This window comes from Lentilactobacillus farraginis DSM 18382 = JCM 14108, assembly GCF_000583655.1.
Classification (GTDB): domain Bacteria; phylum Bacillota; class Bacilli; order Lactobacillales; family Lactobacillaceae; genus Lentilactobacillus; species Lentilactobacillus farraginis.
The window spans coordinates 1-57,671 of sequence record NZ_BAKI01000004.1 but is presented as its reverse complement, the minus strand read 5'-3'; the positions used below and the strand labels follow the sequence as shown (position 1 = coordinate 57,671).

Annotated in this window: 47 protein-coding genes, 1 tRNA gene and 7 pseudogenes (1 of these 55 running past the window's edge); 43 read left to right on the top strand and 12 right to left on the bottom strand. The window is 42.1% G+C overall.

Going from position 1 to position 57,671, the window contains the following annotated elements; all coding sequences use genetic code 11:
* The 6 genes and pseudogenes from recD2 to JCM14108_RS02665 all read left to right on the top strand — a co-directional run.
* Window positions 1-1,480, top strand: a pseudogene (recD2, locus tag JCM14108_RS02690) (SF1B family DNA helicase RecD2) (it extends 1,000 nt beyond the left edge of the window).
* A gap of 126 nt (window positions 1,481-1,606) precedes the next feature.
* A complete protein-coding gene (locus tag JCM14108_RS02685) occupies window positions 1,607-2,566 on the top strand; it encodes a ribose-phosphate diphosphokinase (protein WP_035178256.1) in 960 nt (319 codons plus the stop codon).
* Window positions 2,567-2,600: 34 nt separating this feature from the next.
* A pseudogene (locus JCM14108_RS02680) lies at window positions 2,601-3,589 on the top strand (aldo/keto reductase).
* A gap of 260 nt (window positions 3,590-3,849) precedes the next feature.
* Complete coding sequence (rbsR, locus tag JCM14108_RS02675) at window positions 3,850-4,860, top strand: ribose utilization transcriptional repressor RbsR (RefSeq protein WP_035178253.1); 1,011 nt, start codon at window positions 3,850-3,852, stop codon at window positions 4,858-4,860.
* A 222-nt stretch (window positions 4,861-5,082) separates the two neighbouring features.
* Window positions 5,083-6,000, top strand: coding sequence for a ribokinase (gene rbsK / locus JCM14108_RS02670; RefSeq protein WP_035178250.1), 918 nt, complete (start codon window positions 5,083-5,085; stop codon window positions 5,998-6,000).
* 192 nt (window positions 6,001-6,192) lie between these two features.
* Entirely contained in the window at window positions 6,193-6,411 is a 219-nt protein-coding gene (locus tag JCM14108_RS02665; protein ID WP_035178248.1) for a hypothetical protein, read from the top strand.
* Between the two features lie 128 nt (window positions 6,412-6,539).
* On the opposite strand, the gene JCM14108_RS02660 is transcribed toward JCM14108_RS02665, so the two are convergent.
* The 5 genes and pseudogenes from JCM14108_RS02660 to JCM14108_RS14230 all read right to left on the bottom strand — a co-directional run bounded on the left by JCM14108_RS02660 (window position 6,540) and on the right by JCM14108_RS14230 (window position 10,575).
* A complete protein-coding gene (locus JCM14108_RS02660; RefSeq protein ID WP_035178245.1) occupies window positions 6,540-7,499 on the bottom strand; it encodes an ADP-ribosylglycohydrolase family protein in 960 nt (319 codons plus the stop codon).
* A gap of 83 nt (window positions 7,500-7,582) precedes the next feature.
* Window positions 7,583-8,065: a diacylglycerol/lipid kinase family protein gene (locus tag JCM14108_RS15055; protein WP_237745695.1), complete on the bottom strand. Its 483-nt coding sequence runs from the start codon at window positions 8,063-8,065 to the stop codon at window positions 7,583-7,585.
* Window positions 8,035-8,553: a diacylglycerol/lipid kinase family protein gene (locus tag JCM14108_RS15050; protein WP_237745694.1), complete on the bottom strand. Its 519-nt coding sequence runs from the start codon at window positions 8,551-8,553 to the stop codon at window positions 8,035-8,037. The genes JCM14108_RS15055 and JCM14108_RS15050 overlap by 31 nt, the downstream gene beginning before the upstream one ends.
* Window positions 8,554-8,673: 120 nt before the next feature.
* Window positions 8,674-10,358: pseudogene (gene rnjA, locus JCM14108_RS02650) on the bottom strand (ribonuclease J1).
* Window positions 10,355-10,575: pseudogene (locus JCM14108_RS14230) on the bottom strand (DNA-directed RNA polymerase subunit epsilon). Before JCM14108_RS14230 ends, rnjA begins: the two co-directional pseudogenes overlap by 4 nt.
* 190 nt (window positions 10,576-10,765) lie before the next feature.
* On the opposite strand from JCM14108_RS14230, the gene JCM14108_RS02645 reads away from it, so the two are divergent.
* Window positions 10,766-11,248: a hypothetical protein gene (locus JCM14108_RS02645; protein WP_035178243.1), complete on the top strand. Its 483-nt coding sequence runs from the start codon at window positions 10,766-10,768 to the stop codon at window positions 11,246-11,248.
* 305 nt (window positions 11,249-11,553) lie between these two features.
* Here the strand turns inward: JCM14108_RS02645 and def are convergent, their stop codons facing one another.
* Window positions 11,554-12,120 carry a peptide deformylase gene (gene def, locus JCM14108_RS02640; protein ID WP_035178241.1) on the bottom strand — a complete coding sequence of 189 codons (567 nt, stop codon included), beginning with the start codon at window positions 12,118-12,120 and terminating at the stop codon, window positions 11,554-11,556.
* A 374-nt stretch (window positions 12,121-12,494) separates the two neighbouring features.
* On the opposite strand from def, the gene pdhA reads away from it, so the two are divergent.
* From pdhA to holA, 16 genes and pseudogenes are all read left to right on the top strand, one after another.
* Entirely contained in the window at window positions 12,495-13,616 is a 1,122-nt protein-coding gene (gene pdhA / locus JCM14108_RS02635) for a pyruvate dehydrogenase (acetyl-transferring) E1 component subunit alpha (RefSeq protein WP_035178239.1), read from the top strand.
* 2 nt (window positions 13,617-13,618) lie between these two features.
* Window positions 13,619-14,596: an alpha-ketoacid dehydrogenase subunit beta gene (locus JCM14108_RS02630; RefSeq protein WP_035178237.1), complete on the top strand. Its 978-nt coding sequence runs from the start codon at window positions 13,619-13,621 to the stop codon at window positions 14,594-14,596.
* Window positions 14,597-14,626: 30 nt separating this feature from the next.
* A complete protein-coding gene (locus tag JCM14108_RS02625) occupies window positions 14,627-15,949 on the top strand; it encodes a 2-oxo acid dehydrogenase subunit E2 (protein ID WP_035178235.1) in 1,323 nt (440 codons plus the stop codon).
* A 7-nt stretch (window positions 15,950-15,956) separates the two neighbouring features.
* The gene (gene lpdA, locus JCM14108_RS02620) at window positions 15,957-17,381 is read left to right on the top strand and encodes a dihydrolipoyl dehydrogenase (protein WP_035178233.1); all 1,425 of its coding nucleotides are present in this window, start codon (window positions 15,957-15,959) and stop codon (window positions 17,379-17,381) included.
* A 200-nt stretch (window positions 17,382-17,581) separates the two neighbouring features.
* Complete coding sequence (locus tag JCM14108_RS02615) at window positions 17,582-17,866, top strand: UPF0223 family protein (protein ID WP_035178231.1); 285 nt, start codon at window positions 17,582-17,584, stop codon at window positions 17,864-17,866.
* A gap of 1 nt (window position 17,867) precedes the next feature.
* A pseudogene (locus tag JCM14108_RS02610) lies at window positions 17,868-18,646 on the top strand (inositol monophosphatase family protein).
* Between the two features lie 114 nt (window positions 18,647-18,760).
* Window positions 18,761-20,608 carry a translational GTPase TypA gene (gene typA, locus JCM14108_RS02605; protein ID WP_035178229.1) on the top strand — a complete coding sequence of 616 codons (1,848 nt, stop codon included), beginning with the start codon at window positions 18,761-18,763 and terminating at the stop codon, window positions 20,606-20,608.
* Window positions 20,609-20,851: 243 nt separating this feature from the next.
* Window positions 20,852-22,030, top strand: coding sequence for an FtsW/RodA/SpoVE family cell cycle protein (locus JCM14108_RS02600; protein ID WP_035178226.1), 1,179 nt, complete (start codon window positions 20,852-20,854; stop codon window positions 22,028-22,030).
* A gap of 18 nt (window positions 22,031-22,048) precedes the next feature.
* Window positions 22,049-22,336 (top strand): DUF2129 domain-containing protein, encoded by a 288-nt coding sequence (locus JCM14108_RS02595; RefSeq protein WP_035178224.1) that lies wholly within the window; start codon window positions 22,049-22,051, stop codon window positions 22,334-22,336.
* A 15-nt stretch (window positions 22,337-22,351) separates the two neighbouring features.
* Complete coding sequence (rsmD, locus tag JCM14108_RS02590; RefSeq protein WP_035178221.1) at window positions 22,352-22,915, top strand: 16S rRNA (guanine(966)-N(2))-methyltransferase RsmD; 564 nt, start codon at window positions 22,352-22,354, stop codon at window positions 22,913-22,915.
* 1 nt (window position 22,916) lies between these two features.
* On the top strand, window positions 22,917-23,306 hold the full coding sequence (gene coaD, locus JCM14108_RS02585; protein ID WP_237745692.1) for a pantetheine-phosphate adenylyltransferase: 390 nt from the start codon (window positions 22,917-22,919) through the stop codon (window positions 23,304-23,306).
* 101 nt (window positions 23,307-23,407) lie between these two features.
* Window positions 23,408-24,448 carry a SepM family pheromone-processing serine protease gene (locus JCM14108_RS02580; protein ID WP_035178219.1) on the top strand — a complete coding sequence of 347 codons (1,041 nt, stop codon included), beginning with the start codon at window positions 23,408-23,410 and terminating at the stop codon, window positions 24,446-24,448.
* Window positions 24,449-24,518: 70 nt separating this feature from the next.
* Window positions 24,519-25,274, top strand: coding sequence for a helix-hairpin-helix domain-containing protein (locus tag JCM14108_RS02575; RefSeq protein WP_035178217.1), 756 nt, complete (start codon window positions 24,519-24,521; stop codon window positions 25,272-25,274).
* A gap of 48 nt (window positions 25,275-25,322) precedes the next feature.
* Window positions 25,323-25,799, top strand: a complete 477-nt coding sequence (locus JCM14108_RS02570; RefSeq protein ID WP_235807202.1) for a ComE operon protein 2 — start codon at window positions 25,323-25,325, stop codon at window positions 25,797-25,799.
* A gap of 98 nt (window positions 25,800-25,897) precedes the next feature.
* Window positions 25,898-28,051: a DNA internalization-related competence protein ComEC/Rec2 gene (locus JCM14108_RS02565; protein WP_304607829.1), complete on the top strand. Its 2,154-nt coding sequence runs from the start codon at window positions 25,898-25,900 to the stop codon at window positions 28,049-28,051.
* Entirely contained in the window at window positions 28,048-29,076 is a 1,029-nt protein-coding gene (holA, locus tag JCM14108_RS02560; RefSeq protein WP_035178212.1) for a DNA polymerase III subunit delta, read from the top strand. Before JCM14108_RS02565 ends, holA begins: the two co-directional genes overlap by 4 nt.
* 122 nt (window positions 29,077-29,198) lie before the next feature.
* Here the strand turns inward: holA and rpsT are convergent, their stop codons facing one another.
* Window positions 29,199-29,453 carry a 30S ribosomal protein S20 gene (gene rpsT, locus JCM14108_RS02555; protein WP_035178211.1) on the bottom strand — a complete coding sequence of 85 codons (255 nt, stop codon included), beginning with the start codon at window positions 29,451-29,453 and terminating at the stop codon, window positions 29,199-29,201.
* Window positions 29,454-29,692: 239 nt separating this feature from the next.
* On the opposite strand from rpsT, the gene rpsO reads away from it, so the two are divergent.
* From rpsO to argH, 10 genes and pseudogenes are all read left to right on the top strand, one after another.
* A complete protein-coding gene (rpsO, locus tag JCM14108_RS02550) occupies window positions 29,693-29,962 on the top strand; it encodes a 30S ribosomal protein S15 (RefSeq protein ID WP_035178208.1) in 270 nt (89 codons plus the stop codon).
* A 189-nt stretch (window positions 29,963-30,151) separates the two neighbouring features.
* Complete coding sequence (locus tag JCM14108_RS02545) at window positions 30,152-31,888, top strand: ribonuclease J (protein ID WP_035178206.1); 1,737 nt, start codon at window positions 30,152-30,154, stop codon at window positions 31,886-31,888.
* Window positions 31,889-32,017: 129 nt separating this feature from the next.
* The gene (locus tag JCM14108_RS02540; RefSeq protein ID WP_035178203.1) at window positions 32,018-32,947 is read left to right on the top strand and encodes a hypothetical protein; all 930 of its coding nucleotides are present in this window, start codon (window positions 32,018-32,020) and stop codon (window positions 32,945-32,947) included.
* A gap of 182 nt (window positions 32,948-33,129) precedes the next feature.
* Window positions 33,130-34,317 carry an elongation factor Tu gene (gene tuf / locus JCM14108_RS02535; RefSeq protein WP_035178201.1) on the top strand — a complete coding sequence of 396 codons (1,188 nt, stop codon included), beginning with the start codon at window positions 33,130-33,132 and terminating at the stop codon, window positions 34,315-34,317.
* A gap of 184 nt (window positions 34,318-34,501) precedes the next feature.
* Entirely contained in the window at window positions 34,502-35,836 is a 1,335-nt protein-coding gene (gene tig / locus JCM14108_RS02530) for a trigger factor (RefSeq protein WP_035178199.1), read from the top strand.
* Between the two features lie 202 nt (window positions 35,837-36,038).
* Window positions 36,039-37,289: an ATP-dependent Clp protease ATP-binding subunit ClpX gene (gene clpX / locus JCM14108_RS02525; RefSeq protein WP_191978524.1), complete on the top strand. Its 1,251-nt coding sequence runs from the start codon at window positions 36,039-36,041 to the stop codon at window positions 37,287-37,289.
* Between the two features lie 96 nt (window positions 37,290-37,385).
* Window positions 37,386-37,973 carry a ribosome biogenesis GTP-binding protein YihA/YsxC gene (gene yihA, locus JCM14108_RS02520; protein ID WP_035178196.1) on the top strand — a complete coding sequence of 196 codons (588 nt, stop codon included), beginning with the start codon at window positions 37,386-37,388 and terminating at the stop codon, window positions 37,971-37,973.
* On the top strand, window positions 37,970-38,278 hold the full coding sequence (locus JCM14108_RS02515; RefSeq protein WP_035178194.1) for a nucleoside triphosphate pyrophosphohydrolase family protein: 309 nt from the start codon (window positions 37,970-37,972) through the stop codon (window positions 38,276-38,278). The genes yihA and JCM14108_RS02515 overlap by 4 nt, the downstream gene beginning before the upstream one ends.
* Before the next feature lie 317 nt (window positions 38,279-38,595).
* A pseudogene (locus tag JCM14108_RS02510) lies at window positions 38,596-39,890 on the top strand (argininosuccinate synthase).
* On the top strand, window positions 39,890-41,275 hold the full coding sequence (gene argH / locus JCM14108_RS02505; RefSeq protein WP_035178192.1) for an argininosuccinate lyase: 1,386 nt from the start codon (window positions 39,890-39,892) through the stop codon (window positions 41,273-41,275). The pseudogene JCM14108_RS02510 and the gene argH overlap by 1 nt, the downstream one beginning before the upstream one ends.
* 183 nt (window positions 41,276-41,458) lie before the next feature.
* Here argH and JCM14108_RS15760 read toward each other — a convergent pair whose 3' ends face one another.
* Window positions 41,459-41,521 carry an SPJ_0845 family protein gene (locus tag JCM14108_RS15760; protein WP_272944504.1) on the bottom strand — a complete coding sequence of 21 codons (63 nt, stop codon included), beginning with the start codon at window positions 41,519-41,521 and terminating at the stop codon, window positions 41,459-41,461.
* Between the two features lie 198 nt (window positions 41,522-41,719).
* Here JCM14108_RS15760 and JCM14108_RS02500 point away from each other — a divergent pair, with 198 nt between their 5' ends.
* From JCM14108_RS02500 to JCM14108_RS02480, 5 genes and pseudogenes are all read left to right on the top strand, one after another.
* On the top strand, window positions 41,720-43,186 hold the full coding sequence (locus JCM14108_RS02500; protein ID WP_035178190.1) for an ABC transporter substrate-binding protein/permease: 1,467 nt from the start codon (window positions 41,720-41,722) through the stop codon (window positions 43,184-43,186).
* Window positions 43,176-43,922, top strand: coding sequence for an amino acid ABC transporter ATP-binding protein (locus JCM14108_RS02495; protein ID WP_035178188.1), 747 nt, complete (start codon window positions 43,176-43,178; stop codon window positions 43,920-43,922). The genes JCM14108_RS02500 and JCM14108_RS02495 overlap by 11 nt, the downstream gene beginning before the upstream one ends.
* Before the next feature lie 224 nt (window positions 43,923-44,146).
* Window positions 44,147-45,979, top strand: a complete 1,833-nt coding sequence (gene uvrC / locus JCM14108_RS02490; RefSeq protein ID WP_035178187.1) for an excinuclease ABC subunit UvrC — start codon at window positions 44,147-44,149, stop codon at window positions 45,977-45,979.
* A 129-nt stretch (window positions 45,980-46,108) separates the two neighbouring features.
* A complete protein-coding gene (gene obgE, locus JCM14108_RS02485; RefSeq protein ID WP_035178185.1) occupies window positions 46,109-47,431 on the top strand; it encodes a GTPase ObgE in 1,323 nt (440 codons plus the stop codon).
* 31 nt (window positions 47,432-47,462) lie between these two features.
* Window positions 47,463-49,405, top strand: a pseudogene (locus JCM14108_RS02480) (acyltransferase family protein).
* Between the two features lie 149 nt (window positions 49,406-49,554).
* Here JCM14108_RS02480 and JCM14108_RS02475 read toward each other — a convergent pair.
* Both JCM14108_RS02475 and JCM14108_RS02470 read right to left on the bottom strand, forming a co-directional pair.
* A complete protein-coding gene (locus JCM14108_RS02475; protein WP_237745691.1) occupies window positions 49,555-50,193 on the bottom strand; it encodes a hypothetical protein in 639 nt (212 codons plus the stop codon).
* A 128-nt stretch (window positions 50,194-50,321) separates the two neighbouring features.
* Window positions 50,322-50,609, bottom strand: a complete 288-nt coding sequence (locus JCM14108_RS02470) for a hypothetical protein (RefSeq protein WP_035178182.1) — start codon at window positions 50,607-50,609, stop codon at window positions 50,322-50,324.
* Window positions 50,610-50,727: 118 nt separating this feature from the next.
* On the opposite strand from JCM14108_RS02470, the gene rnz reads away from it, so the two are divergent.
* The 4 genes from rnz (at window position 50,728) to JCM14108_RS02450 (ending at window position 55,069) form a co-directional block, all read left to right on the top strand.
* Window positions 50,728-51,666: a ribonuclease Z gene (rnz, locus tag JCM14108_RS02465; protein ID WP_191978526.1), complete on the top strand. Its 939-nt coding sequence runs from the start codon at window positions 50,728-50,730 to the stop codon at window positions 51,664-51,666.
* Between the two features lie 79 nt (window positions 51,667-51,745).
* Window positions 51,746-52,186: a lipopolysaccharide assembly protein LapA domain-containing protein gene (locus JCM14108_RS02460; protein WP_369385520.1), complete on the top strand. Its 441-nt coding sequence runs from the start codon at window positions 51,746-51,748 to the stop codon at window positions 52,184-52,186.
* 16 nt (window positions 52,187-52,202) lie between these two features.
* Entirely contained in the window at window positions 52,203-54,533 is a 2,331-nt protein-coding gene (recJ, locus tag JCM14108_RS02455) for a single-stranded-DNA-specific exonuclease RecJ (protein WP_035178177.1), read from the top strand.
* A gap of 17 nt (window positions 54,534-54,550) precedes the next feature.
* On the top strand, window positions 54,551-55,069 hold the full coding sequence (locus JCM14108_RS02450; RefSeq protein WP_035178176.1) for an adenine phosphoribosyltransferase: 519 nt from the start codon (window positions 54,551-54,553) through the stop codon (window positions 55,067-55,069).
* A gap of 913 nt (window positions 55,070-55,982) precedes the next feature.
* On the opposite strand, the gene JCM14108_RS02445 is transcribed toward JCM14108_RS02450, so the two are convergent.
* Window positions 55,983-56,071, bottom strand: a tRNA-Ser gene (locus JCM14108_RS02445).
* Between the two features lie 295 nt (window positions 56,072-56,366).
* Window positions 56,367-57,011 (bottom strand): VTT domain-containing protein, encoded by a 645-nt coding sequence (locus JCM14108_RS02440; protein WP_035178174.1) that lies wholly within the window; start codon window positions 57,009-57,011, stop codon window positions 56,367-56,369.
* A gap of 272 nt (window positions 57,012-57,283) precedes the next feature.
* Here JCM14108_RS02440 and JCM14108_RS02435 point away from each other — a divergent pair, with 272 nt between their 5' ends.
* Complete coding sequence (locus tag JCM14108_RS02435) at window positions 57,284-57,664, top strand: CvfD/Ygs/GSP13 family RNA-binding post-transcriptional regulator (RefSeq protein ID WP_035178172.1); 381 nt, start codon at window positions 57,284-57,286, stop codon at window positions 57,662-57,664.
* Window positions 57,665-57,671: the final 7 nt, after the last annotated feature.

Here is a 57,671-nt window from a genome sequence, read left to right as displayed (position 1 = left end):
AAATAGTTGAAAATAAGTTTGGTATTAATTATGATCAGTCGCAGCGTACAGCTATCTTAAAGGCAATTAAGTCACCGGTCTTTATTTTAACCGGCGGCCCGGGAACCGGAAAAACAACGATTATTAATGGGATTGTCAATACCTACGCCCGGCTCCATGAGTATTCGCTGGATTTGAATGAGTATAAAGATAAGCCTTTTCCAATTGTCTTAGCAGCTCCTACAGGTAGGGCCGCCAAGCACATGGCTGATTCAACGGGACTGCCGGCAAGTACCATTCATCGGTTGTTGGGGCTGAATGGCCAGGAATCTGCCGATTATACGTCCCCAAAGGATATTGAGGGCAGTTTGCTGATTATTGATGAAATGTCAATGGTTGATACCTTTCTTTTTAAGTTACTGATGCGGGCGGTACCAAATCATATGCAGGTTGTCTTTGTTGGCGATCAGGATCAGCTGCCTTCGGTTGGCCCTGGTCAGGTATTTCATGATTTACTGGTTTCCAAACAATTACCGGCAATGCATTTGAATAATATCTACCGTCAGGAAAAGGGTTCTTCGATCGTTCAATTGGCGCACGATATTCATGCCGGTCGGCTTTCTGACAACTTTGACCAAAATCAGTCCGACCGTTCGTTTATCGCTTGTAATGAAGCGCAGCTGCCCTCAGTTATTGAACAAGTTGCCAAACGGGCAAAGGAAAAGGACTTCGGCTTGATGGACGTTCAAGTATTGGCACCGATGTATCGGGGCACGGCCGGAATTGATCATCTGAATAACGTTTTGCAAAATGTTTGGCAGGTTAATCCTGAAGGAAAATCAGTAACGATTAAAGATCATACTTATCGGATTGGTGATAAGGTACTCCAATTGGTTAATAATCCGGAGCAAAACGTTTTTAACGGTGATTTGGGAATTATTGTCGGTATGCAGGCACCTAAAAATCAAACGGTACCGACCAAAATCATAATTGATTTTGACGAAACCGAGGTGACTTACGAGAAAAATGAGTGGGTTCAATTTACGTTGGCTTACTGTACTTCAATTCATAAGCCCAAGGCAGTGAGTTCCCAATGGTGATCTTACCAATTGTCCATCAATATTCACGGATGCTGCAGCGAAATTTGCTTTACACGGCCGTTACTCGCGCAAGTGATTTTTTGATTATGCTGGGAGAAAAGCAGGCTTTTGAGCAGTGTGTCCGCAGTTTGTCGGTTAATCGAAAAACCAGTCTGGTTGCCCGATTGGTAGCTGCTATTGGGATTAGTTCCGAGACGTCATCAGCGGTATCGCCGGTAGCGGAAGTTGATATGACCCCGGCGGTCCAAGGTGGGGATTCAACTGATGACGGTCAGCCAAATGAATTACCGAAACGTCTGACCGAGGAAGTAATTGCGCGTGAACTGATTGATCCGATGATTGGCATGGCCGGGGTTACCCCTGCCCAATTTGAACAAGGACCGCAGTCGGTTTCAAATTAGTCGGCTGTTTTGCGTGATGAAAACGTTATATGAGTGATTTCTTCTTATTTTTTCACGGTGATTCACTGTATCGTTGGACCAATATTATGGTAATATTTAATTAAACAAGAATACTTGGAGGGTAACATGGCTGAATTGAAATCACATCCTAAGGTTAAATTATTTTCTTTAAACTCCAACCGTCCGCTTGCTGAAGCAATCAGCAAAGCAGTCGGCGTGCCGCTTAGTGATGCAACTGTTGAAAAATTTAGTGATGACGAAATAAAAATTAGCGTTAACGAAAGCATTCGGGGCGACGAAGTTTACATTATTCAGTCGGTGTCCGACCCGGTAAACTCAACTTTAATGGAATTATTGATCATGGTTGATGCCGTTCGGCGGGCGAGTGCCAAGTCAATTAACGTTGTCATTCCGTATTATGGGTATTCACGGGCGGATCGTAAGGCGCGTTCCCGTGAGCCGATTACTGCCAAGTTGGTTGCCTCATTTTTGGAAATGGATGGTGTTGACCGGGTTGTGACGCTCGATTTACATGCCGACCAAATTCAGGGATTCTTCAATATCCCAGTTGATCATTTAAAAGCTAACACATTGTTGGCAAATTATTTTGCCGATAAGCACGATGATGCCAACAGCGTGGTTGTTTCACCCGATCATACCGGGGTTTCGCGGGCAAGAAAGTTTGCTGAGCTTTTAGATGCCCCAATTGCCATTATTGATAATCGTTCCCCGGAAGATGCAACAACGGTTCCAGAATCAGTCATTGGAAGTGTGACGGGCAAACAGGCGATCATTGTTGATGACATGATTGATACGGCATTTAAGCTGACGATTGCTGCTGAGACTTTGAAAAAGGCCGGCGCAACCGATGTTTATGCCGTTGCAACCCACGCTGTCTTCTCCGGCAACGCTCAGGAAAGACTCCAAGCGTCAGCAATTAAGAAGGTTATCGTGACGGATTCAATCAACATTGCCCAAGCTGATCAGTTTGAGAAATTGGAAGTTGTTTCAGTGGGGGACTTATTCGGTGAAGCAATTACATTGATTCATAATCAACAATCAGTTGGGAAACTATTTGGCAGGTAATTAATTTTTATTAAAGGTGGATTGATTTATGTATATGTACAAGGCAAATGAAGGACGTTATGATCATGCAGTTGTAAGACGGGCAGGGAATTCTGGACTTCAAGTACCTGCTTTGTCATTTGGGATGTGGCATAGTTTTGGCGATAATGCAACTATGGTGACAGCGAGAAAGTGATTTTAAAGGCGTTTGATAAAGGTATCTTTAGTTTTGACCTTGCTTATAATTATGGGCCGTCTTCAGGTGCAGCTGAGCGAATGTTTGGAGATGTTTATCGGGCCAACTTGAAACCGTATCGAGATGAGCTGGTAATCACCACGAAAGCCGGCTTTAACATGTGGCCCGGGCCATACGGTAACTTCTCGTCCAGAAAGACATTGATCAACGCCCTGGATGGCAGTTTGAAGCGAATGGGCTTGGACTATGTTGATATTTACTATAGTCATCGGTTTGATCCGAATACCAGTCTGGAAGAAACCGCTAATGCTTTGGATAGCATCGTTCGTTCAGGTAAGGCACTTTATATTGGAATTTCCAACTATAACGCGGCCCAAACCAAAGAAATCAGTCGCTACTTTAAGGAATTGCATACGCCGTTTGTTGTTAATCAAGCATCCTATAATATGCTGAATCGAGAAATTGAAGACGATGGCCTGTTAAAGACGTTAAAAGATGAAAACAAGGCGTTGATTGCTTATGGTCCACTGGCTGAAGGCTTGTTGACCGACAAGTATCTTGGCGGCATGAGTGATGATGTAAAGGTTCACTGGAGTAATCAATTCGTTATTAAACATGGTAAAGAAGAACTGGTTAAAAAGCTAAACGAGTTAAATGACCTTGCCAAAAACCGTGGTCAAAATCTGGCTCAAATGGCATTAGCCTGGTTGCTTCATGATAAGACGGTTGCCAGTGTTGTCACCGGCGCTTCAAAGGTCGGCCATTTGGAAGACAACCTCAAAGCCTTGGATAACCTTGATTTTACGGCTGATGAATTAGCTCAGATTGATAAAATTGTTAAGTCTTAATGCTGATTAACGATTAAGATTGCTTAAAAGAAAATCGTTCAACTTTGTGGTTGGGACAATCGTTTGATGATTGTTTCAGCCGTTTTTTTGTTATCTGCCATTTTTGGTGGCTGTTTGACATTATGAACTTAAGTAATGGTTTGTTAAATGTGGTCAACTTTTAAAGATTGACTGGGCGTTAATTCAAATTTGGTAAAACAGTTTAATTCAATCATGATATACTTATCTGTATTAGATTATGTCTTGAATGGAGAATCGTTATGACAAAAAAAGTTACCATTACCGATTTGGCTAAACGAGCCAACGTTTCCGTTACCACGGTTTCACAAATTTTGAATGGTAAGGACGATCGTTTTAGTGAAAAAACCGTTAAGCGGGTTCACCAGCTGCAGAAAGAAATGGGGTACGCACCAGACTTTAACGCCCAAAGTTTGATTCGGAGAAGTGGACACACCATTGGCGTTTTGGTGCCGAATATTAATAACCCGTTTTTTAGTCGATTTTTGCGGGGGATTGAGTCGGTTGCAATGGATAACGGCTATATCCCCCTTATTTTTGGCTCTAACAACAATCAAAAGCTGGAAAGCTATTATCTCTTTGAATCGATTCGTCGAGCCGCAGACGGCATGATAATCGCTTCTGCGATCTCAGATGTCAGCTACATTGATAATATTTTGAATCAAAACGGCATCCCTTACTTGCTGACGGACCAGGCACCGATTACTGAAGGAGACAAAGTGGACGTTAATAACTATCATGGCGGTGAAATGTTGGCAGATTATCTGATTAAGAAAGGTCATCGTGATGTGACGGTGGTTACCGATAAGCAACCGACATTGAATTTACATCAGCGATTGGTCGGCTTTTTGGATATGTTTAAAAGACATCAAATGGCAATTCCTAATGAACGGATCATTGAAACTGACTTAACCAAATTGGGCGGTTATCACGCTGCTAAATCGGCCTTGGCAACTAAGCCAACGGCAATTTTCGCGTTAAATGATGAAATTGCAATTGGCTTATACCGGGGAATTCACGAAGCCGGCCTTCGAATTCCCGATGATATTTCGGTTGTTGGCTATGATGATATTGATTTAGCCGAGTATGTTACGCCCACTTTAACAACGATTCATCAACCTGCTTTTGAAATGGGTGAAAGTGCTGCTAAGCTTATTTTGGCACGGATTCAAGACCAAAAGAGAGCTTTTCAGGAGGTGTCTTTACCAATCGAACTGATTGAACGCAATAGTGTCAGGGATATTCGATCGTAAAAAAAGTATTTGTAAAACCTTTTCAAATCTGGTATCCTCTTTAGTGAAAGGTTTTACCTAATGCCGGTCATTCGGCTCGGGAAAGCCATGATTCAGGAACTTTATAAAATATTTTTGACAGAGAAGATTATTAAAAGTGATGGGTGACTAAAAAGCAATCCAGCTACAGTCTTGGTTTGCTGGCTAGGTCCTACCATTATGCTAAGAGGAGCTTTGAAAAACATGACAAACAAAGTGGTTGTACTTGGAAGTTTAAACGTTGATACGACACTGCATATTGCACAAATGCCCAAACCAGGTGAGACAATCAGTGCCAAGAGCAAGACCAATTCGGCTGGTGGAAAGGGTGCCAATCAGGCAGTTGCGGCTGCTCGTTCACATGCTCAAACCAGTTTTATCGGCCAAGTTGGTCGAGACAGCGCTGGCGATTTTATGATTGCCGCGCTAAAAAAGGACGGTATTAATACGGATCATGTGACGGTTACCGATCAATCAGGTACCGGTTCGGCTGTGATCTTATTGGACGAAGCCGGTCAAAATAGTATTATGGTTTATGGCGGCGCTAATCAAGCGATGCAAACCGACGTTATTTCGAAAAGTGAAACGTTAATTGCCGACGCCGATGTCTTGATTTCGGAGTTTGAAACACCACAGGAAGTTACGTATGCGGCCTTTAAACTTGCTAAGCAGCATGGTGTGATGACGATTTTAAATCCGGCTCCGGCAGCGACTATTAAGCCGGGATTGTTGTCAGTGACCGATTTGATTGTGCCAAATGAAACTGAAAGTGTGACGTTAACGGGAATTACAGTAACAGACACAGCTTCAATGGATGATAACGCAGCCAAGTTTGCGGCGATGGGAATACAAAATGTGATTATTACGGTTGGTGATCGGGGTGCCTATTATCATACCGCCAAGGCTAGTGGTTTTGTCCCTGCTTTCAAAGTTCATGCGAAGGATACAACGGCTGCCGGGGATACTTTTATTGGTGCGTTTAGTGCGAAAGTTAACCCAGATTTTTCCAATATTGAAAATGCACTGATTTATGCGCAACAGGCATCATCCATTACGGTTCAACGGATGGGGGCATTGCCTTCGATTCCGACAACCGAAGAAATTAAAGAAACCTATAAATAAAAAATTATCATTTATATTAGGCGATTCTGCGACTGGGAACTCTTTTTTTAAAAGTATTGATTTACTAATTTTTATCTGTTAATATTACCAGACGTTAGCAGGAAATTTAGTTTATGATCGTAACGTCTTCATTGGGAAAGTTGCGGTTGACTGTAATCAAATTATTTTATACGTTCAAAGGGGTTTATAGCTATGAGCAATAAGTTAGAAATTCTTAAAGAATATCAAAAAGCAGCTTCCAAGTTGGATCAGTTGAAATCTCAAGAAGCTGAGGTTTGCCGTTCAGCAAACAATGGAGATAAAAACACAGTGGTGATTAAACCGCAATTTGGTAATGAAATGAATCATCTTAATGAGGAGTGTGTTCAGTTGAATATGATTTTGGAAGCCATGGATGCTTCAGAAGACTAGACAGCTGTTCAATTAATCGAAAAATGGGGCTGGAACAAAAGTGATTTTGTTCCAGCCCCATTTTATGCACTTACGACTTATTATCGAGCGAAAGCGTGCGCTAAATGGCAACTTTCTGCCACTCTCAATTAAAAATAGTCTGATAATAGTGCAAAGGAGACGGCCGTTTTAATTTGATTACGGCCCTTCAAGTCTCTCAGCCAATTCGGCGGGAAGGTCACAGGTGCGTAGAGTAAGGAAGCCAGCATTGAAGTGATCGACCCGATTGTATCTGCGTCATTGCCAAGATTAACTGCTCGCTTAACAGCGACAAAGTATTGTTCTGAATTAAACAGACACCAAAAAACAGCGTTTAAAGTATCAACGACATAAGGTGAACTTTTAATTTGGGTGCTTGACTGACGTAGAAAGTTAATTCGGCCCAGCTGCTCGAAATAGGGCACCTGATCCTTGTAAAGGGGTTTATCCCCATAATAAGTCAAAGCTTCCTGAATGGCCTTTAACATGGCGTATTTGTTGGGGTTCTGAATTGTCCTGATAATAACGTTGGTTAAGATTCCAGAAGCAACCAGACTTCGCGGGTGCCGATGGGTAGTTGCCGTAAATTGATGAATAAGATTCGCAATTTGATCGTTAAATCGATACTGATGGTGGCTTGTCAGGATAAAGAAAGCCAAAGGCATTAATTTCATTAAAGCACCGTTGCCGTTGCTCATTTCATCAACGCCGCCGCAAAGTTCCGGCTTCGTCCCCTGATCAAAACGCTTAATGGCATCTTCAGTTGTCTTGCCAACACCAAAGGCTTTGCCAAAGGGCGTGTATTCACCATAATGATACCATTGAGAATATCTTGTCATGAGATCATTCAGATTGAATCCGAGTGAAAGACTGACCAATGAGGCAATTGATAGTGCCGTATCGTCGGACCAAGTGCCTTTGGGCAGGTCAAACGAGCGGTGGCCAATCATGGTATCAACGGGGTTTTCAAGTAGTTTTTCGCGCTTTTCAAATTGAAATGGGACGCCTAAAGCATCACCTAGAGCGACAGCAGTTAAGGACTGAAATAGCAGGTAGCTTGTAGAATACATCAGATTTACCTCGATCTTGTACTTTCTAAACGATATTAATGAGTCGGCAACCCTTTGGCGAGTGACACCGGCTGTTATAGCAATCATGTTTGATTAGCGCGACGAACCCAAAACGGATAAGTTTGCGTTTCATATGAGACGTGATAGACTTTGTCGCCCAGCTCTTCACCGTCGATTTGACCATAGCGTGCTTGCTGTGTATCCAAGCCAAAGTGGGTTTCGGAAAAATGATGAACAAATCGTAATTTTAAATGTCTTTTTAATAATAGCATAAAAATAAATAAGAAGATTTGCCGCCGGGTTGGCTTTTCTACGATAATCAAATCCAACTGTTTCTGGTACAAGGACGCTTTTGGCGCGATGTTGATGCCACCGCCGAAATAAGGCTGGTTAGTTACGGTTGCCAGAAAAGCTCTGGGATAGGTAATCTTAGTACCATCCGGTTGACTGACGGTCAGCCTAAAAGGCTTTAATGACTTAATCGCATGGCGAACGGATGCCCAGTATGAGAAGCCGCTAAGTTGCTGATGACTTTTTAATAACGAATGATTGGCAAAGTGGACCACGGTTGCATCCAGCCGATGCCAAAATTATTAAGGAAATAACCGTCACTTTGATAATCGTGGTTGTCAAAGTGACCGATTTCAATATTTACTGGTTTTTTTGTGGTTAAGATTACCTGAAGCGCGTCCTGCCACTGCCGGGAAATTTTTAATCCCCGCGCGAAGTCGTTTCCGGAACCGATTGGTAGGACGCCGATCGGTACCCGCGGATTTTGAAGAAGTGGGTGTTCAGCATAAAAGCGCATGCATCCCAGTAATGTTTCGTGAAGGGTGCCGTCACCACCCGCGGCAACAATAATGGCGTCGGGATGGTTGGTTGCCGTTACCTGATTTAGAATTTGCATCGCAATTGAGACCGCGTGACCATCGTATTCTGTAAAATAGGTCCGGTATGAAATTGCTGCTTGATCGAGGTATTGTTCAACTTGCGGCCAAACTTTCCGACCGTTATTGCCACCAGCTGTCGGATTAACGATTATAAAGTATTCCATTTGCCAAAATGCCCCCGTTACTTACAAGTTTAATATGTAAAAAGGAACTTGAAAATCGAATGATTAAAAGATCCGATTCTCAAGCTCCCTAAAATAATTCATTAAGTGATTCCAAGATCATTAATGACCGCCATTCATAATCAACATTGGCAAAATCATTGGATGACGTTCCGTTTTGTCATACAGGAACTCTTGTAAGTCATCAATGACTGCGTTTCTAATCGAAGCTTCAGTTGCCTTTTTATTATGCATCGCTTTTCTGATTGTCTTGAATACCCGCCGTCTGCCTTCATCGAGTAGTTCACCCGACTCACGCATATAAACAAATCCACGGGAAAGAATATCAGGACCGGATTGAATTTCTTGATTATGCAGATTAATGGTTGCAACAACAACGACAATGCCTTCTTCGGAAAGCAGTTGGCGATCACGTAATACGATGCTGCCAATATCACCAATACCGCTGCCATCAATATAAACGTCACCAGCTTGGAAATGACCGGCTAATCTGGCATTGTCCTTTGACAGTGCCAATACGTCACCATTTTGCATGATAAAGCTGTGATCAAGCGGCACACCACATTGTTCGGCAAGTTCCGTATGAATTTTCAGCATTCGATACTCACCGTGGATTGGCATGAAGAACTTCGGCTTCATCAAACGCAGCATTAACTTTTGTTCTTCCTGACCGCCGTGTCCGGAAGTGTGAATGTTGTTTACTTTACCGTGAATAACGTTTGCACCGGCTTCTTCCAATTTGTTGATCACGTCGTTAACACTCGTGGTATTACCAGGAATTGGATTACTTGAAAAGATAACGGTATCTCCCGGCTGAATTGAAATCTGCCGGTGGGTGCCATTGGCAATTCTTGAAAGGGCGGCCATAGGCTCCCCCTGTGATCCGGTACATAAAATCATGGTCTTATTTGCTGGTAATGACTGGAGTTGATTGGCGTCCACAAATGCATCATCAGGGATATCCAAGTACCCCAGCTCCCGGCCATTAACAATTGCTGCATCCATGCTTCGGCCAAAGACGGCGATTTTACGGCCCTGGCCAGGGCATTGTCACAAGCGGTTTTAATTCGGGATATATTTGATGCGAAAGTCGCAAAAATAATCCGATCTTTAACCTGATCAAAAATATGGGATATAGAATTACCAACCCATTTTTCGGATTTTGTCCAAACGGGCTTTTCGGCATTGGTACTGTCGGACATCAGACAGAGGACACCTTCAGCGCCCAGTCTGGCCATCTCTTGAAGATCAGGCGGCTGGTTGGTTACCGGTGTGAGGTCGAACTTATAGTCACCGGTTTCAACGATAACGCCAACTGGCGTATGAACAGCAATTCCCAGCGTGTCGGGAATTGAGTGGGTGGTTCTAAAAAACGAAACTTTGGTTTTTCGAAATTTCAGTACCGATTTATCACTGATTTCGTGGAGCTCGACAGAATTTAAAAGGCCATGCTCTTCCAATTTGTTTTTAATTAAAGCCATAGCCAATGGGCCGGCATAAATTGGAACGTTTAGAACCTTCATCAGGTATGGAACACCGCCAATATGGTCTTCATGCCCATGGGTGATTACAAGCGCCTTAATTTTGTCTTTATTATCCACCAAATATTTGTAGTCCGGAATCACGTAGTCAACACCCAGAAGATCATCCTCCGGGAACTTGATTCCGGCATCAATCAGAATAATTTCGTCTTGAAATTGAATGCCGTAGGTGTTCTTACCGATTTCACCAAGTCCACCAACGCCATAGATAGCCGCTTCGTTATTTTTGACGTTCAGCTTTCTCATTTATTATTAAACTCCGTTAATTTGAAATTCGAACTTTTTTGTTCGTATTCCAAGTGTTCTCCGCGAAGTGGTTCGACAAACTCGATTGCGTAATCAGTATTGTCTTCTACCAGAGCACGTGCTTCGACCTCTGTATCGGCCTCAAGATACAGAGAGCGGGTCGTTTCCCGACGGGGCGTTTGTTTGGCGTCGGTTGATATAAAACTTTAAAAATCATAAAAAAACTCCTTTATTCATGTACTTTTTCGAAACGATTAGGTTTCTTTCCGAACAAGTGGTTGTGAGAACACAACTAATGCAGTTATTTTACCATAATACAAGGAATAAGTATATAAAACATGATAGCCAACGCAGATACATTCTCATGGTAGAATTAACTTAGTGAAACGAAATGGAGCGAATTGACTATGATACTCACCATTCAAATTATTATTGGTTTGGCTGCTGCATTTGCTGTTTATAATTTAATTCATTATCTGTTTGTGACCCGGCCCAGTCGAAAAAGATTATTGGCCTCCCAACGGACGGTTAATAAAGCGGTTATCGAAGTAATTAAAACGCTGATTTCAACAAATAAGCTTGCACCGATAAATGAAGCGGAACTTCACTCGGAAATGATAGCCAACATTTGGGGAAGAGGGGTCATGGCCTTTGAATATCATCTGCCGATTGATCGGGTCAGGGTCCCTATTCCGGAATTAAAGGCGCTGCTGGGCAAAGAATTAGCTGTTTATAGTGATAAAAATGGCATTCATGCGCATGGCAGGGGCAGCAGCGCTTTTGTGGTAACTGATATTTGGCAGTTGGATGACCGCCTGCATTTTGACGTGGCGTATTTAATTAATTTAACGACAGTTGAATATATTGATGATTTGAATCGGCTGCATTAATAATGAAAGTACCAATCAGGTGATGGCTTTAGCACCGCAGCATCGCGTTTTGATTTGAAAATCAAGTTATGGCTGTTAGGACTGGATTGGTTCGACCATTGAAATTAATTTTCATTACTTTGAAATAATCTTTTTCACTTACAAAAACCAATCGTGTAAATAGCTTGATAAAGAGTGGGACGAAAGGCGGTTAACTTCCGGCACATGTGTCCACTCGGTAATAATCGTGATTACACAAAAGAGACTGGACAAAATTACTTTTGTTTCAGTCTCTTTTTCTCTGGGAATTCCCGGTCCAAGCGTAATTAGTAGATGAAAATTTCATCGTCATCACGTTGGAATGGATTTTCTTTATTGATGTGATCATAAAAAAGAATACCGTGTAAATGATCGATTTCGTGTTGGCAGACAATTGCCGGATAGTTTTTCAATCGAATTTTATGTGTTTGACCGTCAACATCTTGATACTTAAGGGTAATTCGCGCGGCACGAGGAACATATCCAGGAACATCCCGATCAACAGAAAGGCAGCCTTCACCTTCAGTTAACGCACCTCGTTGAACTGAGTTGGAGACGATCACCGGGTTAATAATGACGTCTTTGAAAAGGGGCTTATCTTTTTCATTTTCATCATCATTAGGAACCAAAACGGACGCCATCATTTTAGAAACGCCAACTTGTGGGGCTGCTAAACCAACGCCTGCTCGCAATTTATATTTTTCACACAGTTCCGGATTTTGGCTGATTTCAAGGTACTCCATTAAATCGTGAGCCAACTTCTTGTCAGCGTCACTTAATGGGAACGTCACTTTTCGGGCTTCCTGGCGTAGTACCGGATTGCCATCTCGAACAATATCATCCATTAAAAACAAATCAAAGACCTCCGAATATTTTTTCACTAGCACCATTTTATCTTAATCTAAGGGAAATTACTATGTGTTTCATCTGGAAGCAGGGGAGTGATTGTTGTGAGATTTGTGTTTTTGGAATTTTAATGTATTAATTTATGATATGAATGAAGGCGAATTTATTAAACAAATGAACATATAAATTTTCACAATCTTTACTCTCACAGGCGGTTTCATGACTTGCTTACAGAGAAAAACGAAATAAGCGAAAAAACCTTTTTGAAAGTAATGTAAGGGCTTGCAAATGGGCTGAAAAAATGCTAAATTTTAAGTGTGGTTTAGAAGTGAAGTGTTTGTGCATCACAATTCTGGCTTTACAGGAAAGGAAAGTGTTATCTATGGCAGCAAAGAGTAAGCATGTTGTTGATTTTGAGCACATCAAATCGACGATGAGCGATCCATACAAGAAACCAGTTCAAGTCATTGACGAAAATGGCAAGATTGTTAATCAGGAATTATTTGACCGTTTTAGTGATGATGAATTGGTTACATTGATGGAAAAGATGGTTTGGGAACGTGCATTACACGAACAAACGATGAACTTTTCGCGTCAAGGTCGTTTAGGCTTCTATGCGCCAACTTTCGGTGAGGAAGCTTCCGAAATGGGAATTGCTCACGCAATGAAGAAACAAGATTACCTGTTCCCGGCATATCGTGATTTACCACAATTGATCCAACATGGGGCAACCGTTAAGGAAGGCTTCTTATGGTCAAAGGGTCACTATCAATGCTATGACTATGTACGACGTGGTGTTCGTGCATGGATTCCACAAATTATCATTGGCGCTCAATATGTTCAATGTGCCGGCGCCGCATTAGGAATTAAAAAGAATGATGAAAAAGACACGGTTGCTTATGTATTTACCGGTGACGGTGGTACTTCGCAGGGTGACTTCTATGAAGGAATCAACTTCGCCAGTTCATTCCAAGCACCAGCTGTCTTCTTTGTTCAAAATAATGGTTGGGCAATTTCAGTACCGCGAAAGACGCAAACTGCCGCTGAAACATTAGCCCAAAAGGGTGTTGCTTCAGGTGTTCCAGGCGTTCAAGTAGACGGAATGGATATTCTGGCAACTTATCTGGTAGCTAAGGATGCTCGTGACTTTGCAGCTTCCGGTAATGGTCCGGTATTAGTTGAAACCTTAACTTATCGTTTCGGTGCTCACAGTTCTGCTGGTGACGATCCAAGTCGTTATCGAACTAAAGAAGAAGAAAAACCTTGGTTCGATCGTGATCCACTTATTCGACTGAGAAAAGTATTAACCGATAAAAAACTTTGGGATCAAGAAAAAGAAGATAAATTGGTCGCTCAATATAAAGATCAATTCAAGCAGGATATGAAGGATGCTGAAGCTGCACCTAAGCAAAAGGTTAGTGACTTCCTGAAACACACATTTGAAGTACCTACCCCAGATGTTGCGGCCCAAATCAAAGAATTTGAAGCAAAGGAGTCGAAGTAATCATGGCTAAATTAACGTATATTAAAGCAATTACGGATGGACTTGACCAAGTATTGCAAGATGATCCGAAGACATTGATTTTCGGTGAAGACGTTGGTAAAAACGGTGGTGTTTTCAGAACAACCGTCGGCCTTCAAGATAAATACGGTACTGACCGTGTCTTCGATACACCGTTAGCTGAATCAGGAATTCTTGGGTTGTCAATTGGGCTGGCATTAACCGGCTGGCGACCAATTCCGGAAATTCAATTTATGGGATTCACAATGGAAGCCGTTGACTCAATCGGTGGTCAAATGTCACGAAATCGTTTCCGAATGTCGGGTGATGTTTCCATGCCGATTACCATCAGAACACCATTTGGTGGTGGGACGCATACTGCTGAACTTCACGGTGATTCGTTGGAAAATCTGTTCGTTGGCATTCCGGGATTACGGGTTGTAACACCTGCTAACCCATACGATGCAAAGGGCATGGTGATTTCAGCCGTTGAAAATAACGATCCGGTGTTGTTCATGGAAAACTTGAAACTTTATCGTTCAATGAAAGATGAAGTTCCCGATGGTCATTATACTGTGCCGCTAGATAAAGCCAAAGTTGTTCGTGAAGGATCTGACATTACCATTGTTGCTTACAGTGCTGAAGTTAATGAAGCATTGAAAGTGGCTGATAAATTAGAAAAAGAGAATATTTCAGTTGAAGTTATCGATTTACGTTCACTATCACCAATCGATACTGAAACGATCTTTAACTCAATTGATAAGACTCATAAAGTAGTAGTTGCTCAGGAAGCTCAAAAGATGGCTGGCGTTGGTGCTCAAGTTGCCTCTGCCATTGCTGAAGATGATATTATGTCACTTGATGCCCCAATTGGCCGTGTTTCAGCTCCTGACAGTGTCTTCCCGTTTGCGATGGCTGAAAATGATTGGCTGCCAAATGCCGATGATATTGAAGCTAAAGTACGTGAAATCTTAAACTACTAAAATTCTAAGTAAGAAAGGAAGTTAGATCCCATGGCTTATAAGTTTAAACTCCCTGAGCTGGGTGAAGGTATGGCCGAAGGTGAAATTGCTTCATGGTTGGTCAAGCCTGGCGATAAAGTTAAAGAGGACGATCCATTAGTCGAAATTCAAAACGACAAGTCCGTTCAAGAGCTACCATCTCCGGTAGCTGGAACTGTTAAGAGTATTGATAAAGACGAAGGTGAAACAGCCGAAGTTGGTGACGTCCTGATTACCATTGATGATGGTTCGCCTGATACAGCGGATGATTCAGCTCCTGCACCTGCAAAGGAAGAAGCACCGGCACCGGAACCTGAAAAAGAAGCCGCACCGGCGCCAGCAGCCACGGCTGCTCCTGCACCTGCTGGTAATCCAACAGCTGCCAATCCAAATAAATTAGTTAAGGCAATGCCATCTGTTCGCCAATATGCGCGTGATAAAGGCGTTGATATTACTGCAGTACCTGCTACCGGCAATCACGGGCAGGTTACCAAAGCTGATATTGACAACTTTAATCCCGCCGCTGCACCGGCTCAAGCAGCACCGGCTCAAGCTGCGCCTGCTGGCCAGGAAGCCGCACCAAAGGCAACGGGTGGTCCAATCAAGCCTTACAAGTCTGCTCAGCCTGACCTTGAGACCCGTGAGCCGATGTCAATGATGAGAAAGATCATTGCCAAGTCGATGCGGGAATCAAAGGATATTGCACCGCACGTAACGTCATTTGATGATGTTGAGGTCAGTGCTTTAATGGCAAATCGGAAGAAGTATAAGGAAATTGCCAAAGATCAGGGCATTCATTTGACCTTCCTGCCGTATATTGTTAAGGCATTGGTAGCTGTTATGAAGAAGTATCCTGAGTTTAATGCATCAATTGACGATACCACCCAGGAAATTGTTTACAAGCACTACTACAACATTGGCATTGCAACGAATACCGATGATGGCCTTTACGTTCCAAATGTTAAGAATGCTGATGCCAAGGGCATGTTTGAAATTGCTAAGGAAATTACTGAAAATACCCAAGCAGCATATGACAACAAGCTGTCTGCCGATAAGATGAGCGGCGGTTCAATCACGATTAGTAACGTTGGTTCAATTGGCGGTGGTTGGTTCACACCGGTTATCAATCAACCGGAAGTTGCTATTCTGGGTGTTGGTAAGATTGCCAAAGAACCATACGTTGATCCTGAGGATGGCGAAATCAAAGTTGGCAACATGTTGAAACTTTCCTTAAGCTATGATCACAGATTGATCGATGGCGCGCTTGCTCAAAACGCTTTGAACCTGTTGAACAAGCTGCTTCATGATCCGGATATGCTTTTGATGGAGGGATGATCGAATAATGGCTGATGTTGAAAAGAAAGAGACCGTGATTATTGGAGCCGGCCCTGGCGGCTATGTTGCCGCAATCCGAGCTTCCGAATTAGGACAAAAAGTAACGTTAATTGAAAAATCAGATACGCTTGGCGGTGTTTGTCTGAATGTTGGCTGTGTTCCGTCAAAAGCATTGATTCAAGCCGGCCATCGTTTCCAAGACGCAAATGATGCTTCAACTTATGGGATCACTACGCAACCGGCAACCATTGATTTCAAAAAGACCCAGGAATGGAAACAGAAAAAAGTGGTTGATCGAATGACCAGTGGGGTCAAAATGCTGCTAAAGAAGCACAAAGTTGATGTGATTCAAGGCGAAGCTGTTTTGGACAGTGATACGCAACTTCGGGTAATGCCCGTTGGCCCACAACAATTTATGAGTGCAGATACCGGATTAACCATTCAATTTGACAATTTGATTATTGCAAGTGGTTCTCATCCAATTGAAATTCCGGGATTCAAGTTTGATGGTCGGGTTGTTGATTCAACCGGAGGCTTGAATTTACCTGAAATTCCAAAAGAATTTGTTGTTATCGGTGGTGGTTATGTCGGAACCGAATTGGCAGGCGCTTATGCCAATATGGGATCGCACGTTACGATCATTGAAGGAACGCCGTCTATTTTGGCAGGCTTCTCGAAAGACATGGTTTCGATTGTTGAGAAGTCATTGAAGAAGAAGGGCGTTGACATTATTACCAGTGCCACGGCTAAATCATCTTCACAAGATGCTGACAGTGTCAGTGTTACTTATGAAGCTGATGGCAAAGAAGCAACGATTAAGGCTGATTACTGCATGGTAACGGTTGGCCGCCGACCGAATACGGATGACTTGGGTCTTGAGTATACCAAGGTTAAATTAGACGATCACGGAATCGTTCAAACGGACGATCAAGGCCGAACCGATTCACCGCATATTTTCGCGATTGGTGATATTGCTTCGGGTCCTGCCTTGGCCCATAAGGCATTTTTCCAAGCCAAAGTGGCTGCCGGTGCGATTGCCGGTAAGAACACAGCCAATGACTATGTCGGCGTTCCCGGGGTCTGCTTTACCGATCCTGAAATGGCTGTTGTTGGTTTGACTCAGTCACAAGCCAAGGATAAAGGGATTGAAGTTGCAACAGCTAAATTCCCATTTGCCGGTAATGCGCGAGCAGTTTCACTTGACGAAGCTGAGGGATTTGTTCGTCTGATTTATACCAAGGATGATAAAACAATTCTTGGCGGCGAGGTTGTCGGTCCCGGCGCAAGTGATCTGATTGCTGAATTAAGTTTGGCTGTTAATGGCCGGATGAACGTTGAAGATATTGCTTTGACAATTCATCCGCACCCAACACTGAGCGAACCGATTCAGGAAGCTGCCGATATTGCACTGGGCTTCCCAACTCATATCTGATAATTACGTTATAAAGCAAACAGTCATTAAAACGATCTGTCATTTTAAAAAGACAGGTCGTTTTTAATTTTGAAATTAAAGTTATTAAGGTTCTTTCGACTTTTTCATTTCACAAAGTTTTGAAATAATTTATAATTGAAAATAAAGACCGGCTTTTTTGAATTTATTTCATCACGAAGTATTGATCGGAGAGGATACTTATGAACGATAATTACGCATATCCGTTACTTGAAGGATTGAGTGACCGTGAAGTTGTTGTGCTGGTTACATTTTTTCAAAAAGTTGAAGAGGCCTACGAAAAGCCGGATGGCGTTGACCGAGAGACGTTTAATCATGCCTATCAACAGTTTCGTGACGTGATTCCTTCAAAAATGGAGCAAAAACAACTTGAAAAACAATTCAAAGAACGTTCCGGATATGATGTTTATCAGGTCATCAAACATGCCAAACAAGTTGATAAAAATTTAAAGATGAACGAGGCGTAACATGGAGATTAGTGAACTTGAAAAAATTGATAAAACCGTCAAGGGCTGGCTGCGTGAGTCGCGGGACAATGTTTTAAGAAGTATTGATACCCGGTTAACCGTTAATACTAAAAGCAGTCGTCGGGATCTTGTGACAAATATTGATAAACAAAACGAAAAATTCATTGTTTCCAAAATTCGGGAGTTTGAACCTGATGCCAAAATACTTGGTGAAGAGGGTTTTGGTGACCGGGTTGACTCCACGCAGGGAAGGGTTTGGATTGTCGATCCGATTGACGGGACAATGAACTTTGTCAAGCAGCGCAACCATTTTGCAATTATGATTGCCCTCTATCAGGATGGTATTGGCGAATTGGGCTATATCTTGGATGTAATTGGGAATCACTTGCTGTCGGGTGGCCCCAAACTAGGCGTTTTTGATAATGGGCACCCACTGGATAAGGTTGCCGATACGGCACTTAAAGACGGTTTAATCGGGTTAAGCGGCCCGATGGTTTTGAATAATGATTTTAATATGGTAGAAATTGCTGAAAAATCACTCGGCATGCGAATCTATGGCAGCGCGGGATTGACATTATTTCAGTCCTGCGCGGTGAGCTGGTTGGGTATATTTCATACCTGAAGCCTTGGGATTTTGGTGCCGGTAAAATTCTGGCCGAAGCGGTCGGATTAAAGATCACGACTATTGACGGCAAGCAATTAGGTATGTTATCATCAACAGCGGTATTATTAGCAACGCGAAATGCACATCGAGATGTTCTTACTATCGTTGGTAAGTGATGAATCATACTGTGACATTGACAGTGGTCACAGTTTTTTTATGCGAATAGGATAATTTATATTCAGGTGTGTCGCATGCGAGTCTGATTTATTTAATGAAGGGAAGCAACTAATTTGGATACAAAACTTAAAACACGGGATGACATTCGAAATATCGCTATTATTGCTCACGTTGACCACGGTAAGACAACTTTGGTTAATGAAATGTTGAAGCAATCCGATACTTTGGCTGCTCATACTCAAATCGAAGATCGTGCACTTGATTCAAACGCCATTGAAAGAGAACGGGGCATCACCATCCTTTCAAAGAATACGGCAGTTAAGTACGGCGATAAGCAAATTAATATTTTGGATACACCGGGACATGCCGATTTCGGTGGTGAAGTTGAACGAATCATGCGAATGGTTGATGGTGTTTTACTGGTTGTTGATGCGTTTGAAGGTACGATGCCGCAAACCCGGTTCGTTCTGAAAAAAGCTTTGGAACAACACCTGACGCCAATTGTTGTGATTAACAAGGTTGACCGGGAAGGTGCTCGACCTGAAGAAGTTGTGGACGAAGTATTGGATTTATTTATTGAATTAGGTGCCGATGAAGAACAATTGGACTTCCCGGTTATTTATGCTTCAGCAATGAATGGGACATCCAGCTATGACTCCGACGTTTCGACTCAGGAGCATACAATGAAACCGATTTTTGATACGATTATCAAGCATATCCCAGCTCCAATCGATAATTCTGACGAACCGCTTCAATTCCAAGTGGCGTTATTGGACTATAATGATTTTGTCGGCCGAATTGGAATTGGTCGAATTTTCCGAGGAAGAATTAAAGTTGGCGATAACGTAACAGTTATGAAGCTGGATGGTTCAAAGAAAAACTTCCGGGTTACCAAGTTGATGGGCTTCATCGGTCTTCAGAAAGTTGACATCAACGAAGCCAAAGCCGGTGATTTAATTGCAGTTTCCGGAATGGAAGAAATTAATGTTGGTGAAACCGTCGTATCACCGGATACACCGGAAGCTTTACCAATTCTGCGAATCGATGCCCCAACTTTGCAAATGACATTTGGGACCAACACATCACCATTCGCCGGTCAGGATGGTAAATTTGTGACTGCCCGTCAGTTGGGCGATCGACTCAAGCGGGAATTGCATACCGATGTTTCGTTAAGAGTTGAGGATACTGATCAGCCTGGATCTTGGGTTGTTTCCGGTCGTGGGGAGCTGCATTTGTCAATCTTGATTGAAACGCTTCGTCGAGAAGGCTATGAGCTGCAGGCATCCCGTCCGGAAGTTATCTATCGTGAAATTGACGGTCAAATGTGCGAACCGTTTGAATCAGTTCAAATTGATACGCCTGATGAATACACTGGTTCCGTTATCGATACGCTTTCACAACGAAAAGCAGAAATGCAAAATATGGAGACCAACGATAATGGCCAGACTCGATTAACCTTCCTGGCACCATCAAGAGGTTTAATCGGTTATTCAACTGAATTCTTGTCATTAACGCGTGGTTACGGTATTATGAACCATACGTTTGAAAAGTATCTGCCGGTTATCAAGGGTTGGAATCCTGGCCGGAAGAAGGGAACCTTGGTTTCAATGAATGCCGGCAAAGCAACCACTTATGCCATGATGGGCATTGAAAGTCGTGGTGAATTACTGATTGATCCGGGTACGGAAGTTTATGAAGGGATGATCGTTGGTCAAAATAACCGTGAAAACGATATTACGGTTAATATTACCAAAGGTAAGAACTTAACAAACGTCCGGGCTGCCGGTTCAGATGACATGGCGCGGATTAAAACCCCAACTCATTTAACACTTGAAGAATCGCTTGAATTTTTGAACGAAGATGAGTTGTGTGAAGTAACGCCTCACTTTGTTCGGCTTCGAAAGAAGATTTTGAACACTAACGCACGTGAAAAAGAAGCTAAGAGAAGAAAACACGCTTAATTTGAGTAATTAGACGAATTAAGCCAGCCCCTGGTAGGAATTTGGTCGATGACCCAGTTCCTAGCGGGGGCTTTTTTGCTGTTTTGGTTTAACCCCGGGTGACGAAATAAAATGATGCGGGGGCTGGCCGCTTCTTAAAATCCGGTTATGTCTACTTTTGAAAGTCGGCGTCTGATTCTTGGTATGCTATAATTAAGACCAATGTTTCATGAACAATTTTTGAGGAAAAGTGGAGTGAAAACTATGGCCAAGGCGCGTTTGAAACATCTGGATTTATTTATCTTTTTGCCGTACATCATTCTATGTATACTGGGAGTTATTATGGTCTATTCTGCCAGTGCGAACATCGGCATTCAAAACGGCGGCAGTCCTAAAAGCTATTTGATTAAGCAGGTAATTTTTGTTTTAGTTAGTCTGGGATTGGTTTTTGGAACCACGGCCCTTAATCTTAAAAAGATTCGTAATCAGCGGTTACTGCACTTTTTGGGGTATCTTTTTGTTGCGGTCCTATTTGGGCTACTGGCGGTCGGAAAAACGGTCAATGGTGCCGCGGGATGGATTCCCATCGGCGGAATCAATATTCAGCCGGCGGAATTTGCTAAATTTTATCTGATTATTTTAATAGCCGATGCAATCGCAAAAGATCAGGATAAGTTGACGATTTCAACGGCAAAGTGGTGGCAGACACTACGTTATCCACTGATAATTGTGTTGATGATACTGGTTTTAATTCTGCTTCAACCAGATGTGGGCGGTGCGGCTATTAATTTTACCATCGTGTTTGCCATGCTGATTGCCAGTGGTTTTTCCTGGAAAAGGGGCGTTACTTATTTGCTTGCGCTGGTGGGCAGTGCTTATGCCATTTTGATGTTTGTTTTGGTGCCCTTGTCAGAAAGTGGTCGGATTCACAGTTATCAATTAAGCAGAATTACGGCGTTTGTCGACCCGTTTAAGCACGCCACCGGTGTTGGCCAGCAACTTGTAAATTCTTTTTACGCCATCAGTAACGGTGGCCTGTTTGGATCCGGTTTGGGAAACAGTATCCAAAAAACGGGTTATTTGCCTGAACCGAATACCGACTTTATTATGGCTATTTTAACGGAGGAACTAGGCGCGTTTACAACCATTGTTGTTATGGCCGTCTTGGCCCTGATTATTTTTAGAACGGTTTTAATCGGCATTCGAAGCAGCAGTGCTTATCAAAGTCTGATTTGCTATGGGGTGGCGACTTACTTAACCATTCAGGCCTTGTTTAATATGGGTGGCGTTGTTGGTCTGCTGCCAATTACCGGTGTGACGTTTCCGTTTATCAGTTATGGTGGTTCCAGCATGATGACCCTGGCACTCTGTATTGGTATGGTGTTGAATATCAGTGGCCGGCAGCGGCTTGAACGAATCAATTATCAAACAGTGACCAACTAATTACAAGGAGATGTTAATTTGCCATTTGAAATTCAAGCAACAGTTGGATTAATTGTTTATTTACACTCGCTAAAGTATGTTCGTCATTTACGAACCTTCGGGCGGTTGGATTACGTATCAAAGCATATGCGGTATGCAATTATTTATGTTAGCGCAGATGATGAAGCGGACACCATTAAGAAGCTGACTGCGTTGAATTATGTCAAACAGGTGGTTCCCTCAAAATTAAATGAGCTGGTAAAAGAAGTTCAGGGGAAAGATCCAACTGAATTGGACGAAAAATTTGAAGAAGACTTTAATGACTAGTGGGGAATCGTTACGATGAGAATTACATCAGGAAAATTTGGCGGAATTCGCTTAAATCCGGTCAAGAGTGACCAAACCAGACCGACGACCGACAAAGTTAAGGAGTCCCTTTTCAGTATGACGGGACCATACTTTGATGGCGGCACTTTCTTGGATCTATTTGCCGGTTCCGGTGCAGTGGGCATCGAAGCGGTTTCAAGAGGAATGGCAAGGGCCGTATTGGTTGACAGGCAATATCAAGCGATTAAGACCATTAAAGATAACATTGATAAGATTCATGAAGCTGACCGTTTTGAAGTCATTAAAGGCACGGCAGATAAGGTGTTATTGTCATTGGCAAAGGCCAATTGGCAATTTAACATGGTCTATTTGGATCCACCGTATAAAGCGCAGCGGATTGTTGAAACACTGACGGCTTTGGCAACTTTGAAATTATTGGCGGCTGATGCTGTTGTGATTTGTGAAACTGATAATCAGACCCAATTACCGGATAAGCTTGATCGTTTTACGGTAGTGAAGCAGAAAAACTATGGTTTGACCAATTTAACAATTTATACGTATCAAATGGAGAGTAAATAATATGGTAAATGCATTATATGCTGGTAGTTTTGACCCGATTACGTTTGGCCATATCGATGTTATTCGACGGGCCAGCACTATTTTTGATAAATTATTTGTCGCAATTAGCATCAATACGCATAAAAAGGCGCTCTTTACGCCTGAAGAACGCGCTGGGTTTGTCAAGGCGGTTTTTCAATCAAATGAGCGAGTTGAGGTATTGACCTCTCAAGAATTAACCGTTCATTTGGCTGAAGAAATCGGAGCATCCGTTTTAGTACGCGGTGTGCGGGGGAGTGCTGATCTTGATGCTGAAATGTCAATTGCCGGATTAAATAACGCTTGGCGCCGACGATTCAAACCGTTTTTATTCCAACTGCGGGGCAGTATCGGGATTTGTCGTCGAGTATGATCAAGGAAATCGCTAAATTTCATGGTGACGTTTCAAAATTTGTGCCGCCAATTGTTTCTCAGGCACTTCAAAATAAATTTCGATAGAAGAGTGAATAATTAATGCAAAAGAAGGGAATCAAAAAATATGTTCTGGGCGTCATCGCTGCGATTATCATACTGGCAGCCCTTTTTTGGCCGCTGCCGAATTATATTGAGGGCCCCGGCGATGCCTCGGATCTGAGTCAAATTGTATCAATCAAGAACCATCCGGATAAACAGAAAGGCATGTTTATGTTGACTTCCGTCAGTATTGCGCAGGCCAGGCCACTAACCTATCTGTATGCTAAGCTAAGCCCATATTACTCTGTTGAATCGGATGATAGCGTGACTGACGGCCAGAATATGAAGGAATACGACAAAGTTCAGCATTTTTACATGGAAAGCTCAATTGGTGAGGCAATTTATACGGCATATAAGCATGCTCACCGGCAGGTTAAACGAACGTATAATGGGATTTATATTCTAAGTATTGAAAAGAAATCCAAGTTTTATCATCATCTGCGGGTGGGCGATGTAGTTGTTAAAATTGATGGCCATCAATTTAAAAACGCAGATGGTTTCGTTAATTACGTTCGAAAGCAAAAAGTTGGCCAGAAATTAACGATTGATTATAAGCGAAGTGGGAAAATGCACCGGGTTACCCAGCCGTTGATTGAAATTGCCAACCATCGACCGGGAATTGGGATTACGCTGACGGATGATGTTAAAGTCCACACGAGTGTGCCGATTAAGGTAAACCCCGGCCAAGTTGGCGGTCCATCTGGTGGGTTAATGTTTTCACTGCAAATATACGGCCAGCTGACAAATCAGGATCTGCGACATGGCCAAAAAGTTGCTGGAACCGGAACTATTAATTCCTATGGTCAAGTTGGTGAAATTGGGGGAATTGATAAAAAAATTATTGCGGCCAAAAAGAATGGCGCTAAGATTTTCTTGGCACCTTACCTTAAACCAACCAAAACAATTTTGAAATATGAACCCGGCCACTTGACGAATTATCAACTTGCTAAACAGACGGCCAAAAAGTACGCGCCTAATATGAAAGTCATCCCCGTTGAGACCTTTTCTCAAGCGGTCACGGCACTTCAAAAAAATAAATAAGTAATGGGTCCAAAGGATTAGAAAACTGCTAATCCTTTTTTCGTATCTAATGATAGAAGGGAGGAACAGTATGAATAGGATTCACGAGTTTATTGAGACGTATTTTTATCAGGTTTTGGTTGGCGTGGTCGTTGTGATTGGCGTTTTGGTAATTGGGATTTTTATGTTGGCATTCAATCATCCTGCAAAGGATCATCCTCAAAGTCAAGAAATGGCCGCCACGGTGGCGACATCGACGAGTACCGGTGCAAGTCAATCACAGGCAACAAGTGCAGGTACTGCTTCGACGGCAGCCACCAGCGCCTCGCAAAGCACCAATCAGCAATTCTACGTTGATGTGAAGGGAGCGGTTAAAAATCCTGGGGTTTACCAGGTTGGCGCAAATATGCGGGTAGTTGACGCGATTGACTTGGCTGGCGGTTTCAATCGATCGGCCGACAAGAAACAGATCAATCTCGCCCAGAAGCTGGCCGATCAGCAGGTTATTTATATTCCAATCAAGGGTGAAATTAAAGGTAATCGGTCGTTAAATGCGACGCCAAGCCAATCAGCACCGGCAGCTAGCTCTGACAGTGCCGCTGTTGATTCGGCCGCTCAGGCGTCAGCTGGGCCGACCGGTTCAAGTGATCAAACGGGAAAAATTAATTTGAATACTGCTGATAAGACCAAGCTTCAAGAATTAAACGGCATCGGCGATAAAAAGGCAGATCAGATTATTGCTTATCGTCAAGCTCATGGGCAATTTAAGCGAATTGAAGAGCTTAAAGACGTACCGGGATTTGGTGATAAAACGTTTGATAATTTAAAATCGTCAATTTGTGTGTAGCCCTAAACCTAAAATTGAGATATGATTTATTTCATGGAAGGTGAAAAAATGGATAATCGAATTAAGTGGGACCAGTATTTTATGATGCAGGCAGTCCTATTAGCTTCAAGAAGTACGTGTGAACGCTTATCGGTCGGGGCGGTTATTGTCCGTGACAAGCGGATTATTGCCGGGGGCTATAACGGCTCGGTGGCCGGTGATGATCATTGTATTGACGTTGGCTGTTACTTGGTAGACGGTCATTGTGTGCGAACGATTCACGCGGAAATGAATGCCATTTTGCAATGTGCCAAATTTGGTGAATCGACTGACGGTGCGGAAATCTATGTAACGGATTTTCCTTGTTTACAGTGTACAAAGATGTTGTTGCAGGCAGGCATTAAAAAAATTAACTATTTACGCAATTATCACAATGATGATTACGCCCAGAAACTAATTCAATTAAAAAATGTTGCGTTAAATAAAATTAAACTCACTCATTCCGACATGGACAGGGTGCCATTCAACTCCTATTTATCTGATTAATTATTGGAAATTGGCTTATTTTTCCGGCGGCAGGTTTATTATTTTTAAGTGTTTTCCTATTTGGAAATCTGTTAATTGGCGCACTTCTGCTGGGGCTTTTGGCTATCCGGCTGGGATTGCTTCAAAATATTAAATTAATAATCGTGGTGCTTGGAGCAGGACTATTATTTATAATTACCGTGAAATTAACTGTTGCAAATGATTTGCCGATTGAAAAGGCCAATTGTCATGAAAGTATTAAAATATATCCGGATATGATTGTAAGTGATGGCGATCGCTTTCATACGCTGGCTGTTTCGCCGGATACCGGTCGCAAAACCGTTTACTATGCCCGCTTTCAATCTTTAGAACAAAAACAGCGGATAACCGGTAGTTCCCGGCCATTAATCTTAACGGTAACCGGCGAGCAGCAGGCAATTAACGAAGCAACAAATATCAATCAATTTGATATGCGGGCTTTTTATCATCACCAAAAGGTTTATGACATGTTTTCAGTATCCGAGATTGAATCGCTGCGACCGCTTATGCATGAATCGATAGCTGACCGAATTCATGATTTTCGCTCCCGGTTTAACCACTACTGCCGAGGATTACCTAAAATGCTGCGGATTTATGCGATGGGCTTAATCAGCGGCAATCGGGAAAGTAATTTTTTTGAAGAGATGACAGGTGCTCAGCAGTTGGGATTACTGCATATCTTTAGTATCTCAGGGATGCACGTTTATTATTTTCTAACAGTAATTGACCGTTTATTAACAATGCTGGGATTAGGAAAGAAATTTAAAATAGTCATTAAATTAGCTTGTCTGGCTGGTTACTACCTTTTTTCCGGTGGGACGCCCAGCTTGCTTCGGGCAGTTTTAACCGCAGCAATCGTCATGTTGGGACAGCTGGTTGAAATTAAAGTTTCACCTTTGGCAGCACTCAGCTTGACCTTAATGATTCATTTATTCCTATTACCTGAGGCAATGTTTATGATGAGTGTGCAGCTTAGTTATGGGTTGGCATTTGGTCTAATTGCCGTTTCGAAGCGATCCTTTCTCAAACAGACGGTTTTACTGAATCTATTATCGCTGCCGATTCTATTATTTCATTTATATGAGTGGCACGTTTTAAGCTTGGCGGTCAATTTGATGGTCCTGCCGCTTTTTGGTAGTACCATTTTTCCACTGGTCTTGCTGGGATTGGGCTTGGGGTTGATTAACCCACAGTTAACTGGTCCGGTAGAATGGCTTCTTCGGACCTTTAATGATGGTTTAAATCTCGTTGGTCGCCTACCTGGTATGATTTTATTTGGTAAACCACCGGTGCTGATTGCTTTACTGATGTTTGGATTAACGCTAATTGTGATCATTCATTTAGGAAAAAAGCTGAAAATCTGCTGGGCTGCTTTGATTGGCTTATATTTGGGAACGTTTATTTGGATTCATTATCCACTTCATGGCGAAGTGACGATGTTTGACGTTGGCCAAGGTGACAGTTTCCTGATTCGAACACCGTTTAACCGCTCGGTCACTTTAATCGACACGGGCGGCAAGCCGATTTTTAACCAACAGAAATGGCAGCGGGGAACTGAAAACTACCAGGCAGCGCGAATTTCCATCAATTATCTTAAAAGCATCGGAATTTCACAAATTGACTCAATTTGTATTAGCCATCAGGATGCAGACCATTGCGGGGATTTACAGGCCTTTATCCGAGAAATGCGGATTAAGCAAATCGTTATTCCACTCGGCATGCAGCAAAATACCAACTTTATGAAACGCTTAGCGGGAAAAACCCCCGAAACGCTGGTTTTACCGGTTAATGATGAATCCCGGGTTTCCGGTTTACCACTGACGGTTTTGCATCCCTATCTGTCAGGAAAGGGTGAAAACGGTGATTCAGAAGTTCTCAGCGGCCGATTTGGCGGCCTTAATTGGCTTTTTATGGGTGATTTGGACCAACCGGGTGAGATGGCAACCCTCCAACGACACCCCGGGTTAAAAGCCGACGTTATTAAAGTTGGGCATCATGGCAGTCGGACATCTTCGAATCCACAGTTTATTTCTCAGATTCAACCACGGCTGGCATTGATTTCGGCCGGACGAAACAATCGGTATCACCACCCGAATGAAGAAACGTTGGTGACACTAAGTAAGGCCCACGTAAAAATTTTAAATACCCAGAAATCGGGTATGGTAAGATATGTATATCGAAACAACACCGGCTGTTTTCAAACCAAGTTGGAACTTAAAGGGGAAAGTAAATGAATTTTTCACAATTAATAAGTCAGTTAAAACAAAATAAAACCGACAGCGTTTATTTAATTCTCGGTGACCAAGCTTACCTGTCGGATCAAATTAAACGGGCGTTTACTGCGCTAATTCCCCAAGAGGAGCGATCGATGAACATCGGGAGCTACGATATGGAGGAAACGCCAATTTCCAGTGCCGTAGAAGACGCGGTTTCGGTTCCTTTTTTTGGTGACCGCCGGTTGGTTATGATTAATCGGCCGTACTTTTTAACCGGATTGCGGGTGAAAGCAAAAGTCGAGCATCATGTGGATGACTTTTTGAATTACCTGCAGCGCCCCGAAAGTTCAACAATCATGGTGATTTTTGCCCCCTATGAAAAGCTTGATTCGAGAAAAAAGATTACCAAGGCGTTGAAGAAAGTTGCAACGACGGTTGAAATTGGCAAGCTTAGGGAAAGCGAAATTAAGTCAACGGTAAAAAAGCGAATAACAGAAGCAGGTTACACAATTGATGAAAGTGCGCTCGAACGAATGATGCAGTTGACTTCCGGGCAATTGACAACGATGATGAATGATCTGCCAAAACTATTTTTATACAATAAAGATACCAAGAAAATAACGTTGACTGCTGTAAATGGTCTTGTGAGCCCTTCGGTTGAGCAGAGTGTCTTTGATTTGGTTAATAGTGTTTTGAAAAAGAATGCCAAAGAATCAATGGACATTTATCGAAACTTAATTTTGGAAAGCCAAGAGCCGATTGGTATTAATGCGGTTTTGATTCAACAATTTCGATTGTTAATCCAAGTCATGATTCTTCAAAAGCACGGATACTCACAAGGAAATCTGGCAGCCAGCTTAAAGGTTCACCCATACCGGGTTAAACTGGCTTTACAAACGGTTCGTCATTTTAATTATCAGGAACTTAAGGACGCTTATCTGGGATTGGTCGAGACCGAACGGGAAATGAAGTCGTCAAATCGATCACCGGAACTATTGTTTGAGCTTTTCCTGTTAAAGTTTATGCGACCGAACCATGCTTAGCTATTAAAAAGGTCTGATTTTAAGATATCCCCAACGGGGTTCTTAAAATCAGACCTTTTGTGACATAGTCGATGTGTAATAAAAAAGTTGCTAGTATGTAAGTGACTAACAACTCAATTTGATTATTTAGCTAAACGGGCTGTTAACCGTGACTTGTCACGAGCAGCTTTGTTGGCCTTGATCAATCCTTTTGACTTGGCACGATCAATAGCGCTAATTGCGTTAATGTAAAGTTCTTTAGCATCGTCTGAACCGTTAAGTTGCGCTTTTTCAAACTTCTTAACAGCTGTCCGATAAGTACTCAATTGCGCTGCGTTTCGTTTTTGAGCTTTTTCGTTAGTCTTTACGCGTTCGATAGCTGATTTGATAATTGGCATTGGATTCACCTCCGAGGGAATTCTTGGTAAAAATATTAAATTTCAACAAGCACCATTATACAAAACTGGCGGGGGGATTGCAAGCACAACTAAACTTGAATCGAAAAGATTTGCTTGTGTTTATTGCGTAATTTAGGTATACTGTTCTTTGTGTGCTACAGACCTTCGACTTAGTTTGTCGGTACCACTGCCGCTGACTCAGTCGTCGGATCATTTTAAGAAAAGGTGGAAATATAATTATGGCAGTTACACAAGCAGAAAAAAATGAACTTATCAAGAAATACGCGCGTCATGAAGGTGACACCGGTTCTGCAGAGGTTCAAATTGCAATTTTAACAGCAGATATCAATGAAATCAACATTCACATGAAGAACCACCGTAAGGATTATCATTCACAACGTGGTCTTATGAAGAAGATTGGTCATCGCCGTAACTTGTTGGCATACCTGCGTAATAAGGATGTTACCCGTTATCGTGATTTGATTAAGAGTTTGGGATTGCGTCGTTAATATTTTTAAAATTAAAACAAATCAATTATTTGTTTTTCAAAAGTCGTGGTTGGGCCTTTTTGGCTTGACCACGACTTTTTGTGCTTGCTTTCTGGCGGAAAAATTCGGTTGTTTTGCGAAAATATGGTAAACTAAAAGAAGCTGAATTCGAACGTTAAAAAAAGCATAATATTATTTTTGAGGTGAAACATGAAAAACGAAGTAAAGATTATGGCTATTGGTGGTGTTCGCGAAAATGGAAAAAACATGTACGCGATTGACATCAATGGCGGGATTTATATTTTGGACTGTGGTCTAAAATATCCCGAAAATGAATTGTTGGGAATTGATGTAGTTATTCCTGATTTTAGTTATTTGAAAGAAAATAAAGATCGAATTGTCGGCGTCTTTCTAACGCACGGACATGCAGATGCAATTGGTGCAATTTCTTACTTTTTAAGTGAGTTTGATGTGCCGGTGTTTGGCTCTCAAATGACGATTGAATTGGCCAAACTCAACGTTGCCGACTCTGAGCAGCTTCATGATTTTGATGATTTCCATATTGTTAGTGAACGATCGGAAATTGATTTTGATGATGTTAAGGTAACATTTTTCAAAACAACGCATTCAATTCCGGGCTCTTTGGGAATCGCGCTGCATACCGCAGAAGGTGTGGTTGTTTATACTGGCGATTTTAAATTTGACCAAACGGCGGCGCCGCTGTATCAGACAAATTATTCCGCATTGACCCGGTTAGGTGATGAAGGTGTTTTGGCGCTGCTAAGTGACTCCGGAAATGCGGAAAATCCAGCAGCCAGTGCGTCTGAGAAAAAAATCGGTGCTTACATTACAGAGACCTTTCACTATCATGACAGCCGAATCGTGGTAGCCAGTGTTGCTTCAAACATTTTGCGGATGCAGCAGGTCTTTAATGCGGCTGCGGAAACCGGTAGACGGGTTTTTCTAACCGGTCATGATCTTGAACGAATTGTTAAAACGGCCCTACGGCTGCATACGTTAAAGCTGCCGGTAGATGATTTACTGATCGATTCCGTGAAGGAACTGAACCAATTACCGGCTGATAAAGTTGTTATCATCCAAACCGGTAAAATGGGTGAGCCGATTAAGGCAATTCAAAGAATGGCCAATAAGGAGCAGGGGGATATCAATATTGAACCCAATGACTTGGTATTTATCACGACGACCCCTTCAACGGCAATGGAAACAACCGTTGCCAAAACCCGGGATATGGTTTACCGGGCCGATGGTGAGGTTGAAATGATTTCCGACCAGATGAATTCATCTGGTGATGCCAGTCAAACCGATCTGCAATTAATAATGAATTTATTAAAGCCGAAGTTTTTAATTCCGGTTTCCGGTGAATATCGTCTATTGGAAGCCCATGCACAATTGGCCAAACAGGTTGGCTTTACCGATGATCGAATCTTTATTCCGGATAAAGGCGACATTGTTTCGGTTAATAAAGATGAAATGTGGATCAGCGGCAGTGCACCAGTTGCTGACACGATGATTGACGGTATCGGTATTGGCGACATCGGTAATATTGTTCTGCGTGATCGGAAGGTTTTGTCTGAAGATGGCATTTTTGTTGCTGTTGTAACGATCGACCGAAAGAAAAAACGAATTGTTTCTCAGCCCAAACTGACTTCAAGAGGCTTTGTATATGTTAAGGCTAATAAGAACCTCATGGCAGAAGCTGCCGGCATTATTGAAAAGACGGTTCGGAGCAATTTAGATCACAAAGAATTTGACTGGAGTAATTTGAAGCAGGATGTCCGGGAGACGCTGAGCGATTACCTTTATAAGCAGACCAAGCGCCGGCCGGTGATTCTGCCGGTTATCATGGAAGTTAATCAGCATCATAAGCGGGTTAATAAAAAGCACGCCAAGAGAACGGCCAAATCCGCAGTTAAAGAACAAAAATAAACTTTTAACAATTTATAAAAGCAGGGGTCGGGCAAAAACAGCCATTTTTGAGTTGGGTTCGGCCACTGCTTTATTGTGATACCAAGATTAAATCTGTTTATGCCAAAAACGGCAAATGGGGAGATAGCGATGAGCACACTTTCAAAAAATGATCGGGTCATCTTTTGGAGTGCTGAGGCAGATCTACGCGATCATAAATTTCATCAGGTTTTAAATAAAACCGAACACTTGGAGAAAAAGTACCCGGAAGACAGTCAAATCCATTTATTAATGGCCCAAGCCTTATCCAATTTAAAGCGGATTGAAGACGCTTATCAAATTGTGTTTGATTATCGCGATCACCTTTTTGATAAACCTGATTATTTACCGGGGATTTTTAAAATTACGTTACAAAATCACGCGTTTATTTTGGCACGAGAAATTTTAAGCCACGTTTCGGGATCAAGGCAAAGCGCTTGGAAAGCTGAAATTATCAAACAAGAGACTGCTTATCGAACTGAGAATCAATCAGTGCTGAGACAAGCAGCCAGTCGGTTTGCCCATCTAGGGTCACTGGCCGCCTATCAGCAGGTTCAGGTGGTGACTGCGGCTCTGAAACTACCATTTGATGAGTATTTGACAGCAGCTGAAACAATGCTAACCGATCCGTTTGGCTGGCAGGTGTCCAAAACGCAGGTGTTATTACAACTACAGGCTATGGCCAGTGAGAAAACGGTCACGCTTAATTGGCTTGATAAACAGAATTATCAGATTTCGATTCCGAAATTAAAATCGTTGGCTGATTATGCGGCTTTAACTGACGCACTTCGGGAAATTGACCGATTATACGCGGCCGATGATCCAATCAAGTACCAGTTGATGGAAAAAGAGCTTTTTACGCAAAGCAGTTATATTTATCCGTTCTTCGACAAGGTAATTCAAGATTCAGCTTTTTGGGTTCAAATAATAGCAGCTGATTTGTTTGGCAGCCATTTGACCCATCCAAAGCCGTTTCAACAGGAAATGATGGCATGGATTAAGCAAATTCACCAAGCAGAAAGTTTTATGAAATTCGTTTAAAGAAAAATATTTCGAGAAAACGATAATAATCTGTTTACAAACAATTTAAGTATCGATATAATACTTAAGGATTCTTCGAAATTAGACTGCTTTGTCTTTTCAAGAAGATGTAGTATAATATCATTTAGAAATGCATTGATGCGAATTGATGTAATTCTTGAAAACAACAGGAGGTTTCATTAATGGCAAAAGAACATTATGAAAGAACAAAACCCCATGTAAATATTGGTACTATTGGCCATATTGATCATGGGAAAACTACTTTGACTGCTGCAATTACGAAGGTATTAGCTTCTAAAGGTCTGGCAAAGGCTGAAGATTATGCTGATATCGATGCAGCACCAGAGGAACGTGAACGTGGTATTACTATCAACACTGCCCACGTTGAGTACGAAACTGAAAAGCGTCACTATGCGCATATTGATGCCCCAGGACATGCTGATTACATCAAGAACATGATTACCGGTGCCGCTCAAATGGATGGTGCCATCTTGGTTGTTGCTGCAACTGATGGTCCTATGCCACAAACTCGTGAGCATATTTTGCTTGCCCACCAAGTTGGTGTTGACTACATCGTTGTCTTCTTGAACAAGACTGATTTGGTTGACGATGACGAATTAATTGACTTGGTTGAAATGGAAGTTCGTGAGTTACTTTCTGAATACGATTATCCTGGTGACGATGTTCCTGTTGTCCGTGGATCTGCTCTTAAGGCACTTGAAGGCGACAAGGAACAAGAACAAGTTATCCTTGACTTAATGGATATCGTTGATGAATATATCCCAACTCCAGAACGTGATGACAGCAAGCCATTCTTAATGCCGGTTGAAGACGTATTTACGATCACTGGTCGTGGTACTGTTGCTTCAGGTCGTATTGATCGTGGTGTTGTTAAGATTGGTGACGAAGTTGAAATCGTTGGTTTGGTTGACGATGTTTTGAAATCAACTGTTACTGGTTTGGAAATGTTCCGTAAGACACTTGACGAAGGTCAAGCCGGCGATAACGTTGGTGTCCTTCTTCGTGGTATCGATCGTGACCAAGTTGTTCGTGGCCAAGTTCTTGCCGCACCTGGTTCAATTCAAACCCACAAGCAGTTTGAAGGCCAAGTATATATCTTGACTAAAGAAGAAGGTGGCCGTCATACGCCATTCTTCTCAAACTATCGTCCACAATTCTACTTCCATACTACCGATGTTACCGGTGTTATCGAATTGGAAAAGGGCGTTGAAATGGTTATGCCTGGTGATAACGTTACATTCAACGTTGAATTAACGAAGCCAGTTGCCATTGAAAAGGGTACTAAGTTTACCATCCGTGAAGGTGGCCATACTGTTGGTGCCGGTATTGTTAGTGACGTTAAAGACTAATTTCGCTAATTAATATTGAAAAAGCCGTGAGGAGTGATCCTTGTGGCTTTTTTGCTTTTTAGGCAAGATTTGGTTAATTGGAAATTTATTTTGCATTTTACATTTTGCTGTGAATACGTTAAAATAACAATGTTATGCAATTGTGAATTGTAAAAAATAAGTTTGTCGTCTCGGAGGAAAAAAGATGTCTGCAAAATGGGAAAAGAAAGGTACCAACGATGGTGAATTAACTTTCGAAATTGGTACTGATTCTATTAAAAGCGGTTTAGACCGTGCATTTAAGAAAAATAAAAACAGTATTCGAGTTCCTGGATTCCGTAAAGGAAAAGTGCCTCGGGCAATCTTCAACCAGATGTATGGTGAAGAAGCATTATATGAGGATGCGCTGAACATTCTATTGCCAGACGAATACGCAAAGGCCGTTGAGGAAGCTAAAATTGAACCGGTTGATCAACCAAAGATTGACGTTGAATCAATGGAAAAAGGCAAGCCTTGGGTTATTAAAGCCAATGTGACTGTTAAGCCGGAAGTTAAGTTAGGCAATTACAAGGGATTAAGTGTTCCAAAGCAAAATACCCGAGTTTACCAGAAAGATATTGATGCCGAACTTGAAAAGAAACGGCAAAATGAAGCAGAATTAGTGCTTAAAGAAGGTAAAGCTGCTGAAAAGGGCGATACCGTCGTGATTGATTTTGATGGTACGGTTGATGGTAAGCCGTTTGAAGGCGGCAGTGCCAAGAACCATTCATTAGAATTGGGCTCAAATTCATTCATTCCCGGCTTCGAAGATCAGTTAATCGGCCACAAGGCTGGTGACGAAGTTGACGTAAAGGTTACCTTCCCGGATGATTACCAGGCAAAAGATCTTCAAGGTAAAGAAGCCGTTTTCAAGACAACGATTCATGAAGTTAAAACAAAGGAATTACCTAAGTTAGATGATGACTTTGCTAAAGACGTTGATGAAGACGTTGATTCACTTGATGAGTTGAAAGAAAAGATCAAGGAAGATCTGAAGACTCAAAAGAAGAACGAAGCGCGTGAAGCAATTGAAGATGCTGCGATTAACCAAGCTGTTGATAATTCAGAAGTCAAGGATGTGCCACAAGCAATGCTTGATGAAGATATTCAACGTCAGATGGATCAGTATCTTGCAGGAATGCAGCAACAAGGCATTAATCAACAAATGTACTTCCAGTTGACTGGTACGAAGCCGGAAGATTTGAAGAAACAGTTTGCTGATGGTGCTGAACGTCGTGTAAAAACCAATTTAGTATTGGAAGCAATTGTTGATGCTGAGAATATCAACCCAACCGAAGATGATATCAAAGCTGAGGTAAAGGATTTGGCTACTCAGTATGGCATGAAAGAAGACGCTGTTCGCAGTGCCTTGACTGATGATATGCTGAAGCACGATATCGGCATTAAAAAAGCGATTGACTTGATTGTTGATTCTTCAAAGCAAGAAGCCAAGTCAACGGAAGCAAAAAACGACAAAGCTAAAGAAGACAGCTCCAAGTAGTAACCGTCTCTTCGTTAAAAGATCCGTTTTTAATAACGGGTCTTTTTTTGAAGTAGATCCTTCTGATTGCAATTTAACTATTATATGTTAAAGTTACGTATAGTTGGAGAATAAATATGACAGCCCAAGTTGGTTGCCTTATTCCTGTTCTCCATTGTTTGACCAGCATTAACTTCCAACTCTTGATGGAGGAGTGAATATATTGTTCGAAGATAACGAATCAAATGGCCCAATTACCTGTTCTTTTTGTGGTAAAACACAGGATCAGGTTAAAAAAATCGTTGCTGGGCCGGGTGTTTACATTTGTAACGAATGTATCGACTTATGTAAAGAAATTATTGACGAGGAATTAGCACCTGAAAAGACGTCTGGTGACGATCTTTTGAAAGTGTTAACCCCCGCACAAATTCTCGATAAGTTAAACCAATATGTCATCGGCCAGGAGAACGCTAAACGTACGCTGGCAGTTGCGGTGTACAACCATTACAAGCGTGTCAATGAAATGGTTAGCGATCCAAATGATGATTTGGAACTTCAAAAGAGTAATATTTGTGTTATTGGTCCTACCGGTTCCGGTAAAACCTATTTAGCCCAAACATTAGCCAAAATTTTAAACGTACCGTTTGCGATCGCTGATGCGACAACGCTAACGGAAGCCGGCTATGTTGGTGAAGATGTCGAAAATATTCTTTTAAAGCTGTTGCAAAATGCTGATTATGACGTTGACAGAGCTGAAAAGGGCATTATTTATATCGATGAAATCGATAAAATTGCCAAGAAATCTGAAAACGTGTCGATCACGCGGGACGTTTCCGGTGAAGGTGTCCAACAGGCGCTTTTGAAGATTCTTGAAGGGACAATTGCAAATGTACCACCTCAGGGTGGTCGGAAGCACCCGCAACAAGAATTTATTCAAATTGATACGACCAACATTCTCTTTATTGTTGGCGGGGCCTTTGATGGGATTGAAGGCATTGTTAAGAGTCGCCTTGGTGATAAGACCATCGGTTTTGGAACCGACTCTGACGAGGCTAAAAACGTTAATTCCAAAAATATCATGCAATCGGTTATTCCGGAAGATATGTTGAAATTTGGCTTAATTCCTGAATTTATCGGTCGATTACCAATTTTAACTGCATTGGACAAACTTGATGAACACGATTTGGTTCGAATTTTAACCGAACCAAAGAACGCGCTTGTTAAGCAATATAAGAAGCTGATTGAACTTGATGGTGCCGAGCTTGAGTTCCAGCCGGCGGCCCTTCAGAAGATGGCTCAGTTAGCAATCGCCAGAAATACCGGCGCACGAGGCCTTCGTTCAATTATTGAAGACGTTATGCGTGACATTATGTTTGACCTGCCAAGCAGGAACGATGTTTCTAAAGTGATTATTACACCAGAGACGGTTACGGATCACACGGAACCGGAATTGGTGTTGAAAAAAGCATCGTAATCCAAGGGAGTCTGATGTAAACTTTAATCAGTTTACCGTCAGACTCTTTTTTTGTCTAAAAATTAAAAGGGTTTCATAGAAAGGAATGGTGACTTGATGGAGGTCCACAATGTTGAACTGACTATTAGTGCCGTTGCAGAAAAACAGTACCCCAATACCCAATTCCCTGAAATTGCATTTGTTGGTCGTTCAAATGTTGGCAAGTCGTCTTTAACCAACGTTTTAATTAATCGAAACGGTTACGCCAGAACTTCCAGTCAACCTGGGAAAACCCAGACACTGAATTTTTACAATATCGAAGATAAGCTGTTCTTTGTTGATGTCCCCGGATATGGCTATGCCAAAACTTCTAAAGCCAATCGGGAAAAGTGGGGGCAAATGATTGAAAACTATTTGACTCAGCGTCAGCAGTTAAAAGGCGTTATTGCATTGGTCGATGGTCGACACGCGCCGACCAGCAACGATATTACGATGCATGAATGGCTGAAGTACTATGGCATCGATATTTTAACCGTTGCAACCAAGATGGATAAAATAGTCCGTGGCAAGTGGAATAAACAGGCTTCGTTAATTCGAAAGACGTTGGCTTTGGGACAAGATGAACCGTTAGTCTTATTTTCAGCGCTGACTAAACAGGGGAAGGCCGAAGTCTGGCAATGGATTGAAGGGAGAATGTCACGATGAATTTTGATGAGTATCAAAAAGCAGCCAATCGAACATTGATGGGCAAGGAACAGGTTTTAACAAATTGTGCACTGGGATTAACCGGTGAGTCCGGCGAAGTTGCGGATCTGGTTCGAAAATATACGTTTCAAAGTGCCAAACTTAATAAGCAGCAGCTGACCAAGGAAATGGGGGATGTTCTCTGGTATCTTTCTCAAATTGCTGAGTGGGCCGATATTTCTTTCGATCAGGTTGCTTCCGAGAACATTAGTCGGCTTGAAAAACGTTACCCAACTCCAAGCAATCATTTAAATCAGGTTAATTAATCATCCACTGATTGATTAATTGCAAATGAGGTAATGGCGGACAATTGTCATATTTTATAGCACGCGCCCAGGATAATAACATCCGGGCGCTTTTTTAGTTGCTAAAAAAGGAGGTGCAATTAGCCAATTTTCTTATTATTTTTTAAGGAAACAGGTCTAAATGGCAGTTTCAAAATAGCGATCTGAATTGCCGAAAATGTATATTGAACTTAATATTTTGAAAAATAATGAATAAAACGCAAAAATGGTTGCAATTTATGAATATTGGTGTTAACCTCGTTACTAATTGATAATTAAGAAATTCGAGGTATAAAAATATGACAGAAAACAAAAAGGTAATTTTAGCTTATTCAGGTGGTCTTGATACATCCGTTGCAATTGCTTGGCTCAATGATAAGGGCTACGACGTTGTTGCTTGCTGCATTAACGTTGGTGAGGGAAAAGACCTGAATTTCATTAAACAAAAGGCGTTGAATGTTGGTGCCGTTGAAGCTTATGTTATTGACGCATTAGACGACTTTGCCGATAATTACGCGGCAGTCGCTTTGAAGGCCAATGCAATGTACGAAGGCTCGTATCCGCTGATTTCAGCACTCTCACGTCCTTTAATTTCCAAGGCCCTGGTTGATCTTGCGCATCAAGAACACGCCCAAGCAGTTGCCCATGGTTGCACGGGTAAAGGAAATGATCAGGTTCGTTTTGAAGTTGCCATTCACAGCTTGGATCCGCAATTGGAAGTTTTAAGCCCGGTTCGTGACTGGCACTGGTCCCGTGAACAGGAGATTGAATATGCTAAGGAACACAATATTCCAATTCCAATTGATCTGGATTCACCATATTCAATTGATGCCAATATTTGGGGTCGAGCTAATGAAGCGGGTGTCTTGGAAGATCCATGCACAGTGCCCCGGAAGATGCGTTTGCAATTACAAACGCCTTAACGGAAACGCCGGATACCCCATCAGTTATCGAATTAACTTTTGTTAAAGGAATTCCGACTGAGTTGAATGGTCAGCCAATGAAATTTTCCGAAATTATTCAGCAGTTGAATACATTGGCCGGCGAGCACGGGATTGGTCGAATCGACCACATTGAAAATCGTTTGGTTGGCATCAAATCCCGTGAAGTTTACGAAGCACCGGCAGCAACTGTTTTGCTGAAAGCCCATAAAGAGTTGGAAGACTTAACCTTTGAGCGTGATTTGGCACACTTTAAACCAACGATTGAAAAACAGTTAAGCGAATTGGTTTATAACGCACTTTGGTTCTCGCCGTTAATGGACGCTTTAAATGCTTTCATTGACAAGTCTCAGGAAGTTGTCAGCGGTACGATTAAAGCGCAGCTGTTTAAGGGAAATGTCACCATTCTTGGACGTAAATCAGCTTCTTCATTGTATGATAAAGATTTGGCAACCTATACTGCTGCCGATTCGTTTGATCAGGAAGCTGCCAAGGGCTTCATCAAGCTTTGGGGATTACCAACTCAGGTTTATTCACAGGTTCAATTAAAAAACAAGCAATCACAATTTGTTAAAGCGGTCACGAAATCACACGCCGAAGATAAAGTGGCCGTTCAGGGGCACTACGCTTCTCAAAATGGAGCTAAGAAATAATGAGTACGAAGAAACTTTGGGGTGGTCGGTTTCAACAGCAGGCTTCCAAATGGGTTGATGAATTCGGTGCATCAATTTCATTTGATCAGCAAATGGCTGATGAAGATATTGAAGGCTCACTGGCCCATGTAAAAATGTTGGGGCATACTAAGATTTTGGACGCGGCAGATGTTAAGAAAATCGTGGCCGGGCTGGAAGCACTCCAGCAGGAACTTCATGAAGGCAAACTTCATTTTACGGTTGAAAATGAGGACATCCACATGAATCTGGAGGCCTTATTAACCGAGAAAATTGGGCCGGTTGCCGGCAAGCTGCATACTGCCCGTTCCCGAAACGACCAGGTAGCAACTGATTTTCATCTTTATTTAAAAAACCGGTTACCTAAAATCGTGAATGAAATTACGACGCTTCAAAAAACATTGGTCGCCATGGCGGAGAAAAACGTTGAAACGGTCATGCCGGGTTATACGCATCTCCAACACGCCCAACCGATTTCATATGGGCATTATCTGATGGCTTACTATCAAATGTTAAAACGGGATAAGGAACGGTTTACGTTTAATATGACGCATACCGACATAATGCCACTGGGCGCAGCTGCTTTGGCCGGAACTACTTTTCCAATTGACCGGGAATATACCGCTAAGGAATTGGGCTTTGGTCAGGTTTATGCCAATTCTCTGGACGCCGTTTCGGACCGAGACTTTGCGTTGGAGTTTTTAAGTAATAGCGCGATTTTAATGTTGCATTTATCACGCTTTTGTGAAGAGATCAGTATGTGGGTCAGCCATGAATTCAAGTATCTGGAGCTGAGTGACGCGTATACCACCGGCAGCTCGATTATGCCTCAGAAAAAGAATCCCGACATGGCTGAATTGATCCGTGGCAAGAGTGGCCGTGTCTATGGCCATTTAATGGCGCTGCTTTCGACGATGAAGTCATTGCCATTGGCTTACAATAAAGATCTTCAGGAGGATAAGGAGGGCGTCTTTGACACTGTTAAAACGCTGTTGCCTTCTTTGAAGGTCTTCAATGGGATGCTCAAAACGGCTAAGCCGAATATTGAACGGATGAAGCAGGCAACTGAAAATGATTTTTCAAACGCTACTGAATTGGCTGATTATTTGGCAGCCAAGGGGGTGCCATTCCGTGAAGCGCATGGAATTGTCGGCCAATTAGTTTTAAAGGGCCTGCAAACGCATCAAAACCTTCAGGATATGTCGCTCGAACAACTCAAGGAAGCTTCACCCAAGATTGAGGCTGATGTTTATCATGATCTAAAATCCGAAGTGGCTGTTCAACGACGCCATTCATTGGGCGGAACCGGGTTCGATCAGGTTAAGCTTCAAATTAAGAATGCCAAACAGGAATTAGGCGAAGATTGAGAATTCAAATAAAAAGCGGCTGTCAACAATGATCGTCATTGTCAACAGTCGCTTTTTGATCTGATTCATTATGAAGTAAACGCCGGGGTTACTTTTTCTCGGGACGTTTGTCAGTTTTCTTTTTCTTGTCTTTATCATCTTTTTTATGTTTTAAGAACTTATCGCGTTTATCATCATCGAGGTTCATCTCGCAAACTTGCCGAAAATAGCGTCCAAATCATCCTGTCTGTTAATCTTGAGTGACATTTACTTCATCTCCTTATCTCTATTCGTGACAATCATATCAAAATTATCATTAAAAGTCACTTTCATTGGTTGGTGATGTATATATACACCGAAATTGATTTTATTTGAATAAAAACAACTAATTTTAGAATTTTATTGCATAAACAAAAAGAATGAGGTAGTATATTCTGTATTATCAGTTTAAGAGAGGAAAAGTTGATGGAAAAGAAAGTTAAAGCAATTATTCAAGTCATCATCATGTTTGTGACCCTGTTGACGGTTGGCGCGATCGCAAGTCAAGCATCAGCGGCGGATAATTCACTTCAAAAAGTAAAGCAGCGGGGTGAATTGATTATGGTTACCAGTCCGGATTATCCCCCTTATGAATTTCAAGTCAATAAGGGCGGCAAAAGCCGGATCGTTGGAATGGATATTGACGTTGCCAAGAAGGTCGCCAAGGATTTAGGCGTCAAGTTGGTTATCAAGAGTATGAATTTCGATTCGTTATTGGTCGCAATTCAAACCGGAAAAGCTGATATGGCAATTGGTGGGATTAATCCAACCAACGAGCGTCGTCAAAGTGTTGATTTTTCAGATATTTATTATTCTGGTGGTCAAAGTTTCCTAATTAATGCCAAAGACGTTAATAAATTTAAGAGTGTTAAAAATCTGCGGGGCGCTAAGATCGGTGCCCAAACAGGAACGCTGCAGTACGGATTGGCTAAGAAGCGAATTCCCGGCGCGACGGTTAAGGGAATGGATAAATCTACCGATTTGGTTTTAGCACTTAAAACGAACAAAATTGACGCGTTGGGTATTGAAAAGCCAAGTGCAGAGGCCTATGTCAAAAATGATCCAACGTTAAAGATGATTCCTTCCGGCTATCATCTCAACAAAAACGATGTTGGTGCCGCCATTGCGTTTAAGAAAGGTTCCAACAGCTTGGTTAATGCGGTTAATAAGAGCATCGTGCAGATTAAAAAGCAGCACCTTACCGATAAGTATCTGGCATCTGCCGGCAAATACATGAAGGTTAACACGGTTAATACGTCCATGTTTCATTATTGGACCTACTTTGCCAAGGGGGTTGAATATACAATCCTAATTTCACTGGTTGCGACCTTCTTTGGAGTTTTGATCGGTGTCATCCTGGCATTGATGCGGTTCAGTAAGCAAAAATTGTTCCGCGGTTTGGCAATCAGCTATACTGAATTTATTCGGGGAACGCCGCTGATGGTTCAGGTAATGTTTGTTTACTTTGGGATTGGCGTGGTGATTAATATTCCCGCGTTGATTTCAGGGATGATTGCCGTTTCACTGAATAGTGGGGCCTACGTTGCCGAAATTATTCGAGGCGGGATCAATTCAGTTGAAAAAGGTCAAACCGAAGCCGCAGAAAGCCTTGGCTTAACGAAAGGCGATATGATGCGTTACGTTATTTTACCGCAGGCCTTCAAAAATATCTGGCCGGCTTTGGGGAATGAGTTTATTTCATTAATCAAGGAAAGTTCAATTGTTTCGATCATCGGGGTTACCGATTTGATTTATCAATTAAACATTGTCCGGGCCGATACTTATCGGGGAGTTATGCCAATCTTCGTTGCAATGGTACTCTACTTCCTGATGACGTTCCTGTTAACCAGATTATTGAACTATTACGAAGGGAAGATGAAACATGCAGGATAATGTCATTGAGGTGAACCATTTAAGCAAAAAATTTGGCGAGAATACAATTTTAAAAGATATTAACGGTACTGTTAAATCAGGACAGGTTATCTGCGTTATCGGACCTTCGGGTGCTGGAAAAAGTACCTTTTTACGATGCCTGAACCTATTGGAAAAGCCGACTTCCGGCGAAGTTAAGTTTGACGGAACGGACTTGACACACGTAGATGGTAAACAACTGTTGGACTTGCGGGAACGTATGGGGATGGTTTTTCAAAGTTTCAATCTGTTTCCAAACATGACCGTCCTCCGAAATTTGATGTTGGCCCCGATTCGGGTGAAGCAAATGAGTGAGGCGGAAGCCAAAAAGACAGCGATACATTTATTGGCCAGAGTCGGTTTGCAGGACAAAGCCGATGCTTATCCAAGCAGTTTATCCGGTGGTCAGCAACAGCGGGTGGCGATTGCCCGGGCGCTCGCGATGAATCCGGAAGTGATGCTGTTTGATGAACCAACCAGTGCCCTTGACCCGGAAATGGTTGGGGAAGTCCTTGAGGTTATGAAAGAATTGGCCAAAGAAGGAATGACAATGGTGGTGGTTACCCATGAAATGGGGTTTGCCAAATCAGTTGCCAACCAGGTCTGGTTTATGGCTGACGGCTATATTCTTGAAAAGAGTACCCCAGATGAAATGTTTGAAAACCCACAGAATGATCGGGCTAAAGATTTTATCGGAAAAATTATTGAGGCTAAGTAAAAAGGACGGCCAAAATTTGAGTAATTGAGACCAACTCGAATGGTCTATTTGAAATAGCCGGTTAATTATTAAAAGTCACATCACGTCAGAGTGGTGTGACTTTTTCAAACAATAAGGGTGTGATAAAATGCCAGCTGGTAGAGAATTTAAGACTGAACGATTGAAGCAAACGTATATTCGAGTTATACTTTTAACATGATGATCAGGTAAAGGAGTGAACATTTTTGGCAAGTGAGTATTTGGAACATAAATTATCGCTGTTGCCCGGTCTGCCGGGATGTTATTTAATGAAAGACATTAATGGCAAGATTATTTATGTTGGAAAAGCTAAAAATTTAAAGAATCGGGTTCGCTCATATTTTAAGAGCAGTCATGAAGGAAAAACAGCCAGACTGGTTTCTGAAATTGCCGATTTTGAGACAATTATTACGTCAACCGATAAAGAAGCTTTTTTACTGGAAATCACGTTAATCCAGAAACACCGGCCTTACTTCAATATTAAGTTAAAGCAGGGACATAGTGGTTATCCATACATTAAAATTACAAACGAACGGGATCCCCAGATAAAAATTGTGAATACATTGTTAAAGGACGGAGCTTATTACTTTGGGCCATATCCAAATGTTTATGCGGCTGAAGAGACAGTAAACTTTCTTCAAAAAGTTTACCCGTTGCGGCGCTGTAATGGGTTTCAGAATCGGCCATGCCTCTATTATCATATGGGTCAATGCCTGGGAGCCTGCTTTAAGGTGGTCCCCAAAGAAGTTTATGATCGGCAGATTAAGCGGATTAAGTCCTTCTTAAATGGCAATGTCGGGCATGCCAAACAAATGTTGACCAAGCGGATGGAAGACGCGTCTGCCAAGATGGAATATGAACGGGCCGCCGAGATCCGTGACTTAATTAAGTATATTGAGATTACGGTTGAAAAGCAGAAAATTATTTCTCATGATAATACACCAAGAGATATCTTTAACTATTATATGGATAAGGGCTGGCTGTCAATTCAAGTTTTCTTTATTCGACAATCCCGCTTAATGAAACGAGAGAAACGGCTCTTTCCGATTATTACGGATCCGGAAGAAGAAATGGTCAGCTTCATTTCCCAATTTTATAAGCAAAAAAATCAGCTGTTGCCCAAGGAAATCCTGGTGCCCGCAAGTTTACCAGCGGACGTGGTCAGTTCCGTTGTTGATGGTGTCCCGGTGCGCACACCGAAACGGGGCCAAAAACGCGATTTATTGGAAATGGCCGGGAAAAATGCGCAATTGGTATTGGAAGAAAAATTTCGTTTGTTGGAATTGGATGAAAGTAAAACAACCGGTGCCATGAAGGAATTAACCGATGCAATGGGGATTCCCGCAGGCCACAAGGTCGAAGCATTTGATCATTCACATATTCAGGGAGCTGATCTGGTTTCGGCAATGGTGGTCTTTGTGGACGGTCAGCCAAATAAAAATTTGTATCGAAAGTACAAACTAAAAACAGTTGATCACGCTGATGAAGCTGCCAGTACCAGAGAGGTAATCCGCCGCCGCTACACGCGTTTACTCAAGGAGCATGCCGAATTGCCGGATCTAATCTTAATGGATGGCGGGACAATTCAGATGAACGCGGTTAAAGATGTTTTGGTTAATGAGCTGGGATTAAATATTCCGGTTGGCGGGATGGTTAAAAATGAACATCACCAAACTGCTGATTTACTGTTTGGTGATAGTGACACACCACTTCACTTGGATCCTAAAAGCCAGGGATTCTATCTGCTTCAGCGGATTCAAGATGAGGTTCACCGGTTTGCCATTACCTACCACCGAAAAGTTCACACTAAAAATTCCCTTGGCTCTCGGCTGGATTCAATCGCCGGTGTTGGTCCGAAAACCAGAAATAAGTTGTTGCGAAAGTTCGGTTCATTGAAGAAAATTTCCGAAGCGTCGGTTGATGAGTTACAAACGTTGGGCATATCCGAAACGGTTGCCCAGACGATCAAGTTTTCGTTGCGTAAAATCGACGAAGAAAGAAAAGTTGTTAATTATCAGGATAAGAAACTCATTAATTAAGCGATGGATTTCTTAATCTTTTAATCTTTTTTTCTGATTCCTTTGACCTTCCGATACAAACTCGGTATACTTCAAAAGGTATCAAGTAGTTGGGTTTGAAGTTAAGAATTAATTTGAAATGGTGATAAGATGTTTGTTGATCAAGTAAAAATTGATGTACAGGCCGGTAAGGGCGGTAACGGAATCGTTGCTTTCCGGCGTGAAAAATTTGTTCCTAACGGCGGACCCGCGGGCGGTGATGGCGGTCGTGGCGGTAGTGTTATTTTTAAAGTGGATTCCGGTATGAATACTTTAATGGACTTCCGTTATCATCGAAAGTTTAAAGCCAAAAACGGCAGCGATGGTGCCAACAAATCAATGACCGGTAAAAGTGCCGATGATTTGGTTGTCCCGGTACCCGAGGGAACGACCGTCACGAATACCGACACCGGTGAGGTTATCGGTGATTTGTTAAGGCCCAATCAGGAGCTGGTGGTTGCCAGGGGCGGTCGTGGTGGCCGTGGCAATATTCATTTTGCCAGTGCGACCAATCCGGCGCCGGAAATAGCAGAAAATGGTGAACCGGGTGAAGCAATTTCGCTGAGCTTGGAGCTGCGGGTATTGGCCGATGTCGGCCTGGTCGGTTTTCCTTCCGCCGGCAAGTCAACGTTACTCTCCGTTATAACCAGTGCCAAGCCTAAAATTGCCGGTTACCATTTTACAACCCTGGTGCCAAATCTGGGAATGGTCCGATTGGATGATGGCCGGGATTTTGCCGTAGCCGATCTGCCTGGTCTGGTTGAAGGTGCTTCAAAAGGGGTTGGACTGGGCTTTCAGTTTTTACGGCACGTTGAACGGACCCGGGTAATTCTTCACCTGGTCGATATGTCCGGCATCGAAGGCCGAGACCCATTTGATGATTATCTGGCGATTAATAAAGAGTTGGTTGAATATGATCCTGATATTTTAAAACGGCCGCAGATTGTTGTGGCTACCAAAATGGATTTACCCGATGCCCAAAAAAATCTGGCTGAATTCAAAGAGCGCTTGGCGGCTGATAAACGAGAACACGCTGACACCCCGGCTGTAAAAGTAATGGCGATTTCTGCCGTTACGCATGCCGGCTTATCCGAACTGGTTAACGCAACAGCGGATCTGTTGGAACAAACTCGGTTAAATGCGGCTGAGGCCCACCCTGCTGAAGCCGATCAACAGGCCAAAGCGTATGATTTTAAGGAAAAAGCATCACCGGCATTTAAGATTTCGTTTAATAAAGAAATGGATTCCTGGGTTATTTCCGGGGATAAGATTGAAAAACTATTTAAAATGACAAATACTGAACATGATCAAAGTATGTTGAGATTCGCACGCCAAATGAGGGGTATGGGAATTGATGAGGCATTGAAAAAGGCTGGAGCAAAAGATGGTGATACCGTCACAATTCTGGACTTTTCGTTCACGTATGTAGCGTAAAAGTAATTTTATTAAGACAGGGAAGATTTTAATGCAACAAGTTCGCTCACAACAAACTGGAAAAAGACTGAAAAAAAGTCGATATATAACAGGTTTTGATGGCATTCGGGCACTCGCTGTAGTTGGGGTTATTGTTTATCACCTATTGCCTTATAATTTACAAGGTGGATACCTTGGAGTGCCAACGTTTTTCGTTGTATCGGGTTATTTAATTACGGATTTATTGTTACAGGAGTGGGAACAAAACGGCAAAATTGATTTTTGGGGGTTCTATGCCCGGAGGTTGAAACGGCTGTATCCTGCGCTTGTATTTATGCTGGTTGGGACCGGCACGTACATAACCCTATTTGAACGGTCACTTTTAACGAATCTCCGGTCGATTATTACAACCAACATGCTGTACTTATACAACTGGTGGGAAGTTGGCCATGGTCAAAGTTATTTTGACAGATTCAATGGTGAGTCACCGTTTACCCATTTATGGTCGTTGTCAATTGAAGGCCAGTATTATTTAATTTGGCCGTTGATTTTAACGGCAATGATTTTAATTATCAGAAAGAAAAAAACAATTGCTTATATTTTATTGGCATTAGCAGCTTTTTCAGGCCTTTTAATGGGAATCCTGTATACTGGTCCGCATGCGTTGAACCGGGTTTATTACGGAACCGACACGCGAATGTTTTCAATTGTTTTTGGGGCTCTGTTAGCCGTTATCTGGCCATCTACCCACTTAAGAAAGAATATTTCGCAAGGATCTCGGTGGACACTTAATATTATTGGGCTGTTATCAATTGCCGTCATGACGGTTATGTTCTTTGAGCTGGCTGGTCAAAATACTTTCACTTACCGGGGTGGTATGTTTATTATGGCAATCGTTTCAACGACGTTGGTTGCAACGTGTGCCCATCCCGGCGCGGACATTAACCGTTGGCTGACTAATCCTGTATTTGCATGGGTTGGTACTCGAAGTTACGGGATTTATTTATATCAGTTTCCAGTCATGATCTTTTATGAAATGCGGATTTCCGACATTGCGGCTCATCCGGTTTTAAACGCATTAATCGAAGTTGTTTTAATTATGATTATCAGCGAGTTGTCGTATCGGTATATTGAACGGCCGCTTCGTCATTATCATTATAAGCGATTGGGAACGTCGATTGCCGAATTTGTGAAACCCAATTCATCATATGGGATTAAACGTTTATGGCTGGTACCGGCATTGGCATTAGTTGGTATTTGTCTTTATGGAAGTGCGGTTGCACCGACCAAGGCGCCCAAAAACGTCCTTCAGGAAAATATCGTTAAAAACCAGAGTCGGGCCAATGCCCATAATAAAGTTGCGCTTGCCAAGCAGAAAAAAGCGAAGCGGCTGGCTGCCAATAAACGGAAAATGCGGGCATTATTGAACAAAAAGCTGACGCGACAGCAATATTTAATTGCTAAAAAATATCATCTTACTAAGAAACAGTATCTGATTGCCGCTCATCAGCCGATTACAGCTGTCGGAGATTCAATTATGGCTGATAACAGTCATGATCTGCAGACGGTGTTTAAACAAGCTTACGTTTCGGCGAAGGTTGGCCGGCAGATTTGGCAGGCTGGCGACGTTTTGACGGCCCTTAAAAAACAGGGCGAATTGGCGCCAAATGTTTTGATCAATTTGGGAACCAATTCGCCAATGACATCTGCTCAAATTGACAAAGTTGTTAAAACGATTGGCAGGGGCCATCGCATTTTCTGGGTAAATACGCATGTACCAACCGGAATTGGGAAACCGAAGTTAATGCTACTATTAGGAAAGCTTCCCGAAAATATAAAAATTTCTACGTAATTGATTGGCATGGCTATAGTGTGGGCCAACAGGATTGGTTCTGGCAGGATAATGTCCATCCAAATCCGCAGGGGAATGTTCGTTATACGCACCTGGTTGCCAAAACAATTGCTCAAAAATTAGCTCAAATTGAGATTCATTAATAATCATTATTAGCGGTTGTCCCATTAGCCGGCTAATTAAAACAGGAAACCTGCACTGCATTGGCGGTTGCCAATACGGTATCGGTTTCCTGTTTTGATTTTAAAGTAAGTTCAGTCGCTTGAAAACTGTTTAAAACGCTGTTCTAACGTTAAGATAGTTTAACGTGCAGGAGCTGGTCCGGTGCGTTAGCAATCTGCTTTCCTTTGGTATTAAACGCAGGGCCGAACGCAATTGACAGTTCAGTGGTCGGATTATTGGCATAATGATACAGATATCCGTTCATTACGAATTTCCGGGATTGGCCAGCGGCGATTTGTTGCCCAGCGGCAGAATCCGTTAACTGATTTGAAGTTTGAAGTGTCTGCCCCTGGTTGGTTTTAACGCTTGTTACGCCATTTAAGGCAATTTTTACCGGCCTTTCGTTGGTTACTTTATAATTGATGACAAATGTATAGTAGGTATCCGGAACGTTGGGTAAATTTAAAACCTGTGCGACGGCCTGTTTGGCGGCAGCGGTTTTAGCCGAGTTCTTAAGCACTTTGACGTTTAGAATCTGATAAGTAATGTTATGTTGTCCTACTACTGCAGAAACGTGGGAAATGCTTGGCTGAGCCAACTGTTGCTTAGTGCCAAAACGATCATAGCTGAATTGGTGTGGCTTGGTTAGTTTGCCATTTTTAACGTAATTTTTACTTTGCGTTTCTTTTTTTGGTACATGATAGTTATAACGGTTTAAGTCACTACTGGCACTGCTTGAATCGGTATTTGCAGATTGGTCGTTGGCCATTTTGGCATTGAGGGCGGCCTTATCTTTTGATTGATGATTGGCCTTATTACTGCCGCAGCCCGTCAGCCCAATGCTAAGGTGATGCCTAGTACTAAGATTACCTGTGATTTTTTCATTTTATTCGACCCCTAGTAAAAAACGATTGATTTATTAACAATTCTAAACCCAAATAACAACTGGTGGTTGGTTGACGTTCTTAAATTTAAGTTTGGTGACAGTATCCGGGTTCGTGTTAGAAATTGATCCAGCGTAATCGTAGCTCGGCCACTTTTGGACTTAGCCGTTGATTTCAAAAATAAATTAGCATCATCTTTTGTGAGTTGGTTAATTGGAACAAAATGACCGTCTTTTGAGATCAGAAGAGTCAAGCGGGGGCTCAGCGTTGCACTGGCTCTATAAAACTCATCGAGATTCATGATTGACCATCTCCTTACTAATGATTATTTTACCTAAATTATGATACAATTGAAATTGCTTTTCAGTGGCATGTACGAATCCACTGATCGATTATAAGAGTTAAGGAAACGATAAATGATGCAAATTGAATTTTTAGGAACCGGGGCTGGATCTCCCGGAAAGTTTCGAAATGTTTCAAGTCTGGCGCTTAGGCTGCTGGATGAAATCAACTCGGTTTGGCTGTTTGATGTTGGCGAAGGAACGCAACACCAAATTCTGCGGTCGACGATTCGTCCCAGAAAAATTGATAAGATTTTTATTAGTCATTTACATGGCGATCATATTTTTGGGTTACCAGGACTGTTAAGCAGCCGGTCATTTCAAGGCGGGGATGAACCGCTTGATATATACGGCCCAAAAGGAATTAAGGAATATGTTGAGGTTAGTTTGAAGGTTTCTTCGAGTCACCTAACCTATAAACTTCGCTTTCATGAGTTGACCAGTCAAAATAATGGCCTCATCTTTGAAGACAAAAAGTTTTCGGTTTATACGGCACCACTGGACCATGGCATTTTAAGTATGGGTTATCGCGTTGTTGAACATGATCATCCGGGAGAATTAATGGTTGATAAGTTAACTGAACTTCATATCCCATCCGGACCAGTTTATGGCCGACTTAAAAAAGGCGAAGTGGTGACACTGGATGACGGTCGCGTTATTGATGGTAAACAAATGATTGGCCCAGCTCAGCCGGGAAGAGTTGTCACAATCATTGGTGATACCAGGAAAACGGAGAACGCTGTTAAGCTGGCGCAAAACGCGGACGTATTGGTACATGAAAGCACTTTGGGGAAGGGCGAAGGCAAGCTTGCCCGCAGCCATTACCATTCGACAAACATTCAGGCCGCACAGGTTGCCAAAAAGGCCCATGCCAAAAAGCTTCTGCTAAACCACATTTCGGCCAGATATACCGGTAAATCTGCTTATGAACTGGAAAAACAGGCCAAAGCGGTTTTTCCGAATACAAAAGTCGTTAAGGATTTTGATATTGTTGATATTCCGTTTAAGAAAGCTTAACGGGTTCGGCAATTGTCGATAGTTTAACAGTTAAGGTGCTGTGAGCGGATTGATTTGGGGAACTTGCGGTACTTAACACATAAAGTTACAAATTGGGGGGAGTCATTTGAAAAAGCAAGTTACGACAATTATCAGCATTGTTTTAATTATCTTAATTGCGATTTTTGCAATGCTGAATCTTGAAAAAGTAAATGTTAGTTTTGGTTTTACATCTGTTGAAATGCCATTGATCCTGTTGATCCTTTTTTGTTTATTAATCGGTGCATTAATTATTTTTCTATTTTCATCGACGCAAAATATTCGAAAAAACCGGGAGTACCGTGACCTGCAACGTGAAAGCGATGAGCGTCAGCAGGCGTTGACTGCTGAGATTGACCAGCTAAAAGAAAGTCTTAAGACGCTTGATACACGCTTGAAAAATTCATCCGGCAAACAGGAGATCGGTGCCAAGGATCAACAGATCGACAAATTAAAGTCGGAAATTGAAAAGTTGAATCAGAAGTTGTCATCTCAAAAGTAAGGTAGCGTGTTTTTATATGATTGAATCAAAGTTTAAATGGCAGATCCATCAGGATACGGACTCTCAAAAAGTTGATGAACTCAGTGACGCATTACAGATTGAACCGTTGATCGCGTCAATTTTAATTCAAAGAGGAATCGATACACCAGCAGCTGCCAAGAAATTTTTAACCCCCTCTGCCAAGGATTTTCATAATCCCTATCTGATGCACGATATGGAAAAAGGGGTGAAGCGAATTCGACAGGCCGTTGAAAACGGAGAACAAGTGACGGTCTATGGCGATTATGATGCCGATGGTATTACCAGTACGACTATCATGTATGAGGTACTTAATGATTTGGGGGCCAATGTTGACTACTACATTCCCAACCGGTTTACGGATGGTTATGGGCCTAATGTCGCAGCATTTAAACGGATTATTGAGAAAGGGACTACGCTAATCATTACCGTTGATAACGGGGTTGCCGGCAACGAAGCTATTGATGCCGCTAATTCGTTACATTGCGATGTTCTGGTAACAGATCATCACTCCCTGCCCGATACGCTGCCAAATGCATTTGGTATCATTCATCCACGGGTTAAGGATGATCAGGGAAACGCGTATCCGTTTGGTGATCTTTCGGGTGCCGGAGTTGCTTTTAAGGTTGCCCAGGCACTAATGGAAGATTTGCCGATTGATCTGATTGATATCGCGTCGATTGGAACGGTTGCGGATGTCGTTTCTCTTAGAGATGAGAACCGGGCAATCGTCAAGTTTGGGTTAAACGCGATTCGAAATACACAACGACCGGGCTTGATGTCGCTGATTCAAGCGGCTAAAATTGATTTGGCCAAGCTGGATGAACAGGATATCGGCTTTGGAATTGCCCCCAGACTCAATTCACTTGGCCGCATTGATGATGCCAAGGTTGGTGTCGAACTGTTGTCGACTTTTGATGATCAGCGGGCGGATGAATTGGCAAAGTTTGCCGATCATCAAAACGAGGTTCGCAAAACGCTGGTTGCACAATTTTATCAGCAGGCAGTTGAAATGGTGGCTGCTTCAGGCGACGAAGCAGGCAAAAAAACGCTGGTTGTCGTCGGCGATAAGTGGCACCAGGGTGTTTTAGGAATTGTTGCCAGTAAGCTGGTGGAAAAGTATGGGCGGCCAACGATTGTATTGACCTCCCAAGATGGGACCGATGAGTTAAAAGGATCTGGTAGAAGCATCGATTCATTTGACTTGTTTGCTGCGATTGATCCAATTCGTGATCAGACCGTTGGCTTTGGTGGCCATCATTCGGCGGTTGGTTTAACAATCACACAGGATAAAGTAACGGTTTTGAAAACGCAGCTGGAGCAGGCAGCCGATCAACAGCATTTGGATCTGAAGCAAAAGCCAATCCTTGCAGTGACCGCTAAGATTTCCGCCGATAAAATTAATGATCAGTTTTTAAAAACGCTGTCTGTACTCGCACCTTTTGGACAGGATAATCCCAAACCGGTTTTTGAAGTTACTTATGATCAGCTGGTAAACGTCAAAACAATGGGAAAGACTGGTGATCACCTGCGGCTTGGTTTGGAAAAAAACGGTACCCAACTAGCAGCTGTTGCTTTTGGTCAGGGACAACTTGCTGGTCAGCTGACCAAACCGTCAGTTCAATTGGCGATTATTGGGGAACTGTCTGAGAACACTTGGCATCATCAAACGACGATTCAGTTAATGGTTTCTGACATGAAACAAAAAGTATTGCCGATTGTTGATGAAAGAACCCAACAGCTTCACAAGCAAATGTTTAACCAAGCCGGAACCTATGTCTTTTTTCATGAGAATGTTTATACACAGTTAAAAAAATACGTTAATGCTGATTCAGCGGCCTTTATGTATAATCATCTGGATCCGGAGAAAATGGCTGGCCGGAAGCTGTTTATCGTTGACTGTCCGGATGTGGTGGATGACTTAGAGACGGTTTTGCATAATTGTCACCCGCAGATAACCGTTTTATATCTTTATAAAAAACGGTTGATCTCAAAATTGGGGATGCCAGATCGGAATTCTTATGCTAAACTATTTAGGTTCGTTAAAAACAATCCCAATTTAAATATTGGCACTCAGTTGCAGCAACTGGCCAGGCATTTGAATCTGGCTCCTCGAATGCTTGTCTTTATGATTCAAGTTTTCTTGGAATTAGATTTTATAACGATCCGCGATAAGATAATTAATTTAAATCCGCATTATCTTTCCAAAGATTTGAAATCGGCACCCAGTTACCATTTGAGGCAAGAACAACTAAAGGCCGAGGAGAAACTATTGGTCTCTAGTACGAAAGAATTAGTCAGTTTTGTTGAAGATTATTTAAAGAGCTGACGAAAGGAAGAAAGAATATGTCAATCGATTTTTCTAAGTATATTGCATCCTATCCCGACTTTCCCGAACCAGGTATCTTGTTTCGAGACATTTCGCCAATGTTGGAAAATGGTGAAGTTTATCGGGCAGCTACAGATCAAATTGTTCAGTTTGCCAAAGATAGAAACGTTGAAATGATTGTCGGCCCGGAAGCCCGCGGCTTTATTGTTGGTTGTCCGGTCGCTTATAAATTAGGTGTGGGTTTTTCACCTGCCCGAAAGAAAAACAAACTTCCTGGTGAAACGATCGAAGAAAGTTATGGCTTAGAGTACGGAAAATCGTCGCTGTATTTGCGTACAAACGCTGTTAAGCCCGGCCAAAGGGTTTTGGTTACCGATGACCTACTCGCTACAGGAGGCACTATTGACGCGACTATTCGGCTGGTTGAAAAACTGGGCGGAATTGTGGTAGGAACTGCTTTCCTAATTGAATTGACAGAACTTAAAGGGCGTGAAAAAATCAAGGATTATGATTTCTTTACGCTGCTTAAATATTAATTTTTAAGGCTGGATGATTGGATTGATCGTTATAATGATTGATTCAATCATCCGGCTTTTTAATTATGATGTCGCGTTTTAAAACGAAGTATAAGCGCGGGCGTCGCTGATATTCACGTCTTATAAATCCACTATCTTTAAGCGTTCAAGCGCCGGGTGGTCACCATGACGTTAGCTATCGGTTAACATAAAATAAACCAGATTGCCTAAGTATCAACTAAGGTGTGGCTTTTGATGGCTTTAATATCCCGGTTGTGCCCAATTTGTGAATCGGTTCTTTTTTAGCGCCCCACATTGTGTTGGTGAGCCGGGGCAATGGTTGAATCAATCATTAAATTCTCTAAGTCGGGATTCATCATTATATAGTGTGAAAAACCTGTTCTAACAGACTGCTGTCACGCCAACGAAAAGATTTGGTATAAACACTTTGCCACGGGGGGATAATAATCGGGTAGATCGTGTCAAGACGAGCCACTGCAGACAATATATAATAAGGCATTGAACATCGTATGATTATCGTGGCGGGTTGGGCGGCCAATGTGATACTTTAAAGAAGTGGTTTAATTTGACGCTATTGGTCATCGCTCAATTGATAACGGTATTTTTCCATAATCTTCAGTTTTTTAGTTTTGGCCTATCAGATCAAAGAACGTGATGGGGCGTTTAGGGTTTGCAGTTTGAAGACGCTACCAGCCGGAACTGTACCAAATCATAAACCACTTCGATTGATTGTTGACGAGTTTTAAAATTTTCTGATTACTAAAGATATTTTGACCATTAGACGCGAAAAAAACCATTAGAAAAACCATTAGATAAATTCCTATCTATGGAATCTTGTGTCGCTCCAATGAAATAAAAAGGCACCGCATAGCAAGTGTTTAGCTTACTGTGCGGTGCAGTGTTTACTACGGTAAGGAGAGTACAGGATTTGAACCTGCGCGCCGGCGCAAAACCGGTTCGCCGGATTTCGAGTCCGGTGCATTACCACTCTGCCAACTCTCCACAACAGATAACATTATATCAATTGTTACGTCGGATGTAAATTGTTAATTTGGGTATATTAGTTAGTTTGTCCAATTAATAATCGAGATAGCATTTATTGATTGGGGGATATGGATCCCTAAAAGGTATTTGCTGGTAAGGTTAATGAAATGATTTTAATTTTGTTAAGATCACTTTTTTTCAGAAAGGACCCCTGCAGAAGACAATTAAACTCATCAATTTCTGCCAGGGGTCTGTTTTAATTTAATACTTTTTAATACTGACTTTTTAGATAGTTCGACTTATTTGTAAACGGCTATTTTTCTGGCGTGATCTTTGCTTTTACAACCCCGATCAAAGCCGGAATTAGGGAGATGACAACGATGCCGATGATAACCATTGAAAAGTTTTCTTTTACGATTGGAATATTACCGAAGAAGTAGCCAGCACCGCAGCAGATGGCCACCCAAGTAATGCAGGCAGAAACATTATATTTAATAAATTTGCGGTAAGGGAAATCACTGGTTGCGGAAACAAATGGGATTAGTGTTCTGATGATCGGCATAAATCTGCCAAGGAAGATAGCCATGGCACCATATTTATTAAAAAATGCCCGGGCTTTGTTTAAATCTTTTTCTTTAATAAATTTACCAAGAACTTTATGCCGGGGAATTAATTCACCGAATTTTCGCCCCAAATAGAAGTTTAAGGAATCGCCGGCAATAGAAGCGACCAGAAACAGGAGCAAAAATAATTTGATGTTTAAACCATAAGTGGCATTTGCGGCCAATGCGGCGGCGGCAAACAGAAGCGAATCTCCTGGTAAAAATGGGAAAATAACAATTCCTGTTTCTATAAAGATGATTGCGAATAGAATTAGATAAGTTGAATTACCAAATGTATTAACGATATTAACAAGATGATCATCGATGTGGAGAATAAAATCGATTAGGGTGCTCACAAGACCATTCCTTTCAGTAAATGATTTACATTTGATTTTACCAAATTAATTTGTCTTTTTATAATTAAGAGCGGAGTTTAAACAAAAAACAACTTTTCGCGAATAATGGTTTTGGCAAGATACATACTAGCTAATCACGGTTTCAACAAAGGAATCGAGTTTTGAGGTATGGCTTTGTCATGGGTGTATAGTTTAAATTATTCAAAAATTGACCATTATTTTAAAGTACGATATATTTTTAACGGAGTTATTACTCGGGAGGTTTTAAAACAATGAAATTAAAAGTCGGTATGAAAGTTCAGGGAGTTGTCACCGGGATTCAACCATATGGTGTTTTTGTTGACTTGGGTGATCAGAATCAAGGCTTGATTCATATTTCAGAATGTCGTTCCGGGTACGTAAAAGATATTAATCAGCTGTTTAAAGTTGGCCAGCGAGTTGTTTCTTTGATCATCGATATTGACGAGTTCACGGGAAAAATTAGTTTATCAACCAGAAGCAAATCAGTTCATCCCGAAGTTTTAAACGAATTTGCTGCCAGGCCGTCTTTTCGGAACCATTATTGGACAAATTATCGGCTGAATATTGGATTTTCAACTCTCGCAAAGCACCGAAATGACTGGCTAAACGAGGCAAGAGAATTTTTTGAATAGTTTTTTT

Coding starts and splice junctions, on each gene's coding strand:
- JCM14108_RS02685 (WP_035178256.1), top strand. CDS start 1,607: ATGGCTGAATTGAAATCACATCCTAAGGTTAAATTATTTTCTTTAAAC.
- rbsR (WP_035178253.1), top strand. CDS start 3,850: ATGACAAAAAAAGTTACCATTACCGATTTGGCTAAACGAGCCAACGTT.
- rbsK (WP_035178250.1), top strand. CDS start 5,083: ATGACAAACAAAGTGGTTGTACTTGGAAGTTTAAACGTTGATACGACA.
- JCM14108_RS02665 (WP_035178248.1), top strand. CDS start 6,193: ATGAGCAATAAGTTAGAAATTCTTAAAGAATATCAAAAAGCAGCTTCC.
- JCM14108_RS02660 (WP_035178245.1), bottom strand. CDS start 7,499: ATGTATTCTACAAGCTACCTGCTATTTCAGTCCTTAACTGCTGTCGCT.
- JCM14108_RS15050 (WP_237745694.1), bottom strand. CDS start 8,553: ATGGAATACTTTATAATCGTTAATCCGACAGCTGGTGGCAATAACGGT.
- JCM14108_RS02645 (WP_035178243.1), top strand. CDS start 10,766: ATGATACTCACCATTCAAATTATTATTGGTTTGGCTGCTGCATTTGCT.
- pdhA (WP_035178239.1), top strand. CDS start 12,495: ATGGCAGCAAAGAGTAAGCATGTTGTTGATTTTGAGCACATCAAATCG.
- JCM14108_RS02630 (WP_035178237.1), top strand. CDS start 13,619: ATGGCTAAATTAACGTATATTAAAGCAATTACGGATGGACTTGACCAA.
- JCM14108_RS02625 (WP_035178235.1), top strand. CDS start 14,627: ATGGCTTATAAGTTTAAACTCCCTGAGCTGGGTGAAGGTATGGCCGAA.
- lpdA (WP_035178233.1), top strand. CDS start 15,957: ATGGCTGATGTTGAAAAGAAAGAGACCGTGATTATTGGAGCCGGCCCT.
- JCM14108_RS02615 (WP_035178231.1), top strand. CDS start 17,582: ATGAACGATAATTACGCATATCCGTTACTTGAAGGATTGAGTGACCGT.
- JCM14108_RS02600 (WP_035178226.1), top strand. CDS start 20,852: ATGGCCAAGGCGCGTTTGAAACATCTGGATTTATTTATCTTTTTGCCG.
- rsmD (WP_035178221.1), top strand. CDS start 22,352: ATGAGAATTACATCAGGAAAATTTGGCGGAATTCGCTTAAATCCGGTC.
- coaD (WP_237745692.1), top strand. CDS start 22,917: ATGGTAAATGCATTATATGCTGGTAGTTTTGACCCGATTACGTTTGGC.
- JCM14108_RS02580 (WP_035178219.1), top strand. CDS start 23,408: ATGCAAAAGAAGGGAATCAAAAAATATGTTCTGGGCGTCATCGCTGCG.
- JCM14108_RS02575 (WP_035178217.1), top strand. CDS start 24,519: ATGAATAGGATTCACGAGTTTATTGAGACGTATTTTTATCAGGTTTTG.
- JCM14108_RS02570 (WP_235807202.1), top strand. CDS start 25,323: ATGGATAATCGAATTAAGTGGGACCAGTATTTTATGATGCAGGCAGTC.
- holA (WP_035178212.1), top strand. CDS start 28,048: ATGAATTTTTCACAATTAATAAGTCAGTTAAAACAAAATAAAACCGAC.
- rpsT (WP_035178211.1), bottom strand. CDS start 29,453: ATGCCAATTATCAAATCAGCTATCGAACGCGTAAAGACTAACGAAAAA.
- rpsO (WP_035178208.1), top strand. CDS start 29,693: ATGGCAGTTACACAAGCAGAAAAAAATGAACTTATCAAGAAATACGCG.
- JCM14108_RS02545 (WP_035178206.1), top strand. CDS start 30,152: ATGAAAAACGAAGTAAAGATTATGGCTATTGGTGGTGTTCGCGAAAAT.
- JCM14108_RS02540 (WP_035178203.1), top strand. CDS start 32,018: ATGAGCACACTTTCAAAAAATGATCGGGTCATCTTTTGGAGTGCTGAG.
- tuf (WP_035178201.1), top strand. CDS start 33,130: ATGGCAAAAGAACATTATGAAAGAACAAAACCCCATGTAAATATTGGT.
- tig (WP_035178199.1), top strand. CDS start 34,502: ATGTCTGCAAAATGGGAAAAGAAAGGTACCAACGATGGTGAATTAACT.
- yihA (WP_035178196.1), top strand. CDS start 37,386: ATGGAGGTCCACAATGTTGAACTGACTATTAGTGCCGTTGCAGAAAAA.
- JCM14108_RS02515 (WP_035178194.1), top strand. CDS start 37,970: ATGAATTTTGATGAGTATCAAAAAGCAGCCAATCGAACATTGATGGGC.
- argH (WP_035178192.1), top strand. CDS start 39,890: ATGAGTACGAAGAAACTTTGGGGTGGTCGGTTTCAACAGCAGGCTTCC.
- JCM14108_RS02500 (WP_035178190.1), top strand. CDS start 41,720: ATGGAAAAGAAAGTTAAAGCAATTATTCAAGTCATCATCATGTTTGTG.
- JCM14108_RS02495 (WP_035178188.1), top strand. CDS start 43,176: ATGCAGGATAATGTCATTGAGGTGAACCATTTAAGCAAAAAATTTGGC.
- obgE (WP_035178185.1), top strand. CDS start 46,109: ATGTTTGTTGATCAAGTAAAAATTGATGTACAGGCCGGTAAGGGCGGT.
- JCM14108_RS02475 (WP_237745691.1), bottom strand. CDS start 50,193: ATGGCCAACGACCAATCTGCAAATACCGATTCAAGCAGTGCCAGTAGT.
- JCM14108_RS02470 (WP_035178182.1), bottom strand. CDS start 50,609: ATGAATCTCGATGAGTTTTATAGAGCCAGTGCAACGCTGAGCCCCCGC.
- rnz (WP_191978526.1), top strand. CDS start 50,728: ATGCAAATTGAATTTTTAGGAACCGGGGCTGGATCTCCCGGAAAGTTT.
- recJ (WP_035178177.1), top strand. CDS start 52,203: ATGATTGAATCAAAGTTTAAATGGCAGATCCATCAGGATACGGACTCT.
- JCM14108_RS02450 (WP_035178176.1), top strand. CDS start 54,551: ATGTCAATCGATTTTTCTAAGTATATTGCATCCTATCCCGACTTTCCC.
- JCM14108_RS02435 (WP_035178172.1), top strand. CDS start 57,284: ATGAAATTAAAAGTCGGTATGAAAGTTCAGGGAGTTGTCACCGGGATT.